Consider the following 49,669-nt stretch of genomic DNA (forward strand, 5'->3'; position numbering starts at 1 on the left):
TTCAGCTCCCAAGTCACCGGTCCAGTGCGACACAAACAACCCACGCGAAGTGGGCAATAAATCGAAACGGCGAACCTTCAAGTTCAGCTCAAAAATCACCCGCAATTCGAGGCGCAGGCTTCGGAGGTTCAACATAGCTGTAGCCCCAATTCCGATCCAAACGGTCATACACCAGGTTGGGATAGGTCATTTTTCCAAGGCTGCCGTTGTAACGCCCCAAGGCCCGGTCCAGATTGCCTTTTTCAATGTCGAGGTAATGCCGCAAAATAAGGCAACCATAACGAATATTCACTCGCGGTTCGAACAACTCACGAGAACTTCCCCTCGATAACACATCAGTCCAAAACGGCATCACCTGCATCAAGCCAATGGCCCCGGCATGGCTAACCGCATCGGCTCGAAAGTTACTCTCTACTTCAATCAGGGCGAAAATAATTTGAGGGTCAATGCCAACTCGCTGCGCTTCATAGCGAATAATCTTGATGAGTTCTGTTCGCTCGGTGAAATCGGGAACACGGCGGGCCAAGCGGCGCGACATCTCGGCCATCCAGTCAATTCGATGGCCGACGGAATCAAAAATTGGACGTGGTGCCGCTGGGGCACTCAAGGCGGTGCGAAGCGCCAGGCGAACATGGTCCGCCATGGGTTCGTACTGCTGATTGGCAAAAACTGGCGAACCAACACCAGCGACAGCCAATACAGCCATAGCCAGCGCAAGCGCCCGGCGGGCACTGCAGGCCAACCGGGCAAACGGATTACAAACTGACTTGCCTGCTGGCAAGTTCAACACGCAACTGCTCAAAAATTTCCCCAACTTCGACATCGCGTTTTTCAACCTTGCCATCGCGAGACTGAAACTCCACTTTGCCTTCTTTCAGGCCACGGTCACCCAAGGTAACCCGCAGCGGCACGCCGATCAACTCCCAATCAGCGAACATCACACCTGGCCGCTCATCGCGGTCGTCCAGCATCACATCCACGCCAGCGTCTTTCAGCATCTGATAAAGCTTGTCGGCCTGAGCCTTCACTTCTTCGCTTTTCTTGTAGCCAATCGGGCACAACACCACTTCAAAAGGCGCGATGCTCAATGGCCAAATAATGCCGCGGTCGTCAAAGTTTTGCTCAATGGCTGCACCCAAAATACGGGTAACACCAATGCCATAACAACCCATTTCGATCACTGCGGGCTTGCCGTTTTCATCCAGAAACTTGGCTTGCAGGGCTTCAGAGTATTTGGTGCCCAAATAAAACACATGGCCCACTTCAATGCCACGGCACATGGCCAGTACACCTTTGCCATCCGGCGAGGGATCGCCCTCAACCACATTTCGAATATCAGCCACCTCGGGCTCAGGCAAATCACGGCCCCAATTCACGCCAGCGTAGTGATAGTCTGCGGCGTTGGCACCGCACACAAAATCACCCATGGCGGCGACACTGCGATCAGCCACAACCCGCACCTCGCCTTTCAAGCCAACGGGACCCAAATAACCGGGTTGGGTGCCAAACGCAGCAACAATTTCAGCTTCTGTGGCCAAGCGCAGCTCTTGTACACCGGTCAGCTTGCCAAGCTTGATGTCATTCACTTCATGGTCGCCGCGCACCAGTGCCAATACAATTTGTACCTTCTTGGCCGGCTTGGTTTCATTTTTATCCAGCCACTCGTTGGCAAACACCACGCTCTTCACCGTTGCGGTCAAAGGCAAACCCAACTGCGCTGCAACGGCTTCACAGGTTGAATTACCGGGAGTGTGCACCTTGTCGATTGCCTTGCTGGCGGCTGGGCGCTGCGCGGTGCAAACCGCTTCAGCCAGCTCCACATTGGCGGCATAATCTGAACTTGGACAATACGCAATTGCATCTTCACCCGTGTCGGCAATCACGTGAAACTCATGGCTGCGGTTGCCGCCAATTGAACCGGTGTCGGCATTCACTGCACGAAAGTTCAATCCCAGGCGTGTAAAAATACGGCGGTACGCGTCGTACATGACATCGTAGGTTTTCAGGGCAGCTTCTTGAGTACGGTCGAATGAATACGCGTCTTTCATCACGAATTCGCGGCCGCGCATCACGCCAAAACGTGGGCGAATTTCATCGCGAAACTTGGTTTGAATCTGATACAGGTTCAAGGGCAACTGGCGGTAGCTTTTCACTTCCTTGCGTACCACATCGGTAATCACTTCTTCGTGTGTAGGGCCAATCACGAAATCACGGTCATGACGGTCCTTCAAACGCAGCAGCTCGGGCCCATACTTTTCCCAGCGGCCACTTTCTTGCCAAAGCTCAGCGGGTTGAACAGCGGGCATTAGCAATTCAAGAGCACCCGCGCGGTTCATTTCTTCGCGAACAATATTTTCTACCTTGCGAATGGAGCGCAGCCCCACGGGCATGTAGGTGTAAATGCCACCGGCCAAACGCTTGATCATGCCAGCCCGCATCATCAGTTGATGGCTAATCACTTCAGCGTCAGCAGGGGCTTCTTTCAGGGTATTCAAAAAAAACTGGGTGGCGCGCATTTGCAAAAAACTCGTGAGTAATGAATTGGTTAGAACAGCGATTGTACTTTTATCCGCTCGCAGCGCGGATACCCTAGGTGTACAAACGCAAGCTCGTGCTTATAATGACTCTGAATTGTAAAGAAATCTGCGGGGCGCGTATGCTTGATAAAGAAGGCTACCGTCCCAACGTCGGCATTATTTTGACCAATTCCCGAAAGCAGGTCTTTTGGGGTAAGCGAATTCGTGAACATTCCTGGCAATTTCCGCAGGGCGGGATTAAACATGGCGAATCGCCTGAACAAGCCATGTACCGGGAACTCCACGAAGAAGTTGGCCTGTTGCCAGAACATGTTGAAATTATAGGAAGAACCAGGAATTGGTTGCGGTACACCGTGCCTGATCACTGGATTCGACGGGAATGGCGGGGAAGCTACAAAGGCCAGAAACAAATCTGGTTTTTGCTGAAATTGGTTGGAAGGGATTGTGATGTCAGCCTGCGGGCCACTGAACACCCCGAATTTGATGCCTGGCGTTGGAACGAGTATTGGGTTCCACTTGAAAACGTAATTGATTTCAAACGGGAAGTGTACAAACAAGCATTGGGAGAGTTGGCCAAACTGCTGTTTTCCAGAAATGACCCAAGCGACTGCCAAGGGGAGATCACTGGGAACCCGCCGTTAAAACCGAGGAAACCCAAGAAAAACCTGAGTCGACATAAAAAACGCGAACCACTTGGTTCGCGTTTTTATTGGGTAGCAATCCACATGCTTTTGGACTCGTCGAAAACAAACCACACCGGAACATAAGAGCGATAACTCGCGTCCAATATTTCATCAATCACCCACACCCACATCCTTTTTGGCCTTTCCTTTTCCTGAACAAGCAAAACCGCATTCAGGACAAAATTTCGACCCTCTCCTTGGAAACTACAGGTATTCAATCCCTGTATCGCTTCCTCGCCAAACAATTGGGTCAGCGTGGCGCCATCCGCTTCAATACGTGGTCGAAGAGAATGCCTGAAACTGGTCAAATTTAAGCTTGAACACAAGGACAGGTCTTCATCAAGCGGCTTGCCGTCGGGCTTTGGCGGCCATGTTTCAGCCAGCTTCAATGCATCGCAGATCAAATAATGCGAGCGTGCAGCGTAGTTCGCTGCCGACTCGGCAACACCACCTTCATGTCGGAAATATTGTTCACAGTTGCTTACGGTACTGCCATTGGTCAATTCAAGCAGAGGTCTAGAAATTAATAGCTCCTCGGATGAGTTTTGTACTTTCTCCTGCACATTTGGATCAAGCCAGAAATAATCGTTTTGCGGGGATTCGGCACTTGAACAACCAATAAGCGCAGCAACGAAAGATAGCAGGTAGTTTCTCAAAGTGCCTTCTCCATTAAGTCCGCTTCTTTATTTCTTCTTGTGGGGTATTGATCCTCGAAATTGCGAAGTATTTTGACTGCCAGCTTCCAATCCTGAGCGACGACCGAAGCCCAAAACTTGGGTGCGGATCGGGCCAATTCCAGCCCATGTTGAAAAGATACCGAGGTAATTACAGTTTGAAACTCAGGCTTTAGATCTTCGAATTTCGTGGCACTGCTTGAAATTGCGTTGTTATAACGTTTGGCCAGTTGCGTTAAATAATGGGTTTTAACCACTTGATCAATTTGTAGACATTCGGTCGTAGAGATGCTTAGCGGGCTTTTCTCGAGTTTCCTGGCAGCGTCATGCTTTTTCAGCCCAAGATAAGGTGCCAACTTTTTAAACAAAGAACCCTGAATACCAAGTCGACGTAGATCATCCTCGTTACGTGCGCCCAAATCAAAGCCTGTGGCAACGGTTACTCCGCTTTTACTTTTTTCCAAATCAGGTATGTAGCCGCCGGTTCTGCACCCGCCCTCTAATTTGGAAAGAAATTCGTAATCCGCCTCGTATGACATGGCTACCCCTTAAGAAAAGGCGAAGCGTATCAACAGAGATAATGCAGAGCAAAAACCACTATTTTGGGTTAATCAAAATCGGGCTAGTGCGCAAGCAACGGCTTTAAAACAGTCAACACTTTCGCCGCGTCTTCCAAATGCGGATAGTGCCCCAAACCAGCCAGTCGAATGGTTTGTTTGCTAGGCACCAGTTCCTCGAAGCGCTGCACCATGTGTTCGCCGGAAATGGGATCTTCGACACCGTCGATCAGTGCAAATGGCATGTCGGCTTTCTGCAAGGCTTGCACCCAACGATCGCGGTTTTCTCGCCTCTCACGCATGTACTGAATCAGCAGGTGCATGCACAAGTTTCCTTTTTTGTGGGCCATCAACGTCCACGCCGCATCAATGTCGGCATCGCTCAGCCCTTCCGAGCATACGCTGCGAAGGCTGGCAGCCAACTTTTCCTTTTTCATGAAGCGTGTGAATACAAAGCCCAGAGGACTGAGCAGCAGTTTTTGGACCAGAATGGCGCGGTGTGTTTCTGGAAAAAGCCCGCCGTTGAGCATCACCACGCGCCGCAGGCGAAAACTCAGCTTTCCCTCCGCATGTCGGGCCAATAGCTCTTGCCCCACCGTGTCACCCACGTCATGCGTAATCATCGAGCATTCTTCAACCCCTTTGCTTTTCAGCAAAGCTTCTGCAATGTCGGCCTGATTAAAAATGGAATGCCGCCAGGTGCGCGGCTTGTCAGAATAGCCATAGCCCAGCATGTCGAATGCAATCAGGCGATGAGTTTCGGCCAGTTCAGGCCATAGCAAATGGAAGTCGTAACTGGCGGTGGGAAAACCATGAATGAGCAGCAGAACAGGTTTGTTGGCGGCGGCTGTGTCTTGCACAAATATGGAGTGGCCTTTCCATTCAAATAACTGCCCGCTGTTTTTCCACATCGACAGTTCCATAGGCGCACTCCAATTCGTGTTAGGCCAATACCACCATGTTGTCGCGGTGAATCAGCTCAGGTTCATCCAGATAACCAAGGATGGACTCTATCGCGCTGGTGGGTTGCTTGGCAATTTTTTTGACCTCAGCAGCCGCATAGTTCACCAGGCCACGCGCCACCTCGTCGCCCTCAGGGCTTAAACAGGCGACTACATCACCACGTTGAAAATTGCCTTGACAACCGGTGACACCAATGGGAAGCAGGCTGCCCTTTTTCTTGCGCAAAGCCTCTGCGGCACCCGCATCCAGCAGGAGTGAGCCTTTCAATTTCAAATGGTCGGCCATCCACTGCTTTCGCGCAGCCAGGCGGCCCAGCGGTGCTTTCAGGTAGGTACCCACAGCTTCGCCCTTCATGAGGCGAACGAGCACATTGGGCTCGTGCCCACTGGCAATTACTGTTGCAGCACCACTTCGTGCGGCGCGCTTGGCCGCCAGAATTTTCGTGATCATGCCACCAGTGCCTACACTGCTGCCAGCACCGCCTGCCATTTTTTCAAGCTCTGGGTTGCCCGCGGTTTCTTCGTGGATGAATTTGGCATCCGGGTTTTTGCGGGGGTCGGCGCTGTACAGGCCCACTTGATCGGTCAAAATAACCAAGGTGTCCGCTTCCACCAAGTTGGTGACCAAGGCACCCAAGGTGTCGTTGTCACCAAAGCGAATTTCGTCAGTGACCACGGTGTCGTTTTCATTGATGATGGGCACCACTTTGTGGCCCAACAAGGAATACAGGGTGGAACGTGCATTCAGGTAACGTTCGCGATCCGCCAGATCGGCATGGGTTAGCAGCACCTGCGCGCACACCAGGCCATGTTCAGCAAAGCCTATTTCATAGGCGTGAACCAAACCCATTTGCCCCACCGCAGCAGCGGCTTGAAGCTCATGAATTTCGCGCGGGCGCTTGGCCCATTTCAAGCGTTTCATGCCCTCGGCAATTGCGCCCGAGGACACCAGCACCACCTCGCAGCCCTGATTGGTTAATTCAGCGATTTGCGCTGCCCAGGCGCGTATGGACTCCATGTCCACGCCCTTTCCACCTTTGGTGACCAGGGAGCTGCCCACTTTAACTACTACACGTTGATTTGCCAGAGATTTCTCTGCCACGGAAATTACTCCTGATCGTCGCCAGTTTCTTGAGGATTGATGAGTGTACCTGTGCTTTCGCGAAAGCGAGCGTCAGGCTCGGGCGGAAACTCAACCTGCATTTGCTGCACGAGGTTTTCGTACACCGAACGCATCAAGTTCGCCGTGTTCTCACCAGTCAAACTCGAAATGGGGTGAACCTGGCCCTGCCAACCTGTTTTCTCGCGGTAGCGGGTAACAAAATCGTCGATTTCGCTTTCCTGTCCTCTTCCGCAATCATGTCGATTTTGTTCAACACCAGCCAGCGTGGCTTGGCCCAAAGGTCTTCGTCGTATTTGCGCAATTCCTCCACGATAGCCGCAGCCTCGTACACTGGGTCTACGTTTTCATCGAAAGGGGCCAAGTCGACCAGGTGCAACAGCACACGGGTTCGGCTCAAATGCTTCAAAAACTGGTGGCCCAAGCCTGCACCTTCGGCGGCACCTTCGATCAAACCTGGCACATCGGCGATCACGAAGCTTTGCGCATGCCCAATGCGCACCACACCCAGGTTAGGGTGCAGGGTGGTAAAAGGGTAGTCTGCAATTTTCGGGCGAGCATTTGACACTGCGGCAATCAAGGTCGATTTACCAGCGTTGGGCATGCCCAGCAAACCCACATCGGCCAGCACCTTCAATTCCAGCTTGTAGCGGGCGGACTCACCGTCTTTGCCCTTGGTAAACTGGCGTGGTGCCCGGTTCACACTGCTTTTGAAGTGAATGTTGCCCAAGCCGCCATCGCCGCCCTTGGCAATCAACACTTGCTGACCATGCTCAGTAAGGTCAGCTACAACCAGGCCGGTTTCAGCATTCACAATGGTGGTGCCAACCGGCATTTTCAAAACAATGTCAGGGCCGGCTGCGCCATAACAATCGGAGCCACGGCCATTTTCACCGCCTTTGGCCCGGTGTTGTTTTGAAAAGCGATAGTCAATCAAGGTATTCAGGTTGCGGTCGGCTTCGGCAAACACGCTACCGCCCTTGCCGCCATCGCCGCCATCTGGCCCACCTTTCGGAATGAATTTTTCGCGACGAAAGCTGCCAGAGCCATTACCGCCCTTGCCTGCGAACACCTCAATTGTTGCTTCGTCGATGAATTTCATGCTTGTTCCTGATAACTGCGCCTAACGACCGCGCCCGACAGCTGTGCCGATTTACTTTAAAAACGAATGCACCTGGCCCAAAACGAAAATAGCCCTGCAATGCAGGGCTATTGGACCAAGCACGGTGTGCGGTGCAAACGAAGGATTAACCCTCGCTGACCACGCTCACAGTTTTGCGACGCAAGGCGCCTTTCACTGAGAACTGCACCTGACCGTCTGTCAGTGCAAACAATGTGTGATCTTTGCCCATGCCGACGTTGTCGCCAGCATGAAAACGTGTACCGCGTTGGCGAATGATGATGCCGCCGGCATTGATTGCCTGACCGCCAAACACCTTCACACCCAGTCGCTTGGCTTCTGAGTCACGTCCGTTGCGCGTAGAGCCGCCGCCTTTCTTACTTGCCATGAGTCATTCTCCTCTATCAAGCGTTGATGGCTTGGATCTGGATTTGAGTGAAGTTCTGGCGATGGCCTTGACGCTTTTGATAGTGCTTGCGACGACGCATCTTGAAGATCTTCACTTTGTCGTGACGACCGTGTGCCAAAACAACTGCCTTGACCGAAGCCCCTTGAACCAGTGGAGTACCCACTTTTACGGTGTCACCGCTACCAACGGCAAGCACTTCGTCCAGAGAGATTTCTTGGCCAATGTCAGCAGGTATCTGTTCTACTTTAAGTTTTTCACCAGCGATAACCTTGTATTGTTTACCACCGGTTTTTATGACCGCGTACATAGTTGACCTCTAAACTTTCAATGATATAAACCCGAAAAAATTCGGATAGCCCGCAATTATGCTTGGAAAGTGCAATGTTGTCAAAGCCTTGTGATCATTCATCGTTCATTCTGCTCACGAAACGCGGCTTTTGGCAAACACCCTCAAGTACAATATGCGCAACATAAATCATCCAGACATGCAGTGAACCCATGCCCAGCCCAGCGCCCAGTGTGAAAAGTGTGTTGTCCCCCATCGCGGCCGACATGCAGCAACTTGATCAGGTTATTCGAACAAGTCTGCACTCCGAGGTCAGCCTGATCAACCAGATCAGCGATTACATCATCAACGCAGGTGGAAAACGCCTGCGCCCCGCATTGGTCATTTTGACAGCCCGGGCACTGGGCGCCAACCCGCAACAAATGCAGCAAGCCATTGAATTGGCAGCAATTGTTGAATTCATTCACACGGCCACACTGCTGCACGACGATGTGGTCGATGAATCAGACATGCGCCGAGGGCGCCTGACTGCCAATGCCGAGTACGGAAATTCTGCTGCGGTGCTGGTGGGCGACTTCCTGTACTCCCGCTCGTTTCAGATGATGGTAAAAATTGGCTTGATGGACGTCATGGACGTGCTGTCGGAAGCCACCAACACCATCGCTGAAGGCGAAGTATTGCAGTTGTTGAACTGCAAAGACCCCGATGTCACTGAAGCTCGATACATGCAAGTCATCGACTTCAAAACCGCGAAGCTATTTGAGGCATCGTGCCGTCTGGCGGGCATTGTGACCGGTCAAAGCAAGGAGGCGGTCGCCAACCTGGGTCGATTTGGCGCAGAAGTAGGCAGCGCTTTTCAGCTGATCGACGACGTGCTCGACTACGCAGGAGAAAGTGCTGCTTTGGGCAAAAACGTGGGCGACGACCTTCGTGAAGGCAAACCCACCCTGCCCCTGATTCATGCGATGCAACATGCTGCACCGCAAGTACAAACCCAAATTCGGGACGCAATTGCCAACGGTGGCACTCAGGATGTCAACGCCATCATGGCAAGCATTGAGCAGACCGGCTCGCTGGCCTACACCCGAGACAAGGCACAGGCACTTTCCGAATCGGCCAAAACCCGCCTAGGGACGCTGACCGGCAATCCTTACACCGAAGCACTGGCCATGTTGTGCGATGTTGCGGTGAATCGCAACAGTTGATCTGCATGAAAAACATCCGCCTAGGTGATTGATAAGTACATACTGAATACGCATAGTTGGGCAATACAGCTGTTGATCCAAACCGTTCACTTTCAAGGACCTTGATCTATGAGCATCAGTAGTGCAATTGTCAAAAGCTCGGGGCTTGTGCGGGCACTGACCGCCAAAGGAATTCTGGACAATGCCCAGCTGGAGCAATTGACCGCCGAGGAAGCCCAAGGCCGTTCAGTGGCCGAGTGGATTGTGAACAACGGATTGGTGAGTGCCGAGCTTTTGGCCAGCACCGTTTCGCAGCATTTTGGCTACCCTTTGCTCGACCTCAGCCAGTTTGACGATACCCGCGAAGGCCTTGAGTCAGATTTGATTCAAGCTGAGAAGGGGCTGGAGGCTTTTGTATTGAATCGCCGCCACGGCTCGCTCAGTGTAGCCATGGCCGACCCAACCGACCTGAGTACCATTCAGCAACTGAAATTTCGTACTCAACTGCAGGTGGAGCCTGTCGTGGTTGAATATGACAAGTTACTCAACCGGATAGAGAAAAACGACCCCTCTCAGGGCATGGATGAAAGCCTGCTGACCGAGGTTGAATCAGATGCAGGTAATTCGAACAACGAGGAAGCTTCGCCAGATGTCGACGATGCGCCCATTGTGCGATTCGTTCAGAGAGTGCTCAGTGATGCCCTGAAAAAAAGGTGCCTCCGACATTCACTTTGAACCCTATGAGAAAAGTTACCGGGTTCGATTCCGAATCGACGGCGTGCTTCAGGAAACCTCGCAGCCGCCGCTCGCCGCAAAATCAAAAATTGCGGCGCGAATCAAGATCATGAGCCGCTTGAATACCACCGAAACCCGGGTACCCCAAGACGGCCGCATTCGACTGACCCTGGGGGCCGATGAACGCAAAATCGACTTCCGGGTCAGTACGCTGCCCACCCTGTTTGGTGAGAAAATCGTGATGCGTTTGCTCGACTCCAGCAAATCACTGCTGAAGCTTGAGCAACTCGGTTTTGACAACACCCAGCGTGCGGCTGTTGAAAAAGCCTTGGCGAAACCACACGGCATGATTCTGGTCACTGGCCCCACGGGTAGCGGCAAAACGGTGTCGCTGTATACCTTTCTGCAAATGCTGAACAACGATTCCATCAACATCAGCACTGTCGAAGACCCTGCGGAAATCAACCTGCCGGGAATCAACCAGGTCAACATCAACGAGCGGATCGGCTTGACCTTTGCCAAAGCCCTGCGAGCCCTGCTGCGCCAGGATCCCGACGTCATTATGGTCGGTGAAATCCGCGACCTTGAAACAGCCGATATTTCAATCAAGGCGTCACAAACGGGTCACAAGGTACTGTCCACCTTGCACACCAACGATGCCGTGTCGTCCATCATTCGCTTAAAAAACATGGGCGTTGAAACCTTCAACATCGCCTCCTCTGTCAGCCTGATTATTGCGCAACGGCTGGTGCGAAAACTGTGCAATTGCAAGTCACCGCACCCGCTAGGGCTACAGGCATTAACCACTTCAGGTCTGTTGAAAGAGGTCCCCCAAGAGGATTGGACACCCTTCTGCGCGGTGGGCTGTGAGGCCTGCAATGGCACAGGATACTCAGGTCGCACCGGGATTTATGAAGTGTTACCCGTATCCGAGGCCATGCAGGAACTGATCATTTCGGGTGCATCCGCGCTCGACTTGGAGCGCCTTGCCCGCCAAGAGGGCATTGCCAGCATGAGCGAATCGGGCGTTGCCAAAGTTCGCTTGGGCATCACCAGCATTGAAGAAATTCTGAGCGCGACAAAAGCCGATTAATCTGCCTGCGAGCGCGCGCAATGAATGCAAACCTGAGAGAGAAACCCCCTTCAGGGGAACTGCTGTTTTTGTGGACGGAGAAACCCAAAGGCAAGGCACAAAAGGCACGGTCCGGCGAAATCCGGGCCAGGTCAATCGACCATGCCCGTTACCAGCTCAGCCGACAAGGTGTTAAAGCCAGCTCGCTTCGAAAAGCAAAACCTTACAGCGGCAGCAAAATTCCATTGGTCTTGGTGGCCTCTTTTGTCAGGCAGCTTGCGGTCATGATCCAGTCAGGTGTCCCGCTGGGACAAAGCCTCGGTTTGATTGCAGGCGGCATGACCAGCAAATCCAAACGGACAATTCAAACCGTGGTGAGGGCCATTCGTGCTGATGTGGAAAGTGGTTTGAAACTCAGCGATGCCATGCGCAAACACCCCCGCTGTTTCGACAACCTGTTTTGTAACACCCTGGCTGCCGGCGAAAATGCGGGCGAACTGGACGCCGCACTGGGGCGACTGGCCACCCACATTGAAAAAACGTTGCGAATTCGACAAAAAGTGCGCAAGGCCATGATTTACCCAAGCATTGTGGTGCTCGTGGCCGTTGGCGTTACCGTGGGCATGTTGCTGTTTGTATTGCCCTCGTTCAAGGCTATTTATTCGCAGTTCAAAGCCGAACTGCCTTTGCTCACCACCCTTTTGCTGAAAGCCTCCGATTTTCTTCAAGAGTATGGATTGATTCTGCTTGCTGCATTGGGCTTGGGGGTTTACAGCCTGTTGCAGATGTACCGTCGAAATCAAAAATTCAAAAACTCAATGGACATACTGCTGTTACGCGTACCTTTGATTGGCGACCTGATGAAAACAGCTGTTCATGCCCGTTGGACACGTACTTTCGCAACGTTGAGTGCATCGGGCGTACCCATCACCTCTGCACTGGAATCTGTGGCCAGTGTGTCCCAAATTCGAAGCTTTCAGGAAGCCACGCTTGAAATACGGCAAGCCGTTGCCTCGGGTGGCCGGGTTTCCGATAGCATGGAAAACAGTCGGCTATTCCCACCAGAATCCATCCAGATGATCCGCATTGGAGAGGAGTCGGGCAGGATGGACTCGATGCTTGAACGACTGGCCAACCAATATGAAACCAATCTGGATGACAAAGTGGATACACTGTCCACCGTCATGGAGCCCATGATCATGTGCGTTATTGGCATACTGGTGGGCGTACTGATCGTGGGCATGTACATGCCGATCTTCAATATGGGAGATATTGTTTGACCGCACTGAATAGTATGGATCCCGCCCAATGGCTTGTGCTGAGCGCGCTGCTGGGGCTGTGCATTGGGTCTTTGCTGAATGTGGTGGCCCATCGCTTGCCTATCATGATGCAACGCGCGTGGGATGCCGACCTGGCCGAAGCCCAAGGCCGCGAACCCGAGGAATTTCCGCGCTTTAACCTGTTTCTGCCGGCCTCCCATTGCCCGGCCTGTAAAACGCCTTTGAAAGCCTGGCACAACATTCCCGTGATCTCCTACCTCCTTTTGCGTGGCAAATGTGCGCATTGTTCAAGCCGTATCTCCATGCGCTACCCGCTGGTTGAGCTGCTGTGCGGGGGTCTTTTTCTGGCCATTGCCTTGCTTAACCCGCCCGGTGTTGTGGCTCTGGCCCTGATGGCGTTTGCAGCCAGCTTGTTGGTGCTGGCGCTCATTGACCTTGACACTTACCTGTTGCCCGACAGCATTACCCTTCCTCTGTTGTGGGCTGGTTTGCTGTTTAATCTATTTGCAGAATTTGTGCCGCTGGCCAGTGCTGTCTCCGGTGCGGCCATGGGTTACCTAGTGCTGTGGCTGATTTACCAACTTTTCAAACTGGCCACCGGCAAGGAAGGCATGGGGTACGGCGATTTCAAGCTGCTGGCTGCAATTGGTGCCTGGATGGGTATCACCTCTCTGTTTAGCGTGGTGTTGTTTGCCTCCGTGTCGGGTATTGTGTTCGGCCTGATCATTCAAACCATTCGCGGAAAGAAAAAAACCGATGCCTTTCCCTTTGGCCCGTGCCTGGTCATGGGCGCACTGGCCTGGATGGCGGGCTTCGACCTGACCAAATGGATTTAAACAAGCGATGCACATTGCCTTAAACAAACCCAAGCAACTGGTGGTGGGCCTAACCGGTGGAATTGGATCGGGGAAAACCGCGGTTTCCAACCGGCTTCAAACCTTAGGCGCCACCGTCATTGACACCGACGAAATTGCCCACAGCCTGACAAAGGCAGGGGGGCTTGCCATGCCTGAAATACAAAAGGCGTTTGGTCATGAAGCCCTGCTTCCTGACGGCAGCATGAACCGCGACTACATACGGGCTTTGGTGTTCAAAGAACCTGAACAAAGAATTGCACTGGAAAAAATCCTTCATCCAAAAATTCGTCAGCTTGTTCAGCAGCAACTGGACGCCGGAGCCCCGCTTTACTTTCTGCTGGTAGTGCCTTTGTTGTTTGAAAAGGGCGGCTGGGGTGAACTGATGGATGAAATTATTGTGGTCGATTGCCCGGTAGAACAGCAGGTTCAAAGGGTGATTGAACGCAATGGCTGGCCGGAAACGCAAGTGCGCGCGGTGATACAGAACCAGGCCACGCGAGAGACGCGATTGGAAGGTGCAACGCAGCTGATCCAAAACAATGGCGATCTAGCTGAACTGATTGAAAAAATCGACTTTATGCACCAAAAATTAATAAAAAAAGCGCAAAAATGACCTTGCTATTTGCATGAAAACCACAGGTGCGCCACAATCACACCTGATGTTCCTTTTAATTGCGATGGCTCGGTGACTCAAGTTACAGACGAACAACAGACCACCAATCCGGTCACTCAAATCACCACATACGAGTTTCCACTCAACGAGAGAATTCGTACCCTGTTGCGCCTTGAAGATTTATTCGCCAAATTCGGCTTCTTCATGTCGCAAGACCATCGACTGGACCATCACACCGCCCTGCTTACCCTGTTTGAAATCATCGAAGTCGGCTCAAGAGCTGATCTTAAAAGTGATCTGCTCCAGGAACTCGACCGGCAGCGCGCATCGCTGGTTCAATTTCGCGGTCACCCGGGCGTCGATCGCCACATGCTCGAAGAAACGCTGGCCAGCATTGATTCCACCGCCACGCAACTGAATCAATGCAACGGTCGATTGGGCTACCATCTGCGCGACAATGAATTCCTGATGATTATTCGCAGCCGCTGCACCATTCCAGGCGGCGTTTGTGAATTTGATTTGCCCGGCTACCACCGCTGGCAATCCCGTTCAGCCCAGGCACGTCGTGTCGACATTGAGGCCTGGTTTGAACCCATGCGGCCCTTGGCCAAAGCCATTGAATTGGTACTGAAAATTTTGCGCCACAGTGGCGAAATGAGCATGGTGACTGCCGAGCAAGGCAACTACACCCAGCAAATGAGCGGCAAAACATTTCAGTTGTTGCGGGTTGATTTGCCAAGCGATCTGGAAGTAGTGCCTGAATTCAGCGCCAACAAGTACATGTTGTGGATTCGATTCAACATTCCAAATGCCAACGGTGTCAGTAAAAACAACCCCTACCTGGAACCTATTGAGTTCAAGATCAGACTGTGTAACCTGTAACTTGCCATTTGCAATGTTGCTCAGCCAAGCCCGAACTGGCTAAGCATGGCAATTCCATGGGCACCATGCAAATGAGCGTCCCGAATATCTTCGGCAGCCAAGCCACCGATCGCGAACACTGGCAAACGCGCACCTTGTGCTGATTCAAGAAACTTCTCCCAACCCAAACCCGGTTGCCCAGGATGCGAGGGAGTTGGTTTCACCGCACCCAACACGGCATAAGTCAAGCTGCGATCAAAAGCAATTCTCAAGCTGTCAGTATCGTGTACAGAAGCACCAGCACACTGCAAATCCTGAAACTGACCCGACAGCAAATGCGCTTGCGTCAAATGCAGCGGACATGGCAAAGCGTCTAGATGCTCACGCAGGTTTAGCCAGGTATCCGAATTCAATAACATCGCCTGCCCGGTTTTCTGGCACAAACCATAACAGTGCTCGAAGGCCTGAATCAAGGCATTGCCGCTCAGGGCCTTTTCGCGAAACTGGATATAAATCGGCGTCTTGATGTTGCTCAATCCCCTCTCAAGTCGCTGGGCACAGGCCTCAAACCCGGCCTCGTAGTTGCTTAGTGCCATCACCGTGGGCTGGGCCAATTTGGGCAGCAAGGGTTCAGTGGCTGGCAGAATCGGAGACAGGTCTGAGCTGTCAAGGCTGGCCCATGTGAAGCGCTGGTTCTCCAGCGACTTGGGGCTGCCTTCAAAACGCCACACACGGTACAGGTGCAAACGCACGTTGGCATGCTCATAGTCGTGTTCTATGCGGAACCAAGGGCCACCTTCAAGGGCAGTGATGTCGAGTTCTTCTTTCAGTTCACGCACCAAGGCCTGCCAAACTGTTTCGTCTGGCTCTACCTTGCCACCTGGAAACTCCCAGTAACCGGCATAAGGTTTACCTTCTGGCCGACAACCCCACAGCACCTGGCCGCCGGCATTGAATACCACAGCCACTGCCACATCAATTCGGGGTTTTACAGGGTAAGTTGTCACTCGGCTTATAAACCTTTTGAGCCGGCCCAATGCTTGGCAAACTGATAGGCCAGGCGGCCACTGCGGCTACCGCGCTCAATGGTCCATCGAAGTGCGATGTGGCGAGCCTCATCAGTGTAAGGCATGTTGAAATGCTCCAGCCACACCTGCACAGCGGCCAGGTACTCATCCTGATTGAATGCATGAAAAGATACCCACACACCGAATCGGTCTGACAGCGATACCTTTTCTTCAATGCCTTCGGCGGGACGAATTTCGCCATTGTCCATGTGCTGGGTTTGAAGGTTGTCTTTCATCATTTGCGGCAGCAAATGGCGGCGGTTTGATGTGGCGTAAATCAACACGTTGTCCGATGTGCCCGCAATAGAGCCATCCAATACACTTTTCAATGCCTTGTAGCCAGCCTCGCCTTCCTCAAAAGACAGATCGTCACAAAACACAACAAAACGTTCAGGTCTGCCGTTGACCAGGTCAACCACATCTTGCAAAAACAGCAGGTCTGTTTTGTCAACCTCGATCAGGCGCAAACCCTGGGGCGCGTAGCGGCTCAACATGGCACGCACCAAGCTTGACTTGCCGGTGCCACGCGCACCTGTGAGCAACACGTTGTTGGCGGGCAAACCTTTCACGAACTGGTGGGTGTTCTGGTCCACCTTCTCAAGTTGGGGGCCAATGTTTTTCAGCACAGCCGCATCCAGCGACTCGACTGTTTTTACTGGTTCAAGGCGCAATTGGCCCGCCCTGTGATGCAGGCGAAAAGCAGTGGAGGCATTCCAGTTCGTGGGGGCTTTCATCACCCCCTGCTCCAAGGCTTGGGCGATACGGCCAAGCTGCTCGAGAATCGCTTTGGTGTCGTTGTGTTGGGTGCTCATCGCGCAGCCGTGTTAACTGCGGTAGTCCGCATTGATGGTGACGTACTCATGCGAAAAGTCTGTGGTCCACACGGTGGTGCTGGCGTTGCCACGCCCCAATTGAACGCGCACGGTAATTTCGGCGTCGTTCATCACGGCCTGGCCTTGCTCTTCCCGATAATCGGGGTGGCGGCCGCCATTTTGGGCCACATAGACATCGCCCAGATACAGTTGAATTTTGGTTTGGTCGAGGTCATCAATGCCGGCATAACCCACAGCCGCCAAAATACGGCCCAGGTTGGGGTCTGACGCGAAAAACGCAGTTTTCACCAAAGGAGAATGGCCAATGGCGTAAGCCACTTTCAGCGCCTCTTCTTCACTGCCGGCCTGCTCAACTTTCACAGTGATGAATTTGGTGGCACCCTCGCCATCGCGAACAATTGCCTGGGCCAGCTTGATCGACTCGGCCTTCAGTGCCTCGAATACGGCTGCAGCTTCTGGCTCATTGCCGGTTTCAATATTCACAGCCTTGCTTTTGCCTGTGGCGATCACCACAAAGCTGTCATTCGTCGATGTATCGCCATCAATGGTGATTCGATTGAATGAGGCATCCGCCATGGCTGTAGTCCACTTTTCCAACACAGGCTGTGCAATGGCTGCATCGGTGGCCAGGTAACCCAGCATGGTGGCCATATTGGGGCGAATCATGCCTGCACCCTTTGAAACCCCTGTGATTGCAATTTCACCTGCACCCACTTTCAGCTTGCGGCTGCTGGCTTTGGGCAAGGTGTCGGTGGTCATGATTGAGGTGGCGGCATCCAGCCAATCGGCTTTGCCCAAACCTGCAACCGCCTGATCAATGCCCAACAACAGGCGATCCATGGGCAGGTTTTCAAGAATGACGCCAGTTGAAAACACCAGCACTTGCTCAGGCTGAACACCCAGCAACTCGGCCACTTTGGCCGTGGTTGCACGTGCATCAGACAAACCACGTTCGCCCGTGCCCGCATTGGCGCAACCGGTGTTCACCACCAGGGCACGAATACCCTTGCCTGCTTTCAAATGGGCTTGGCATACCTGAACCGGGGCGGCACAAAAGCGGTTTTTCGTAAACACACCCGCCACACTGCTGCCCTCTGCCACACGCACCACCAAGACATCCTTTCGGTTGGGTTTGCGAATTTGGGCCATGGCATAACCCATGTCCAAACCGGCGACTGGAAACAAGGAATCAGCAGCAGGTACATTCAAATTCACAGGCATGGCAATCAACTCCTCGGCTTGCGCGTTTCGCGCGACTATTTCAATATTTTCAGGAAATTTTTCCGTGGCACTGCTTGTACTTCTTGCCGGAACCACAGGGGCAAGGATCGTTACGACCCACCTTTTCACTCACGCGGCGAGGAACGTTGGCTGGCGCAGCGGAACGCTCTGCTTCAGCAGACTGGTCCCCGTCACCACTGGCATCCGGGTGCTGGTACTGCATATTGTCCAAATGCGCAGCAGCTTCTTGCTCCAGCTGTTGCTCCGCTTGCTGCACTTGCTCCGCAGATTGAACTCGCACCGTCAACAAGACTTTGGCCACCTCGTCGCGCACTCGGTTCAGCAAGGCACCAAACAACTCAAAGGCTTCGCGCTTGTATTCCTGCTTGGGGTTTTTCTGGGCATAACCGCGCAAGTGAATGCCTTGGCGCAGGTAATCCAGTGCAGCCAGGTGTTCACGCCAGTGCGTGTCAATGCTTTGCAAAAGCAATGTTTTTTCAAACTTGGCGAAGGAATCCACACCGACCAATTGAACCTTGGCTTCGTAGATTTCGTCGGCCATTTGAAGAATGCGCTTCAGGAAATCTTCGTCCGAGCTTTTGGCATCCTCTTCCAGCCATTGGCGCAAAGTGGCCTCAAGCTGGTACTCATTGCGCAATACGGTTTCCAAACCTTCCAGATCCCATTGCTCTTCAACGGACTCCTCAGGAATGTACTCACGGAACACAGCCTCCAGCGCGCCATGCCGCAAGTTGCCAATGGTTTCGCGAATTTCGGCTGATTCCAGAATTTCATTGCGCTGCGCGTAAATGATTTTGCGTTGCTCGTTGGACACATCATCGTATTCCAGCAATTGCTTGCGAATGTCGAAGTTGCGACCTTCCACTTTGCGCTGGGCAGACTCAATTGAGCGGGACACAATACCTGCCTCAATGGCCTCGCCTTCAGGCAATTTCAAGCGCTCCATGATTGCGCGCACGCGGTCACCTGCAAAAATGCGCAGCAACTGGTCTTCCATCGACAGGTAAAAACGCGAGGAACCCGCATCACCCTGACGACCGGCGCGGCCACGCAGCTGGTTGTCGATACGCCGGCTTTCATGGCGCTCGCAACCAATGATGTGCAAACCGCCAGAATTCAGCACCGCTTCATTGCGCAGCTTCCATTCTGCGCGCGCTTTCTCGATCAGGGCAGGCTTGGCTGCTTCATCAATTTCAGCATTGTTTTCAATGCCGGCCAGCTCCCGCTCCAGGTTGCCACCCAACACAATGTCGGTTCCCCGGCCTGCCATATTGGTCGCAATGGTAATGGCTTTCGGGCGCCCAGCCTGGGCCACAATCTCAGCCTCTCGCTCGTGCTGCTTGGCGTTGAGCACGTTGTGAGGCAGCTTCTCTTTTTCAAGGAAACTGGCGATTAATTCGGAATTCTCAATCGAGGTGGTACCCACCAGCACAGGTTGGCCACGCTCGTAACAGTCCTTGATGTCTTCAAGAATGGCGTTGTATTTCTCACGCGCGCTTTTGTAAATTTTATCCTGTGCATCTTTACGCTGAATTGGTCGATGCGTTGGGATAATCACGGTTTCCAGACCATAAATGGACTGGAATTCAAAAGCTTCCGTGTCGGCTGTGCCGGTCATGCCCGACAGCTTCTTGTACATCCTGAAATAATTCTGGAAGGTGATGGAGGCCAGTGTCTGGTTTTCGGCCTGAATACGAACACCTTCCTTGGCTTCCACGGCCTGATGCAAACCATCCGACCAGCGGCGACCCGGCATCAAGCGGCCCGTGAATTCATCCACGATAATCACTTCACCGTTTTGAACCACGTAGTGCTGGTCTTTGTGAAACAGATTGTGGGCGCGCAAGGCGGCCATCACATGGTGCATCAGGGAAATATTGGCTGCATCATAGAGACTGGCGCCTTCCGGCAGCAATCCCATTTGGCTGAGGATCTGTTCGGCTTTTTCATGGCCGGCTTCACTCATCTGGATTTGGTGGCCCTTCTCGTCCACGTAAAAGTCGCCGGGCACCTCTTCCTCGCCGGGCTTTTGCTCGCTTTGCATTCGAACCAGCTGCTTGGGCAGGCTGTCCAGTTTGCGATACATCTCAGTGTGATCGTCAGCCTGACCGGAGATGATCAAGGGCGTGCGCGCCTCGTCGATCAAAATCGAATCCACCTCGTCGACGATCGCGTAATTCAGACCACGCTGAACACGCTCGCCCACGCTGTACACCATGTTGTCGCGCAGGTAGTCAAAACCGAATTCATTGTTGGTGCCGTAGGTGATATCAGATGCATAAGCAGCCTGCTTCTGGTCGTGTGGCATGCGGGACAGGTTACAACCCACAGTCAAACCCAGAAAGCTGTAGAGCTTGCCCATCCAGGCAGCATCGCGAGAAGCCAGGTAGTCGTTCACGGTAATCACATGAACGCCTTTTCCTTCCAGTGCATTCAGGTAGGCGGGCAAGGTGGCCACCAGTGTTTTACCTTCACCTGTGCGCATTTCTGAAATTTTGCCCTGATGCAGGGCCATACCGCCGATCAGCTGCACATCAAAGTGCCGCATGCCAAACACCCGCACGCTGGCCTCTCGAACCACGGCAAAGGCCTCGGGCAGCAAGCTGTCCAGCGAGTCACCTTTGGCTAGGCGCTCTTTGAATTCGGCAGTTTTCGCACGCAAAGCGTCATCGCTCAAGGCCTGAACGGTCGGCTCGAGGGCGTTGATTTGGTTGACGGTTTTACGGTAGGTCTTTAGCAACCGTTCATTGCGGCTGCCAAAAAGCTTTTTCAGAGTGTCTGTGATCATAATGTCGGCTGGTTCGACCCTTGAGGGGCCTGAAAGTCAATCGACCGGGTTTTGGGTCCGATCGATTCCAAAAACAGCCTAGAAGTTTAGCACGCGAAGTCTAGTCCAGCGGGACAGTAGCGCTTTCCGAGAATAAGCCGTTTAAGGCGGCCACAGTTGAAGGGCCAGGACGGGGAAGACCGTTCTTTTCCAGAAACTTGTTGGGGTTTTGTGGCACACCGTCTACGCGCACTTCAAAGTGCAGGTGCGGGCCAGTCGAGCGGCCGGTGCTGCCCACCAGGGCAATTTTTTGACCAAGCCGCACAATGTCGCCGGGTTTAACCAGCAGCTTGGATGCGTGAGCATACCGCGTGGTGGTTTTGTTGTTGTGCTCAATTTCGACCATGTTGCCGTAGCCTGGGTGCCACTTGGCATCCACCACTACACCCGCCGCGGCCGCCAAAATGGGCGTGCCTGTGGGGGCAATGAAGTCAATACCCTCGTGAACAGAACGACGGCCGGTAAATGGATCAATTCGGTTACCGAAATTGCTGACTGCGATGGTGTCTAGAAGGGGAGATTCGTTGGGAACACTGAGAAACTTGACTCGGGCGCTTTGAAGGTCGGTGTCGATGATGCTGAATACATCAGCCTGTCGTTCAATTTGACTGGCCACATCGGAAATGGCCGTTTTGACTTCCCTGTAATTCAGCGATTTTTCGTCTTTTTGTTGTAAACCACCTTGGCCCAGTTGCTCTGTCAGGGTGACTTTGGTGTCAAGCCCATTGGATTTCAACAAACGCACACTCACCGCATCCAGACGGGCCAGCTGCGCACGCATCTCGGCCAGCCGAATGGCCATGGCGTCCAAGGGGCTTCCGGTTTCAGCCACATCGTGGTGCTTGGCCAATTGTTGTGAATAAACAATATCTTGAACGACCGGAATCTTCTCACCATAACGCGCAGCCAAGTATAGGCCGGCTGCCATGAAAGACCCCGCCAACATAACCAGCAAAACAAGCAACAAAGCAACGTGGCTGGTCTTTATACTGAGTACACTGGTGCGAGAAAAAGGACCCCGCATAAGAATTAACTGCATGTATAACCTCCTCAATCCGCGTAGCGAACCGAATTCACCCGTTTTTAACGGGTTTTAGTGAGAACACCCGGTGAAACCAAAGCATTCCGCATTATCTCCCTTGGCAAGCCTGATGCAGGAACCACAAACCAGCTCATTAATCACTCAAGCGGCGCAATCACGTCGGCTTGAGAAGATTATTCACACCTGGCCATCGCTTCGAGGCGTGACCTTTAGTGTTGGACCAATCAAAAAAGACAAACTAAAAATTTTCGTGTCGACCCCGGCGGCGCTGACGCGCCTGAGGCAATCCTTACCCAGCCTGATTCAACATCTGCAGGGTTCGGGCATGAATATAAACGAAATTCAGCTACAAATACAAACCAACCCTTTGACATCGAAGCAGTTGGAGCGTCGCCCAAAAAGGGCTGTTTTCTCGGATGCCGCCCGAAAAGCGTGGCTAGACCTTGAAAACCGGCTGGGAGATTCTCCATTGAAGGAGGCTACCCAAGCCCTGAACAAACACCACAAATTCAAGTAGTTTCTAGAATGTATCCGAAAACCACAAGATTTTGTTGTGTTTAATATTATTTTACAATTGCCCCCTTAGGCAACTGCCCAATCTGCTCTAAATACAGTAGGTGTTTCCCTGACACTTTCGAAAGTCACCACCTCGAAAGCTGAAGCATCTTGAATCAAGGCCCGAATCAGCTGATTGTTCAAACCGTGACCGGAACGATAGGCTTGGTATTCACCAATAATCGGGTGGCCAATGACGTACAAATCGCCAATCGCGTCCAATACCTTGTGTTTCACAAACTCGTCGTCGTAGCGCAATCCGTCTGAGTTCAGAATTCGATACTCATCCATCACAATCGCGTTGTCGAGATTGCCACCCAGCGCCAAGCCTAAATTGCGCAAGGTTTCTACGTCTTGAGTGAAACCAAAGGTGCGCGCACGGGCAATGTCTCGGGTAAAAGATGTGCTGGAGAAGTCGATCTCGACCATTTGCCCGGTCTTGTCAATCGCCGGGTGACCGAAATCAATCTCAAACTTCAAGCGGAAGCCATCGTATGGCTTCAAACTGGCGTATTTCAGGCTGGCGCCCTCACCTTCCCGAACCTCAACCGGCTTTTTAACCCGAATGAATTTCTTCAGCGCAGATTGTTCAACCAAGCCCGCCTGCTGAATGAGAAACACGAATGAGATGGCGCTGCCATCCATGATGGGAACTTCTACTGCGGTCAAATCAATGTAAGCATTATCGACGCCCAACCCGCACAAAGCAGACATCAGGTGTTCGATCGTGGAAACCTTGGCACCATCTTTCTCGAGCGTGGACGCCATGCGCGTGTCGCCAATGGCCAAGGCATTCACGGGAAAATCGACCGGCTCTGGCAGGTCGACGCGCCTGAACACAATGCCTGTGTCAGGAGGCGCGGGTCGCAGCGTCATGGTCACCCGCTTGCCGGAATGCAAGCCGATGCCCGTGGCACTCAACACTTGTTTTAGGGTTCTTTGTTTCACACAACGTTCCTTGAATTGTCACCGAAGTGTAACCATCCGGTCAGTTCAACCCAAGATTTTTTATGGAGGTCAAACTCCAATTAGGGTTAAAAAAGGGTAAAAGTGTCGCAAAATTGCACGAATTACCCTGTTTTCTCGGTTATTTTTTAAATTTGGGACAACAGCTTTTCGGCGGTGCTGTTCTCGAAAACACCGGGTGCTTCCACATTGAACTGGGTTACCACACCGTCTTTGACCAGCATCGAATAGCGGTTGGAACGAACGCCCATACCACGAGATGTCAGGTCCAGTTCCATGCCAATTTTCTTGGTGAACTCGGCAGAACCGTCCGCCAGCATACGCACCTTGCCCTCTGCGCCCAAGGACTTGCCCCACATGCCCATCACGAATGCGTCATTCACGGAAATACACCAAATTTCATCGACACCCTTGGCCTTAAACGCATCGAAGTGTGCGATGAATCCTGGAACGTGTTTTGCGGAGCAGGTTGGTGTGTAAGCCCCTGGCAAAGCCAGGATGGCAACCGTTTTACCGGCCAGCTCTTTTTCCACTTCAAATTTGTTGGGCCCCAAAGAGCAACCCTCAGTTTCTTCATGAAAAAACTCAAACACGGTTGCGTTTGGCAACTTGTCACCGATCTTGATTGTCATTTTTATACTTCTCCTAAAACCTCAAAAATACACCACACAAGCGACCCTGGGTAGATCGCGGATTTGCAGTCTTCGGCAAAACTGCAAACTTCACCCCCGAACTACCAAGGGCAATGATAGGACACTCACTTTTCGAAAATGTTCTCGAAAAGCAGATCGCTTGTGTTGACTAACTCACTACCTTCAGTCTGCCTGACGACGCAAAAATGCGGGAATGTCAAACCGGTCCATACCACTGTCCTGCAAGGCCTGTACCCGTGAAGCGGCGTTGTCGCGTGGGTTGCGGAATACGGCCGGAATGGCGTAATCCGTTTCACCTTGCTGACCACTTACCGCATCAAACGTACCGGTGCGGGCCATGGGTTGGTACTGTTCAGCCTGTACCAAAGTGGGCTTGGCGGCTTTGCGGCCCAAACCCGTCGCAACCACAGTCACGCGCAAATCGTCGCCCATTGTTTCATCGTAGGCAGTACCGAAAATCACGGTTGCATCTTCAGCCGCATAAGCGCGGATGATATTCATCACTTCCTTGGTTTCTTTCAGCTTCAGGCTCTTGCTTGAAGTGATGTTCACCAACACACCACGGGCACCCGACAAATCCACACCTTCCAGCAATGGAGAAGCGATGGCCTGCTCAGCGGCTTCACGCGCACGGTCTGGGCCATTGGCCGTTGCAGTACCCATCATGGCTTTGCCCACTTCAGACATGATTGTTTTCACATCTTCGAAGTCGACGTTCACATTGCCTTCTACATTGATGATTTCTGCAATGCCTGCACATGCGTTGTGCAACACGTCGTCAGCTGCAATGAAGCAGTCTTCCTGAGTTGCATCGTCGCCCACCACTTCCAGCAGTTTCTCGTTCAACACGATGATCAGTGAATTCACTTTGCTGGACAATTTCTCCAGGCCTTCTTCCGCGGCCTTGCAACGTTTGGTGCCTTCAAATTCAAAAGGCTTGGTTACAACAGCCACGGTCAAAATTCCCAGTTCTTGGGCAACTTCAGCCACCACTGGCGCAGCGCCTGTACCTGTACCACCGCCCATACCTGCGGTAATGAATACCATGTGCGCACCACGCAAGGCATCGCGAATGCGGTCACGGTCTTCTTCTGCCGCCTGGCGACCGGCCTCGGGTTTTGCGCCTGCACCCAAACCAGTTTTACCCAATTGAATAAGCACGTTTGCTTTGGTTTTTGCCAGCGCCTGTGCATCGGTGTTGGCGCAAATGAATTCGACGTTTTGAACGCCTTGCGCAATCATGTGGGCCACCGCGTTACCGCCTGCGCCGCCCACACCCACAACTTTAATGACAGTCCCTTGGGTTTCTGTCTCGAGAATTTCAAATGACATGGTGTTTGCCTCCTATCTAGCAAAAATTAACATCGCCGAAAAAACTAATTAAAAAAAACCACAATTAAAAATTACCCAAAAACCACTCTTTCATTTTCTGTACGGTTTGCTTCAAGCCGCCACCTTGTGAAGCCACGCGGCGGCCACGCAAATGTTGGGCCCGTGCTTCGTGTAGCAAACCCATGGCTGTTGCAAAACGCGGGGTGCGAACCATATCAGCCAAGCCACCCGCGTAATCGGGCACACCGATGCGCACAGGTTTCATGAAAATATCTTCACCCAGTTCTGCAATACCAGGCATCAAGCTGGTGCCACCCGTTAACACAACACCTGAGGACAACAATTCTTCGTAACCCGATTCGCGCAAAACCTGTTGCACCATCAAGAACAACTCTTCAAGACGCGGTTCGATGACAGCGGCCAAGGCTTGTTTGGACAAAGTTCTCGGGTCGCGCTCGCCAATGCCAGGCACATCGATTTTTGCGTGTGGATCGGCCAGTACTTGTTTGGCCACACCGTGGCGAATCTTGATTTCTTCCGCATCGGGCGTTGGTGTGCGCAAGGCCATCGCAATGTCGTTGGTGATTTGATCGCCAGCAATTGGAATGACCGCAGTGTGGCGAATTGCGCCGCCAGTAAACACGGCAATGTCAGTGGTACCACCGCCAATGTCGATCAGCACCACACCCAATTCTTTTTCATCTTCAGTCAATACAGCCATGCTGGAAGCCAGGGGTTGAAGCATCAGGTCCTGCACTTCAAGCCCGCAACGGCGTACACACTTCACAATGTTTTGTGCTGCTGAAACAGCCCCTGTCACGATGTGTACGCGCGTTTCCAAACGCACACCGCTCATACCCAGTGGCTCACGCACATCTTCCTGACCATCCACGATAAATTCTTGCGGCAACACATGCAGAATTTGCTGGTCGGTTGGAATGTTCACCGCCTTGGCGGTTTCAATCACACGGGCCACATCGGCCTGTGTCACTTCACGCTCTTTAATGGCGACCATACCCGAGGAGTTGAAGCTGCGAATGTGACTGCCGGCAATGCCGGTGAGTACAGTTTTAATTTTGCAGTCCGCCATTAACTCCGCCTCTTCCAAGGCCTGCTGAATGGAATGCACTGTGGCTTCAATATTGACCACCACCCCTTTTTTCAACCCCCGCGATTCGTGTTGCGCCACGCCTATGACTTCGAAGCGGCCGTCAGGCAGCAACTCCGCAACCATGGCCACAACTTTCGCAGTGCCAATGTCCAGCCCAACTATCAAATCTTTCGGCTCTTTGTTCATGGTGCCCAGTTTCAATTTTTCATATTCAATTCAATTTCACGCTTGAAGCCCCAGCAGGCTTTGACGCCGCCAAACGCTCGCCCTTTACTGCAACACCCCGTGGATAGCGCAGATCAATTCTCTCTACTGCTGCCATCACCTGGCTTGTAATTTTTGGATAAACCGCCAGCAGTCGATCCATTTTCTGTTCTATGCTGAAATTCTCTTGTGTGCGGCCCAGTTCAATCGTGATGCCAGTGTCTGTTTCAATCGACCAGGCATACCGATCTGACAACTCCACGCGCGAGGGCCACATGCCCAGCGTTTTCAGTTTTTCAATACTTGACACATACATTTTGGAAACAAGCAGCTCGCTGCCTGCTGGCCCATTCAACACGGCCAACTGCTGGTCTTCTGCCACCTCGGCCAAGTTGGCAGAGAACACTTCGCCATACGTGTTGACCAATCGTGTTTCTCCCCACAGCGCCAAGGGTGTGTGCCCCTGAATCTGGATGCGCAAGCCACTGGGCCAGGTTCGCTGCACAACAGCCTTGCGCACCCAGGGTTGGGCTTCCACCTGCTCCCGTACTTTCTGCAAATTGGCCGAGAAAAAAGTACCCTCAATTTTTGGCAACACATTGGCTTTGAAACCAATCAAATTCACACGCTCTACATCGCCCACCAATTCCACGCGCTTCAGTTCAAACACCGGGCGCTGAATCAACCACTGAATACACGCATAGCCCAGCAGCACCATGGCCAGCGCTGTAAACAGCCCTGCAATAATGCTCATGAGTTTGTCGTCGTTCCAGATGGCTCCCAACATTTAGCGCGCGCCCCCCACGTTCAAACCAGATGCTTTCAGCCGCGCACTGGCGGCAATCTGCATCACCAAGTCGTCGTACTCCACGCCACTGGCTCGTGCGCTCATGGGCACCAGCGAATGGTCGGTCATGCCTGGCGAGGTATTCATTTCCAGCAACCAGGGTTTGCCACTTTCATCAACCAACACATCGGCACGCCCCCAGCCTGCACAACCCAACACCTGGTAGGCTTTCACGCAAAGCGCCTGCACTTCCGCTTCAAAATCGACGCTCAGACCGCTCGGGCAGAAGTACTTGGTTTCATTGCCGATGTATTTGTTGTGATAGTCGTAGTTGCCATCCGGGGCCTGAATGCGAATCACGGGCAGCGCATGCGCTCCTGCGCCTTCACCCATCACGGGCACAGTCAACTCTTGCCCGCTGACAAACTTCTCTGCCAGTACATTCGGGTCGTACTTGTATGCAAGCTCAAAAGCGGCTTGCAGTTGATCTGCTGTTTTTACTTTGGTCAAGCCGAGCGTTGAACCTTCCTGGGCGGGTTTTACGATCAGGGGCAGGCCCAAGCGTTGCACCACTTCATTCACATTGAAACCAGGCTCAAGACGAACGTAATCGGGCGTGGCCAGGCCTTGACTGATCCACGCAGCTTTGGTCAGAATTTTGTCCATGGCCAGGGCCGAGGCAGTCACACCGCTGCCGGTGTAGGGAATATTTAGCCACTCCAGCACACCTTGAATCGTGCCGTCTTCGCCAAAGCGGCCATGCAGGGAAATAACAGCGCGGTCGAAACCGCCTTGGGCCAATTCAACCATGCTGCGTTCGGCGGGATCAAATCCATGCGCATCCACGCCGTTGCGCTGCAAGGCGGCCAGCACCATGCTGCCTGATTTCAACGACACTTCCCGTTCAGCAGAACGACCGCCGAACAGCACCACCACTTTGCCCAGGCCTTTTGCGTCAATCCGTGTGCTCATGGCTTGCCTCCCATGGCACTGGCGACCAGGCGACCAGGCAATGCGCCAATTGAACCTGCACCCATGGTGATAACCAAATCGCCGTCACGCGCTATATTCAAAATCGTACTTTCCATCTCATTCATGTCTTCTACAAATACAGGTTCTGTGCGCCCGGCCACACGCACAGCGCGGGCCAGTGAGCGACCGTCTGCCGCAACAATTGGTGCTTCACCAGCGGCATACACTTCTGACAAAATCACCAGGTCTGGTGTGCCCAAGACCTTGACGAAGTCTTCAAAACAGTCGCGGGTGCGCGTGTAACGGTGGGGCTGAAAGGCAAGTACCAAGCGCTTGTCCGGGTAGGCACCCCGCGCGGCCGCGAGTGTAGCAGCCATTTCAACAGGGTGATGTCCATAATCATCGACCACCAGAAAGTGCCCTCCCTCTTTGGCGGCCACTTCGCCGTAATGCTGGAAGCGACGACCAACACCATTGAATTTTTCAAGGGCGGTAACAATCGCTTCATCGGACACACCAATTTCCGTGGCCACGGCAATTGCTGCAAGTGAGTTGCATACGTTGTGGTCGCCAGGCAAGTTCAAGGTAATGTCCAGCGGTGCCTCGTCTTCACGCAACACCGTGAACTTCATTTGCCCTTGGCAAGCCTGAACATTCACTGCGCGAATTTGTGCCTGTTCCGACAAACCGTAAGTCACGATCGTCTTGGACACAAACGGCATGATCTCGCGCACACAAGGATCATCGACGCACACCGCAGCCACACCATAGAAAGGCAGGCGCTGTGTGAACTCCACAAAAGCTTGCTTCAAACGTGCAAAGTCATGCCCGTAGGTTTCCATGTGGTCGGCGTCAATATTGGTGATCACTGCAATGACCGGCATCAGGTTCAAAAACGATGCATCTGATTCATCAGCCTCAACCACCATAAATTCACCAGTGCCCAGCTTGGCGTTTGCACCCGCTGAATTCAAACGTCCGCCAATTACGAAAGTGGGGTCGAGTTTGCCTTCAGCCAGAATGCTGGCCACCAAACTGGTAGTCGTGGTTTTGCCGTGCGTGCCAGCCACAGCAATGCCCTGCTTCAAACGCATCAATTCGGCCAGCATGACAGCGCGTGGCACCACAGGCACCCGTGCTGCGCGCGCTGCCAACACTTCAGGGTTGCTGCCGCCAACAGCAGTGGATGTAACCACTGCATCTGCACCCGCAATGTTTGACCGTTCGTGACCTGTAAACACGGTGGCACCCAATTTGGCCAGTCGCTGAGTCACGGCAGAATCAGACAAGTCGGAACCGCTCACCTTGTAACCAAGGTTAATCAATACTTCGGCGATTCCGCTCATGCCAGAACCACCAATCCCTACAAAGTGCACATGTTTGACTTTGTGTTTCATACCTTCGCAACCTGTTCAATGTAGTTCGCCACTTCCTGAGTGGCTTGTGGTTTGGCCAAGGCCCTCGCCCGCTCTGCTTGTTCAAGGCATGTTTCCCGGCTGATTTGTTGCAACCAGTTCGCCAGCCATGTGGCGTCCAATTCGTGTTGCTGACGCAGCCAGGCCGCATTCTCTTTCACGAGAAAACCTGCGTTGTGGGTTTGATGGTCGTCAACAGCATGTGGAAAAGGCACAAACAACGCTGCAACACCAATGGCGGCGACTTCTGCAACAGTCATTGCCCCAGCCCTGCAAATCACCAAATCGGCCGCAGCCATGGCACCTGCGACATCATCAATAAATGCCAGCTGCTGGGCGCTTACGCCAGCCTTCTCATAGTTGTCGCGCAAGGCGGGCAAATTTTTCTCTCCCGCTTGGTGCACCACCTCAGGCCTGCAATCTGTGGGCAAGTTGGCCAAGGCTTTGGGTACCACCTCATTCAAGGCTTGTGCACCCAAACTTCCACCCAACACCAATAATTTCAACGGACCACTGCGGCCAAGAAAACGCGCGCGGGGCTCTGGCTGGCTGTAAATCATTTCACGCACGGGGTTGCCCACCCAATTGGAATTGGGCAGGGCATACGGAAAAGCAACCAGGTTGCGATCTGCCAATTTAGCCAACACCTTGTTGGTCAAGCCTGCAACCGAGTTTTGCTCATGCACCACCAAAGGAATATTCAGCAAGCTGGCCATCATGCCCAGCGGGAATGCCACATACCCGCCCATGCCCAACACTACCGCGGGCTTGGTGCGGCGAAGAATTTGAACTGACGTCCAGAATGCACGCAACAATTTCAAGGGCATGAAGACCTGCTGCACAATGCCCTTACCGCGAAAGCCTGAGAACACCAAGGTATTCATTTCAACGCCATGTGCCGGCACCAATCGGCCTTCCATGGCCTGTGGGTTACCCGCCCATTGAACCTGCCAACCACGGGCTTTCAATTCAGAGGCAACACTCAATCCCGGGAAAATATGACCGCCGGTACCACCTGCAACAATCAATGCCAATCGCTGTGCTTTGCTCATGCCGCACCTCCCCGCATCATGGTTCGGTTCTCATGATCAATGCGTAGCACCAGTGCCAAAGCCGCACAGGTCACGAGTATTGCGGAGCCGCCATAACTCATCAAAGGCAAGGTCAAACCCTTGGTGGGCAGAACACCCAAATTCACGCCCATGTTGATAAAGCACTGAACTGCAATCCAGATGCCTACGCCCTTGGCCACCAAACCGGAGAATGTTCGCTCCAGCGCGATGGCCTGGGCACCCACGGCAAAGCATCGTTTGACGATGTAGAGGAACAGCAAAATGACAACCGTCACACCCACAAAACCAAGCTCTTCTCCAATGACCGCGAGCAGAAAGTCGGTGTGGGCCTCGGGCAGGTAATGCAATTTTTCAACACTGCCACCCAAACCTACGCCCAATACTTCACCTCGCCCAAAAGCGATCAAGGAATGTGACAACTGATAGGCCTTGTTCAAAGCGTTGTCGCCTTCCCATGGATCGAGGTAAGCCAACAAGCGGGCACGGCGGTAATCACTGAAGGCGATCAACAAGGCAAATGCCGCACTTAGAGCGAACAACACACCAAAGAAAACCCGTGCATTGATGCCACCCAAAAACAGGATTCCGAACACCACCGTGACAATCACGATGAATGCCCCCATGTCAGGCTCCAGCAAAAGCAGCATGCCCACCAGGAACATGGCCATGAACATGGGAAACAATACCTTCCCAAAACGCTGCATATAGGCTTGCTTGCGCACGGTGTAATCGGCTGCATAAATGATCGCGCAGACCTTCATCAATTCAGATGGCTGAATATTCAACACATACAGAGAGAGCCAGCGACGAGCACCATTCACCTCTTTGCCAATTCCGGGAATCAGCACCAAGACCAACAACGCGATACAACACAAAAATACCAAAGGCGCCAGCTCTTGCCAGGTTTTCATTGGAATCTGGAAAACACAAAATGCAGCTACAAATGCAACTGCAATCGATACGGCGTGCCGAACCAAAAAGTGGGTGGTCTGATAGTTGGCGTACTTGTTGGAATCAGGCAAAGCCACTGTGGCCGAATACACCATGACAAGCCCGAGAAACAGCAACGCCAGTACGGCCCAAATCAGGCCCTGATCAATCGCTTGAGAAGATACGGCAGACCCGCGATTGACACGATACATGGAGGATGACAAACCGCCACCTGCCGCAGTAGCGGGAATCAGGCTTTTGAACTGCATGCTGTTTTGATCTTTCCTGGCCCACTTGCCTAGCATGGCTGCCCCCTGTCCGCTGCGATGGCTCGAACGGCATCCACAAACACCTCTGCACGGTGTACGTAATTCTTGAACATATCCAGACTTGCACACGCAGGGCTTAGCAAAACACAATCACCCTCTCGGGCTTTGCTCGCAGCCATCTGGACAGCCAGTTCCAAGGTAGCGGCTTTTTCACAAGGAATCTGCGTGCTTGCGAGAGCGCTCATGATGTTGTCAGCGTCTTTGCCAATCAAAATCACATGTTTGCAATAACTTGATACGGGCTGTACCAGTGGCGCGAAGTCCTGTCCTTTGCCATCCCCACCAGCAATCAATACGGTCGGCTTGGCCAAACCGTTCAATGCCGCCACAGTGGCTCCAACATTGGTGCCCTTGCTGTCATCGAAATAATCGACACCATCTATTTGCACAACATGTTGTACCCGGTGAGGCTCACCTTGGTAGCTGCGCAAACCATGCAACAACTTGGCCATTGGCATACCCAGACCTTGGCACAAGGCCAAGGCAGCCAACGCATTGCTTGCATTGTGCAAGCCCACCACTTGCAGAGCCTCGGTCGGCATCAACAGCTTTTGGCTGGGCTCTGATTCCTCCTGCTTTTTGCGGCGAGCGGATGTCTGCACCTCTTGGTCTCCAACCAATTGCGCCAGCCACAACATGCCGCCTTCACGAATCAGGCCAAAATCATTGATATCAACAGGTGCACTCGTACCAAAAGTAATGGGCTGTGCCCCGGTCGGTAAATTGACATTGGCTACCAATGAATCATCCCGATTCAGGACGCATACGCCATTCTCCGAAAAGATTCGGAATTTGTCTTCGGCGTACTCCTGCATGTCAGGATGCCAGTCCAGATGATCTTGAGTAATGTTGAGTACGGTCGATGCATCGAACTTCAAACGCTTGGTCCAATGCAACTGGAAACTTGACAGTTCAAGTACCCACACTTCGGGCAAGTCATCTGCTTCCAATTGTTCACGCAAAGCGTCCAGAGCAGCCGGACTGATATTGCCCGCAGCAAGTGCCTTTTTTCCAGCGAACTGAGCGAGGCATTCCACCATTCGAGTTGTGGTGGTTTTCCCGTTGGTTCCGGTAATACCTACCACTTGCGGTTTGTAGTTTCTACTTTGCTGCAAAGCCTGGAGTGCATCGGCAAACAGGTCAAGTTCAGAATCAACGGAAGTGGAATGTTCCGCAGCGTGTGCAAGCACCGCGACCATCAGAGGATGAGAGGGTGGCAACCCGGGTGATACCACCACACGATTGAAGTCCCAATTCAGATCGCCTACCGAATTGAACACGCGCACGTCGGGCTGAATGGATTGCAACTCCTGCAATCCTGGAGGCGTTTCGCGCGTGTCAATAACAGTCAACCGGGCGCCTTGCGCAAGCACCCAGCGCGCGCAAGCCAAGCCAGACTCGCCGAGTCCGACTTGCAAAACCGATTGATCAAGAAGCAAATTCATTCGTTTCAACTCAATTTGAAAGTCATTTCAACGCAACTTCAGCGTAGACAAACCAATCAACACCAGAATCATGGTGATGATCCAGAACCGAACCACTACCTGGGTTTCTTTCCAGCCACTTAACTCATAGTGATGGTGTAGCGGCGCCATTCGGAAAACCCGTTTCCCACCGCTGTACTTGAAATAGAGCACTTGAATCATGACCGAGAGGGTCTCCGCCACAAACACACCGCCCATGATGAACAGCACCACCTCCTGGCGAACAATCACTGCAACCGTGCCCAGCGCACCACCCAAAGCGAGTGCACCCACATCACCCATGAACACCTGTGCCGGGTAAGCGTTGAACCACAGGAAAGCCAAGCCAGCACCAGCGATGGCTGCAAGGAAAACAGCCAGCTCACCTGCGCCCGGAATGTATGGCAGCAGCAAATATTTCGAGTACACCGCATTGCCGGCTACGTAGGCAAAAATCGCCAAGGCGGACGCCACCATCACTGTGGGCATAATCGCCAAGCCATCCAGGCCATCGGTCAAGTTCACCGCATTACTGGTACCCACGATCACAAAGTAAGTCAGAGCGATAAAACCCCAAACACCCAAGGGGTAGCTGATCGACTTGAAAAAGGGCACGATCAAATCGGCATTGTTGGGTAGGTGCATTGAAAAACCGCTTTCAACCCAGGCCACAAAAATATCCAGAACTTCCTGCCCGCTTTGCGCAGAGACAGCAAAAGCCAGATAGAACGCACAAATCAACCCCACCACGCTTTGCCAAAAATACTTCCATTTCGCCGGCAAACCCTTGGGGTTGCGATACACCACTTTGCGGTAATCATCGACCCAGCCGATCCAGCCAAAACCGAAGGTGACGAGCATCACCACCCACACAAAACGATTGGAGAGATCGGCCCACAGCAAGGTGGAAATGCCAATACCAATCAAGACCAGCGCACCACCCATGGTGGGTGTACCAGCTTTGGCCAGGTGAGTTTGAGGACCATCATCGCGGACGGACTGGCCAATTTTGTATTGGGTCAATTTGCGAATTACCATCGGCCCCGCCACCAGCCCGACCAGCAGTGCCGTGGCACATGCCAACACGGCACGCAAAGTCAAATAATTAAAAACACCAAAAGCGCGAATGTCTTGCGCAAGCCATTGGGTAAGCTCAAGAAGCATGGTTAGCCTCCCCTGAATGATGTTGAACCAGCGCTTGCACAACTCGCTCCATTTTCATAAAACGGGAGCCCTTGACCAGCACAGACCATCGGCCTTGCTTCGTAGTATTCATGGTGTTTTCTATTAAGGTTTCTATGTTTTTGAAATGTATTGCACCCTCGCCGAAGGCCAATACGGTGTGCGTGGTCGCGTCGCCAAGGGCATACAGGTGTTTGACGCCGACCTGTTTTGCATAGCAACCGACTTCAGCATGGTATTCATCTGACTGATTGCCCACCTCACCCATATCGCCCAGTACCAGCAAAGTACTGCCTGCCTGCTGACCAAGCACTTTGCTTGCAGCATTCACAGAATCAGGGTTTGCGTTATAGCTGTCATTGATCAACAACATCAGTGGCGTGTTCAAGGCAATTTGCAGGCGTCCACTCACTGGTTGAAATGCATTCAAACCTTTTTGAATTGCTTCATGCGTACAACCCGCTGCATGGGCCGCACCTGCCGCTCCAGCTGCGTTGGCGTAGTTGTGTTCACCAATAAAATTCGGGTGCAATTCAATGTGCTTACCCAGAGCGCTTAGCATCACAGTGGATTGTTCAGAATCACGCCGTGCTGGCAAAATATCGAAATCCGCACCGCATCCAAAACGCAAGGTGCTTTTGCCGGTTGACAGCGCTTGCCAACAAGCATCGAACTCTTCACTCACCGGAAATACCGCACAACCATTGCGCGGCAAATGAGTGAATGCACTGCCGTTTTCTTTGGCGACAGCCAACACGGTTTTCATGAACTCCTGGTGCTCTCGCTGTGCATTGGTCAGTAGCACAACATCAGGTTTTACCAACCCGGCGAGGTAATCAATCTCCCCGGGGTGATTCATGCCCATCTCAATCACGGCCATCTGGTGCTGAGGTCGCAGTTTCAACAATGTTTGTGGCACGCCGATGTCGTTGTTCAGGTTACCCGCAGTCACCAGCACTTGATCGTTGCCACATTGCGCCTTGCAGATGCTGCCCAACATTTCTTTGCTGGTTGTTTTGCCATTGCTGCCCACTACAGCCAACACCTTCAAATCAAACTGTTGCCGCCAGGCACTGGCCAAGGCACCCAAGGCAAGACGAGTGTCATTCACCACAAACTGGGCAATCGGCAAATCGAGTGCGCGACTAGTCACCAAAGCAGCAGCACCCGACTGCATCACCTGCTCTGCAAAATCATGGGCATCAAATCGTTCACCAATCAAACACACGAACAGATCACCCTTTTCAACCAAACGACTGTCTGTTTGAATCAGGCGCACAGCACCTGGCACCTCTGGCGCATCCTGTTTCAGCTGCTTACTCAAAGCAGTCGCAACGTGTTCAAAGGCCCAGTTCAACTCAAGCATGCGCACCTCGCTTGCCCAGCGCGCTCATCGCGCACTGCACATCTGAATGCGCAATTACTTGTGCACCAATCGTTTGAGTACTTTCGTGCCCCTTGCCAGCCAATAACACGACATCTTTGGCGCTCGCTTTGGCAACGGCAAATTCAATGGCCCGCACGCGATCAACCTCGACATGAAGTTTGTCCTGCCGGGCCTTGTCGATTCCATCCACTATCTCTTGCAGAATGTTTTCTGGTTTTTCACTGCGTGGGTTGTCTGAGGTAACCACCACGAAATCGGCTTTGTCAGCTGCCGCAGCTCCCATCAAAGGGCGTTTGCTGCGATCCCGATCGCCACCACAACCAAACACCACCCACAGCTTGCCTTGGCGTTTGTTGGCAAATGGCCGAAGCGCCAGTAGTGTTTTTTCCAGTGCATCTGGGGTGTGCGCGTAATCAACAACCACCGCCGGTTCGCCTTCAATGTGCTGCATGCGTCCAGGTGCTGGAGTAACCCCTGCCAAAGCGCTCTTCACCTGGCTTGCGTCGTACCCAAGTCTTATCAAAGTCGCAAACACCAATGCCATATTGTCAGCATTGAATTCGCCAATGATGGACGTGTCGATCTGGGTGCTTGCACCGTTGATTTTCAATTCAATGCGTTGGCCGTTTTCTTGATGGGCAACACTCAGAATTTGGCACTCAGCACTGTCAGCGCGTCCTACAGCGGAGCAATCAATATTTCTGCGCTGCACATTGGCCAAAAACTCCATGCCGAAAGAATCATCCGCATTGACCACCGCCAACCGCAAAGTCGGCCAGCTGGCCAGAATCATTTTGGAACGGCCATACGCGGCCATGTCCCCGTGATAGTCCAGGTGATCCTGAGATAGATTGGTAAAGAGCGCGACATCGATGCTGACACAGGCCAGCCGACGCTGCTCAAGCCCGATCGACGAAGCTTCAATGCAAACCGTGTCGAACTGGTGTTGACGCAATTCATGCAGCAGGTGATGAACACCCACCACATCTGGAGTGGTCAAACCGGTGTGAGCCTTCAATTGATCCGGCTCGCCATAACCCAAAGTGCCGATCACAGCGGCTTTCTTGCCAAGATGATTGAGTGCCTGCGCCAACCAGCGGGTGACAGTGGTTTTCCCATTGGTGCCCGTCACCGCAATAATGGTCATCGCATCGCTGGGGGTTTCGTAATAACCAAAAGCCAGGTCGGCTAACATGGTTTTCAAATGCAGTACGGGCAACACACTGGCGCTTTGGTAGGCGCGCTGGTCGTCGTAATCGACCAGTACTAGACCACACCGCTGCTCGATCAACAGATCATCGGCCAAATTTCGCGGATCAAACTTTTCACCAGGCACGGCAAGAAACACATCCCGAGGACCTGTCAAGCGACGGTGATCTGTCACCAAGCCCGAGCAATCGGCGTAGAAGCCGCGCTCATGAAGCTCAGCCAACACCTCGGACACAGAATGTAAGTAAGCGCTGATCATAGGCGACTCCCTGCTGCGCTCGGTGCGGCAACAAACTTGCGCAACTGCTCTGTGGACTCGATTGCATCAGGCTGCACATTCAAACGAGTCAACACGCTTTTGGTAATGGTCGAGAACACTGGCGCAGCAACCAAACCACCGTAGTACACCCCCCCCTTGGGCTCATCCACCATAATGGCGACGATGACACGAGGATCAGAAACAGGTGCCAGGCCAACATAAGAGGAAACGTACTTGTTCACGTAACGTCCACCTTCCTGCTTGTGTGCTGTACCGGTTTTGCCAGCAACCCGGTAGCCCTGCACCTGCGCCTTGATCGCTGTACCTTCCGGCCCGGAGGCCAGCTCAAGCATGTGCAACATGCTATCTGCAACCTTCTCGCCAATCACCCGGTGGGACACAACAGGGTCCTGCGGCCCACGCTTGATCAAGGAGGCCGGAACGAAGTGTCCCTTGTTTGCAAAGATGGTATACGACTGCGCCAACTGAATCAGGGACACAGAAATACCATGCCCATACGACATGGTCGCTTGTTCAATCGGACGCCATTTATTCCAGGGGCGCACACGACCAGCCACTGAGCCGGGGAATGCAATCGAGGGAGTTTGTCCAAAACCCAGCAAATTGAAAAAATCCCACAAATCCTTTCGCTCAAGCTCCAGCACAATTTTTGAGGTACCGACGTTGCTGGACTTCTGAATGATTTCCTCAACAGTCATGACACCATGCGGCTTTGTGTCACTGATGGTGGCCGGCCCGATCGACATACGCCCATTGCCAGTGTCAATTTTTGTACTGGCTTTTACCTTGCCTTGATCCATCGCCAAGGCCACACCAAATGGCTTCAAAGTTGAACCGGGCTCGAACATGTCAGTGAACACTCGGTTGCGTAACTTTTCGCCATGCAACTGCCCCCTGTTGTTGGGGTCGTAGGTGGGAATATTGGCCATCGCCAGCAGTTCACCGGTTTTTGCATCCAGCACCACAGCAGCGGCAGCCTTGGCCTTGTGCTGCTCAACCGCTTTTTTCAGCTCCGACAAAACGATGTACTGCACATCTGCATCCACGGACAACACCAAATCCTGTCCATTCACGGGCGGGCGCAGCTCCCGAATGTCTTCAATCACATTGCCCAGGCGATCGCGCAATACATTTCGTTCGCCATCTTCACCTGTAAGCCGGTCATTGAAAGCAAGCTCGACGCCTTCCTGGCCTTTGTCTTCAATGCTGGTAAAACCCACCAAATGCGCCATGGTCTCGCCTTGGGGGTAATAGCGCTTGCTCTCGGTCACAAACCCCAAGCCAGGAATTTTCAAGGCCTTGGCTTTTGCTGCAACATCGGAATCGACCTGACGGTCCAGATAAACAAATGCGCGCTTGGAATCTTTACGCATCTGGGCAATCATTCGGTCGGGCTTCAAACCAAGTACGGCCGCAAGCTTGCGTAGATCTTCATCCTTGGCATCTACAATTCGACGGCCGTCATACCACACAGCCTGGGCCGGAACACTTTGCGCCAACACCACCATGTTGCGATCCAGCAAACTGCCTCGACTCGCCTGCAGTGGAAGCGTACGCTCCAGGCGTTTGGCGCCCTGTTCCTGCAAGAAGTCATTGGAAATAACCTGCAAGTAGGCAGCGCGCGCGATCAAGCCACCAAATGCCAGAAAGATGCACACCAAAACAAAACGCGATCGCCAGGCTGGCAATCGCATTTCCAACAATTCTGATCCGCCGAAACGAACAGCTTTACTCACGTTGAAAGCCCCCCTCCAGCTGCATGAAAACCACCGAGCCCGGGGCCGGAGGATTCATATCCAGTCGGGTGCGCGCAACTTCATCTACACGCTCACCTTTGGCCAAGGCCACTTGCTGCAATTGCAAACGGGTAAACGCCACTTCAATCTGGTGCTCAGCCTGTTGCTCCTGGCCCAATGCAACAAACAAGGTTCTCGCAGCGTGTTGCTGCTCAACCACCAACATGGCGCAAAAAATCACCAAAGCAAGCAACAGAATATTCAAGCGCCCCATGCGTTCCCCCCTACCGAAGGACCAGCCGGCCACTCGGCCAGCTTCTCAGCCACGCGCAACACGGATGAACGTGAACGGGGGTTCAACTCACACTCTTCTTTGCTCGGCTTGATGCGATCCAGCTTTCTCATCAACGGCGTGGGCTCGGGCAGCGGTAGTTTGCGCAAACGGGCATCCTGTTGCGATTTTGGATTCGCCAGCTTCTCAATAAATTGCTTGGTAATTCGATCTTCAAGTGAATGAAAGCTGATCACCGCCAGCCTTCCACCCACCTTCAATCTTTTGAAGGCCGCAGTTAAACCTTGTTCGAGCTGCGCAAGCTCCTGGTTGACGTGAATCCGTAAAGCCTGAAAGGTGCGCGTTGCAGGGTCCTGGCCCGGCTCCCGCGTGCGAACTGCCCCTGCCACGATCTGGGCAAGGTCGAGTGTTGTAGTGATCGGCCGCTCCGCGCGGCGAGCAACAATCGCTGTTGCAATCTGAACAGCAAACCGTTCTTCCCCATAATTCTTTATCACCTCTTTGATTTCCCGGGCCTCTGCCCGAGCAAGAAAATCGGCCGCTGACTCTCCAGCCTGCGGATCCATGCGCATGTCCAGTGGACCATCCCGGCGGAAACTGAATCCCCGCTCAGCCTGATCGATTTGGGGTGAAGAGACGCCGATATCCATCAACACGCCATCCACTTGATCGATACCCAGCAAATCAAGCGCCGACTCAAGATCGGCGAACGCACTGCGAACACCCCGAAAACGGGAGTCTTTGATTTCACCCATGGCCTGAACTGCTTGAGGGTCACGATCAAGGGCCACGAGCTGCCCCTTTGCCGAAAGCTTTTCGAGCAAAGCGCGGCTGTGTCCGCCCCTGCCAAAGGTGCAGTCCAGATAAAGTCCGTCGGGCGTGTGCAACAGGGCGTCAACCGTGGGTTGAAGAAGCACGGGGATGTGTTCATCGGCACTCACCTTCAGAAACTGAATTCGTTCAGTGATTCAGGCATGCCCGCAGCAATTGCCTTTTCCTCTTCCACCTTCAACAGCGTGGAATCCCAGATCTCAAAATGACTACCCATGCCCAACAACATCACTTCCTTGCTCAACGAAGCTGCTTCCCGCAATTCTGGGGACACCAGAATACGACCTGCGGAATCGATTTCAACATCTGTTGCAAAGCCAAGGAAAATACGCTGCCAAGGGCGGGCAGACATGGGCCAAGCGGCAATTTTTTCTCGATGCTGCTCCCAAACAGGGCGCGGAAACATCAACAAACAGCCGTTGGGGTGTTTTGTAAGCGTCAAGGCTCCCTCGCACTGCATTTGCAGCGCGTCACGATGCTTCTGTGGCACATTCATGCGCCCTTTTGCATCCATTGATAAGGAAGAACTGCCTTGATACACGCGAATTAAATTCCCACAAAATCACACAAATCCCCACGAATCACCACTTTACGCATTATGAAATGGGTGGTCAAGCAGTTCTCTCGAGAAAACGCTTTACAACCAAGGACTTAGAAGTACTTTGAAGAAATTAATCAAGAAAAAATGACTGAAAAAATAAGGGCATAAAGACAACACTGAAAGTAATGTCTTAAGAAATAGCTGGGGAATTAAAACCTGATGAGGGGAAGTAGAAAGCGCGCCTGTAAGCCGGATTCTGTTCAATGGCCTTGCAGCCAAAGTGACAATCATTCCTCTAGGCTGAAAATTACTCTTCAGCTCAAGCCACCTACCCGCGCGCTCGGGGAGCGCCGTTGGCGCTTAAAGCGCCTGCGCGCCTATTTGGTGTTGCTCCAAGTGGGGTTTACCTAGCCAGCCTTGTTGCCAAGCCTGCGGGGGTCTCTTACACCTCCGGTTCGCCCTTGCCTGTGAAAGTTGCCTTTCCATCGGCGGTGTGTTTTCTGTTGCACTTTCCGTCGCCTTGGGTTTTGTTGCCAAAACCGTATAGCGCCTGGTCGTTAACCAGCACCGTGCTCACTGGAGTCCGGACTTTCCTCCCCCTGAAAATCAGGCAGCGATTGTCCGACGCACTTTCCGAAAGCAAGTGTAGACCCATCCCAAACAAAAGCCAATCTTTCATCAGATGAAGAAACCCGACGTGTTGGCTTCGCGCGATAAACAGCAGAGTCTTCATAAAAGCCGGGGGTCTCGGAATCGCGAAACCAGCCGGGAACCCCCATCACCGGCAGGGGGCTTAAGTTACCGGGGGCGCGAAGTTGTTCAACCACCAACAACATCAATCGCTGCAACTCAGGCAATTCCATGTCAAGCGAAGGTACCTGTACGGGCACCACCTTTGCACACAAACCTTTGTGAGCTTTGCTCATGCTATCGAGCAAACCGTGCCCCAACAATAAAACCCTGGCACGGGTACTCCAGCTTTCTCGCTGATCAAGCAGCAAGGTTTTCCAGTCGTGCTGTAACAAGGCCGTGCAGAGCGACCACTCCGTGGTCAAAAGAAGCGCGCCGCTTTCATCGAACAAAGTCAAGGCATCGCGCAAGCGACTTCGACCATTGCCAGACAAACTTCCACTTTGGTCCGCAGAGCAACAGGCGTCCTGTACATGAAGTGCATTGATCAGCTGCTTTACTTTGGGAAAGGCCAACCAAACTTGGCCATTGTACCAATCGTGAGAAAGATCTCGAGTCGGGATCTGGCCAGTTTGCACAAGGCGCTCATATTCGAGCGCCCCCAAATTTTCGGTTGAATGCAAAAAAACGGGGGTGGCCTCAACCAGCTCACCACGCAGATCATTCAACCGACGGGAAACAGCGCCCTCATGATCAAATCGAGAATCAAAACGGGCACGGTTTTCACCATAGGGCCATAGCCAGGGGCTACCTGCTGAGTCTGCCACCACCGCTCACCGAAGACGGGTAACAGTCCAATCCAGCACCTCTCCTGCCCTCAAAGGCACAATCCCACTTTCTGTAACAAAGGGCAGCCGTTGCGGTACTTCAAAAGACTTGCGCTGTAGCTCAAACACACCTTCGTTTACAGGCACACCATAAAATGCAGGGCCATTCAAACTACAAAACTTTTCAAACAGCTCAACGCTTTCCAATGCCCCCATCTGCTCAAAAGCTTCAGCGTACATGGCCATGGCGTAGGGTGCAGAATAACAACCGGCACAACCACATGACATTTCTTTCAAATGCCTGGCGTGCGGAGCACTGTCTGTACCCAGGAAAAACTGCGGTAAACCACTGGTTGCCGCTTTCAACAGTGCCTTGCGATGCACCTCGCGCTTCAACACTGGCAGGCAATACCAATGTGGCTGTAAACCACCCTTGAACAAAGCGTTGCGGTTATAAAGCAAATGCTGAGGTGTAATGGTTGCAGCCAGCAGCAACCTGCCCTGCGCGTCACGCCCCGAATTCTCCGTGACAAACGTGGCCGCTTGCTCAGTGGTGATGTGTTCAAAAACTACCCGCAAATTCGGAAACTGCCGACGCAAAGGCTTCATCACCGTCTCTACAAATGCGGCTTCGCGATCAAACACATCCACATCCGCATCCGTCACTTCACCATGTACCAGCAAAGGCAAACCATGAAGCTCCATGGCCTGCAACACGGCGCCGCATTGGCCCAGCAAATCGGAAACACCAGCTTCAGAATTTGTGGTCGCGCCAGCTGGGTACAACTTCACTGCTCGCACTACACCACTGTTGGCCGCTTTCTCAATTTCCTGCGGGCTGGTCGCACCGGTCAGGTACAGCACCATCAAGGGCTCAAACAAACGCATTACGGCCTGTTCCTCCGCGGAATAATCGCCCGTGCGACAAGCTTTCTCTACGGCATCCAGAATACGCTGACGATAAACCACGGCTTGATCCACCGTGGTCACAGGCGGCTTCAAATTGGGCATCACAATCGCACGCCGGAAATTCAACGCCGTGGCCGCAACTACATGCTCCAGGGCCTCGCCGTCGCGAAGGTGCAAATGCCAATCATCGGGCGGAGCAATTTGAATGGTCTGAATCATGAGGGCCAGATAAAGTTTGGAACGATCTGTATTTTACCTCACGCAGATTGCCCGAACTTTCTCAGGGCTTGCCGATCAGAATAATCCTCAGGTCATTCACATTGGTCATCGTGGGCCCCGTCATCAACAATCGATCCAGGCGTTTAAAGTAGTCGTAACTGGTGTGTTGATCCAAGTGCAACTGAGGCGCAAGCTTGGCAGCCTTGCAGCGCTGCCTGTCGCCGGGCAACATCAACGCACCGGCATGCCCGCCAATACCGTCAATCCCGTCCGTGTCTGCCGCAATAGCTGCAACCTCAACAGGTGCGCTCATATCCCGAAGGTAAAAAGCCAAAGCCAACAAAAACTCGGAATTGCGCCCACCCCGCGCTTGCCTCAACTGCGTGTCATTCAGGGTTACAGTACATTCGCCGCCACTGATAATCGCCAGCGGAGCAACAGGCCAGCCCCCTTGTCCCATGGCTGCTTGCCTGGCAATAGCTGCATGCACCTGCGCCACATCTCGCGCCTCACCCTCCAAAGTATCGCCAAGGTTCAAAACCTTGTATCCCTTGACCTCAAGATGCTGGGTTACAGCATTCAACGACTTCAAATTGCTGGCCAGCAAATGGGTTTTCACTTTGCGAAAAACCAGCGAACTTCGCTTGGGTGTATCAGGCACCGCACCCTTTATCCCTTTCTCGAGATACCTGGCAATTGAGTGTGGCACTTGCACCGCCCAACGCTTGATCACCTCCATGGCGTCGTGAAAAGTACTCTCATCCGGACTAAATGGGCCTGAAGCAATTGAGGAGGGATCATCGCCCGGCACATCCGATATCAACAACTGAAACACCGGGGCACGACAAACTTGCGCCAACTGCCCCCCCAACGTTTGCGTCACATGTTTGCGCACAATATTCATTTCGTCGATCGGCGCACCGCAGGCCAACAAGGCACGGTTCAACTGCTGCAAATCAACGAAGGGAATATCGCGCACAGGCACGCTGAGCAAACTTGAACCGCCACCCGACACCAGCGCGATTACAGCGTCATTGGAAGGCACTTCCGAAACGGCTTTGTGTAGTCTGCGCGCAGCACGCTGTCCGTCTTCATCCGGCACTGGGTGCGCAGCCTGAACCACCTCGATCGTAGAAGTCTTCACCTCATGTCCGCGCCGGGTTACAACAAACCCTTGCAGTTTTTCTGACGAACCGGCCACACCCTCCAGGGCTTTGGCCATGGATGCGGCCGCCTTGCCTGCGCCAAAAACCCACACGCGCTCGCGCTCTGGGGCCAACTGGCTCAACCAAGGCATGATTTGCTCATGCCAAGCCTCCTTCAAGGCTTGCTCGGGCTGGGCCGCCAAAACACCCACATCAAAAACCTCAGTTAAAAGGTCTTTGTAAAAATCATCCTTCTCAGACATGAAAAGTCTCTTAAAATAAAAATCAATTAATCAACAATTTACCAATTAAACCATGTGTCAATTGCTCGGCATGAACTGCAACACGCCAACCGACATTCAATTTTCATTTGAGGGCTTTGCCAAAAGAGGCGGCTTGACCGATGAACATGCAGACGGCTGGGGCATCGCATTTTTCGAAGGCTCCGCGGCAAGATGTTTTATCGATCACCGCCCCGCCGCTGATTCCCCAGTGGCAGAATTAATCCGGAATTACCCCATCCGCTCCTACAACGTGATATCCCATATCCGCAAAGCCACAGTTGGGCAGGTCAAACTTCAAAATTGCCATCCATTCATTCGAGAACTTTGGGGACAGGCTTGGGTGTTTGCGCACAACGGTGATTTAAAAGATTTCAACCCAAGTCTTCAAGGCGACTTTTTGCCCATTGGAGAAACTGACAGCGAACTCGCGTTCTGCCTATTGCTGCAAACCCTGAAAAACGAATTTGGTTACCGCACAGCCGGCAACCGCCCCAGTGTGGCCGAAGTCGATGAGGTGCTTCGCCCTGTGTGTTCGAAAATCGCTGAACACGGCACCTTCAACATGCTGCTCTCCAACGGGCAGGCGATGTACACGCATTGTTCTACCAAGCTCGAGTACATCGTTCGCGCTCATCCTTTCAAAGCCGCGCATCTGGTTGATTGCGACATTCAAGTCGACTTTGGTGCCGTAACCACACAGAACGATCGGGTTGCTGTCATTGCAACCTCGGCGCTCACGAACGACGAGGTATGGACCCCCTTCGAGCCGCAATCCTTTCTGGTGTTCGAAGACGGCCAGCCCGTTCTGAAGAACGGTCAGAGCCTGTTTTTATAAACATTTGAAGCCAAAAGACAAAGGCTCACCGCGCTGCAACTCGGCCAGCAGTATTTCACGCTCTTCTCGGGAGAATTCACCCAACATTTCGGTGGCTGCATAAAAACGTTGAAAGCTTTGATCACAGAGGTTGTGCAAAGCCTTGAAGGCAGGCACATATTGGGTGTACAAACCAGACACACCCAACTTCGCGTTGTTCAAATCTTCGGCCATAAACCGGTCATAACCAGCCCATCCGCCCCAAGACTCCTTTAATGCATCGTAATCATCCAGCAACTGCTTGAAACGCTGCTCTTTCAATCTCAACACCTGCGGCGTGTCCAGCCTATTGCTGTTCTCATAAATCTGTTCCAGATCATCGCGAGCACGCGCCAACATAAGCCTGAAGGCATTTCTGCGTGAATCGAATAGATCATACTGCGCCTTCAGCACCTCCCGCCCAGGTTGGGCAAGCCAGGCAATCACCCCCAATTCCTCAACCGCCGTCGCAAAGCTCTCGTTGAACATTGTGTCGTCGGCAATGTAAACCACCTGGTGCGCTAGCTCATGAAAAACCAGCCTGGCCAATTCACCTGCCGGATAATTCACAAAAGTATTCAAAACCGGGTCAGGCGTAAAACCCAAGGTTGAGTACGCAGGCACACCCAGCACCGCCACATCCAAGCCCTGTTTACGAAGGTCGTCCGCAAGGGCCGCTGCGCGAGACTCCGAATAAAAACCCTTGTAAGAAATACAACCTATTAAAGGGAAACACCAGGTTTCCAAAGTCAAACTGTCTGGCTGGGAAGCGACCACATTCCACACCGCATAGGCGCGATTCAAGTCAGCGTAAGTGCGGTAACTCCGATTGTCAGGAAGCCCCAGCTGCACCACAGAAAACTCCCGTATTTCCTGGACATATTGCAATTGTGTGCGCAACTTCCCCGAAAGATCGGGACGCAACAACACCTCATCAATGTTCTCTGCAGCCCCAAGAACACGCAGGTGACCCGTGGTGGCCTGCCAAAAATAAGAACCCGTGCTGCAAGCATTCAATAGAACAGCGCTCACCAACAACAAGCCTGACAACATACTGCGCCGAATCATTCCTGCCCTACCTTGGATGAAGAACTTTCATAGTAAAGCACGGCGATTGCCACAGTGAGCAAAACCTGCGATTCTTAATGCTTGTACCAACCAGCGAAGTTTGTTGTGAATCCGAGCAAAATTGAATCCTGGGTCAATACCCGTCGAGACATCCACGCCCACCCTGAATTGCGTTACGAAGAAAACCGTACCGCTGATATCGTCGCCAAGCGGCTTGCTGAACTTGGATACACAGTGGAAACCGGGATTGGACGTACTGGCGTGGTTGGCCTTATTCGCGGAACCCAAGGGCCAGGCAAAATGATCGGCCTGCGAGCCGACATGGACGCGCTCCCCATCCAGGAACGCAATCAATTTCCGCACGCCTCCCGCCACCCCGGGAAAATGCATGCCTGTGGTCACGATGGCCATGTGGCCATGCTGCTGGGAGCCGCGCAGGAAATCGCAGAAAACCGTAACTTCAAAGGCAGTGTTGCCCTTATTTTCCAGCCTGCAGAAGAAGGCGGAGCCGGTGCCCAACGCATGATTGACGACGGCCTGTTTCAGCGCTACCCAGTTGATGCGGTGTTTGCCATGCACAACTGGCCCGGCTTGCAGGAAGGCGAGTTTGCTGCACACACGGGTGCGGTCATGGCATCGAGCAATGAATTTTCAGTAAAAATTCAAGCCAAAGGCGCTCACGCTGCCATGCCAGACCTCGGCATTGATCCGGTGGTCATTGCTGCACAACTCATTCTCGCGTTTCAAACCATTGTCAGCAGAAACTGCAAACCTGTGGAACCTGCAGTATTGTCAGTTACCCAGATTCAGGCTGGCGAAGCAATCAATGTGATACCCGACCATGCGATATTGCAGGGTACTGTTCGTACCTTCAGCATTGAAACGCTGGACTTGATTGAACAGCACATGAGCAAGCTCAGCACCGAGCTTTGCGCGGCCTTTGGTGCAACTGCTGAAATGGAGTTTGAACGCAAGTACCCGCCCACCATCAATTCGGCGGAAATCGCCGAACTGGCAAAGAATGCCTTGAAGCGAGTGCCTGAAGTAACTGCAGTTCACACCAACCTTCCTCCGACCATGGGCGCGGAAGACTTTGCATTCATGCTTCAACACAAACCTGGGGCATATCTTTGGATAGGCAATGGCGATGGGGGCCATCGCACTCACGGACATGGCATTGGGCCCTGCACGCTGCACAACCCAAGCTATGACTTCAATGACAAAATACTTCCGCTTGGTGTTAAGGCATGGCTGGCAATAACGCACGCCTTTCTCGAGGGCACTTGAATCACTTGACTCGATAACCCAACAAAGCCTCAAACTCATGTTGTTTTGGACGTCGCCCCATGACCAGCAACTCTCCCTGACTCGGAACAAGAATCAGGGAATGAACCTTGCCACTTTTCTTCAGTGGTCTCCATGACTTTCCCTGAACAATCATCAATTCTTCAAAAACTGCAGACTCCAGAACAAAGCGGTGTTCCCTGCGTTCAAGCACACCACTTACGGGCGCCGACATCACTCGCAAAGCATCTGGAGGTAAATCAAAGGTCGACACCAGATTAAAACGGGGCTCCCTTCGCGCAGCATCGACTATTAATTTTGGATCCAGCCCCACCGCAGCTGCATACAAGGCATCGTCGGGCAATTTGGCAAACAACGACTGGTTAACAGCAAATGCCCGTTGATACCCCAATTCATCAGCGCCGTCATAATGACTTAACATCGCTTTTTCTGGCGGAAGAAGAAAAAACAGATCGCTGTGCAACGATTGAAACCCTTGTCGACCCACAAAACCAGCCCCCCAGGTGGAATCCACTACCTTCCAAACACCATCGACTTTGACTGCATTCCACACATGATTAACTGGCTTGCCATTGCGGTGCGATGTTGCAGGACCACCTTTCACCAAACCATAAATTGTCTTTACCTCAAGGCCTGCCATTTGCATCAAACGATGAGTCACATCGGCATAAACCGCACAACTACCGCCCGCAAGCCTGTGCAGTTTCTCAAGTGAATGTTGTGACGGATCTCCAATCCTTTTGGCCAAACCCGCGTCATGTTTGAAATGATAAGTGACCCACCGGTAGACCAACCAGGCCCTCTCTTCATCCGTTTCAGCAACCGAAAGTAAGGAATGAAATTTTGATTCTAGCCGTGTTTCATGCGTAGCCAGTGTTTGGTGAAAGTGGGTATTTAGTTGCTGGTATCGAGAAACGCCTTTATCAGCGCAAACGGCAAACGGGATAAGAAAAACCAATAGGCCAAAAATATACCGTGACCGATGATCAAGAAGATACTTCAACTTCAATTCCAAGATAAACAAACAGAAAGCAACGAAGATATAGGAATAAATGCAAAATCACATGAAACGAACACCAATTGGGACCAAGCAGCTTCGTTCTGAAAAAGCTTCGTTCTGAAAATTGTGCAGACGCCGTTAGACACGGTTGAATCGCAGTGGAGCACCGTATTGATCTGAAATAAAAAACCCCGCCTCAGGAATGAGAGCGGGGTTTTTT

The 49,669-nt window shown here is 52.7% G+C and carries 43 protein-coding genes, 1 other RNA gene and 3 pseudogenes; 10 read left to right on the forward strand and 37 right to left on the reverse strand.

Going from position 1 to position 49,669, the window contains the following annotated elements; genetic code table 11:
- Positions 1–88: 88 nt before the first annotated feature.
- Together BSZ31_RS01635 and BSZ31_RS01640 are read right to left on the reverse strand one after the other, a co-directional pair.
- Positions 89–787, reverse strand: a complete 699-nt coding sequence (locus BSZ31_RS01635) for a transglycosylase SLT domain-containing protein (protein ID WP_240605621.1) — start codon at positions 785–787, stop codon at positions 89–91.
- The gene (locus BSZ31_RS01640; RefSeq protein WP_105027258.1) at positions 756–2,516 is read right to left on the reverse strand and encodes a proline--tRNA ligase; all 1,761 of its coding nucleotides are present in this window, start codon (positions 2,514–2,516) and stop codon (positions 756–758) included. The genes BSZ31_RS01635 and BSZ31_RS01640 overlap by 32 nt, the downstream gene beginning before the upstream one ends.
- A 140-nt stretch (positions 2,517–2,656) precedes the next feature.
- Between BSZ31_RS01640 and BSZ31_RS01645 the strand changes: the two genes are divergently transcribed.
- Positions 2,657–3,304 (forward strand): RNA pyrophosphohydrolase, encoded by a 648-nt coding sequence (locus tag BSZ31_RS01645; protein WP_105027259.1) that lies wholly within the window; start codon positions 2,657–2,659, stop codon positions 3,302–3,304.
- On the opposite strand, the gene BSZ31_RS16660 is transcribed toward BSZ31_RS01645, so the two are convergent.
- From BSZ31_RS16660 to rplU, 7 genes and pseudogenes are all read right to left on the reverse strand, one after another.
- Positions 3,244–3,876: a hypothetical protein gene (locus BSZ31_RS16660; protein WP_146106553.1), complete on the reverse strand. Its 633-nt coding sequence runs from the start codon at positions 3,874–3,876 to the stop codon at positions 3,244–3,246. The two genes, BSZ31_RS01645 and BSZ31_RS16660, sit on opposite strands and share 61 nt — an antisense overlap.
- Positions 3,873–4,433: a pesticin C-terminus-like muramidase gene (locus BSZ31_RS01650; RefSeq protein WP_105027260.1), complete on the reverse strand. Its 561-nt coding sequence runs from the start codon at positions 4,431–4,433 to the stop codon at positions 3,873–3,875. Before BSZ31_RS01650 ends, BSZ31_RS16660 begins: the two co-directional genes overlap by 4 nt.
- Positions 4,434–4,516: 83 nt before the next feature.
- Positions 4,517–5,374, reverse strand: a complete 858-nt coding sequence (locus BSZ31_RS01655; protein WP_105027261.1) for an alpha/beta fold hydrolase — start codon at positions 5,372–5,374, stop codon at positions 4,517–4,519.
- Between the two features lie 19 nt (positions 5,375–5,393).
- The gene (proB, locus tag BSZ31_RS01660; protein WP_105027262.1) at positions 5,394–6,515 is read right to left on the reverse strand and encodes a glutamate 5-kinase; all 1,122 of its coding nucleotides are present in this window, start codon (positions 6,513–6,515) and stop codon (positions 5,394–5,396) included.
- A gap of 5 nt (positions 6,516–6,520) precedes the next feature.
- Positions 6,521–7,635: pseudogene (obgE, locus tag BSZ31_RS01665) on the reverse strand (GTPase ObgE).
- 145 nt (positions 7,636–7,780) lie between these two features.
- Positions 7,781–8,041: a 50S ribosomal protein L27 gene (rpmA, locus tag BSZ31_RS01670; protein ID WP_105027263.1), complete on the reverse strand. Its 261-nt coding sequence runs from the start codon at positions 8,039–8,041 to the stop codon at positions 7,781–7,783.
- A 16-nt stretch (positions 8,042–8,057) separates the two neighbouring features.
- A complete protein-coding gene (gene rplU / locus BSZ31_RS01675; protein WP_105027264.1) occupies positions 8,058–8,369 on the reverse strand; it encodes a 50S ribosomal protein L21 in 312 nt (103 codons plus the stop codon).
- 191 nt (positions 8,370–8,560) lie between these two features.
- On the opposite strand from rplU, the gene BSZ31_RS01680 reads away from it, so the two are divergent.
- From BSZ31_RS01680 to zapD, 6 genes and pseudogenes are all read left to right on the forward strand, one after another.
- Complete coding sequence (locus BSZ31_RS01680; RefSeq protein ID WP_105027265.1) at positions 8,561–9,553, forward strand: polyprenyl synthetase family protein; 993 nt, start codon at positions 8,561–8,563, stop codon at positions 9,551–9,553.
- A gap of 108 nt (positions 9,554–9,661) precedes the next feature.
- Positions 9,662–11,360: pseudogene (pilB, locus tag BSZ31_RS17715) on the forward strand (type IV-A pilus assembly ATPase PilB).
- Positions 11,361–11,380: 20 nt separating this feature from the next.
- Positions 11,381–12,619, forward strand: coding sequence for a type II secretion system F family protein (locus tag BSZ31_RS01690; protein ID WP_105027266.1), 1,239 nt, complete (start codon positions 11,381–11,383; stop codon positions 12,617–12,619).
- The gene (locus BSZ31_RS01695) at positions 12,616–13,455 is read left to right on the forward strand and encodes an A24 family peptidase (RefSeq protein ID WP_206018523.1); all 840 of its coding nucleotides are present in this window, start codon (positions 12,616–12,618) and stop codon (positions 13,453–13,455) included. Before BSZ31_RS01690 ends, BSZ31_RS01695 begins: the two co-directional genes overlap by 4 nt.
- A 7-nt stretch (positions 13,456–13,462) precedes the next feature.
- On the forward strand, positions 13,463–14,089 hold the full coding sequence (gene coaE, locus BSZ31_RS01700; RefSeq protein ID WP_105027268.1) for a dephospho-CoA kinase: 627 nt from the start codon (positions 13,463–13,465) through the stop codon (positions 14,087–14,089).
- A gap of 120 nt (positions 14,090–14,209) precedes the next feature.
- The gene (gene zapD, locus BSZ31_RS01705; protein ID WP_369907277.1) at positions 14,210–14,971 is read left to right on the forward strand and encodes a cell division protein ZapD; all 762 of its coding nucleotides are present in this window, start codon (positions 14,210–14,212) and stop codon (positions 14,969–14,971) included.
- 20 nt (positions 14,972–14,991) lie between these two features.
- Here zapD and BSZ31_RS01710 read toward each other — a convergent pair whose 3' ends face one another.
- The 5 genes from BSZ31_RS01710 to BSZ31_RS01730 form a co-directional block, all read right to left on the reverse strand.
- Positions 14,992–15,957 carry a Nudix family hydrolase gene (locus BSZ31_RS01710; protein ID WP_168426804.1) on the reverse strand — a complete coding sequence of 322 codons (966 nt, stop codon included), beginning with the start codon at positions 15,955–15,957 and terminating at the stop codon, positions 14,992–14,994.
- Positions 15,958–15,962: 5 nt separating this feature from the next.
- The gene (locus BSZ31_RS01715; protein WP_105027271.1) at positions 15,963–16,829 is read right to left on the reverse strand and encodes an ATP-binding protein; all 867 of its coding nucleotides are present in this window, start codon (positions 16,827–16,829) and stop codon (positions 15,963–15,965) included.
- Positions 16,830–16,841: 12 nt separating this feature from the next.
- Positions 16,842–18,071 (reverse strand): bifunctional glutamate N-acetyltransferase/amino-acid acetyltransferase ArgJ, encoded by a 1,230-nt coding sequence (gene argJ, locus BSZ31_RS01720; protein WP_105029700.1) that lies wholly within the window; start codon positions 18,069–18,071, stop codon positions 16,842–16,844.
- 49 nt (positions 18,072–18,120) lie between these two features.
- Positions 18,121–20,880, reverse strand: coding sequence for a preprotein translocase subunit SecA (gene secA, locus BSZ31_RS01725; RefSeq protein WP_105027272.1), 2,760 nt, complete (start codon positions 20,878–20,880; stop codon positions 18,121–18,123).
- A 100-nt stretch (positions 20,881–20,980) separates the two neighbouring features.
- The gene (locus BSZ31_RS01730; protein ID WP_168426805.1) at positions 20,981–21,847 is read right to left on the reverse strand and encodes a M23 family metallopeptidase; all 867 of its coding nucleotides are present in this window, start codon (positions 21,845–21,847) and stop codon (positions 20,981–20,983) included.
- Between the two features lie 439 nt (positions 21,848–22,286).
- Between BSZ31_RS01730 and BSZ31_RS16665 the strand changes: the two genes are divergently transcribed.
- Positions 22,287–22,478: a hypothetical protein gene (locus BSZ31_RS16665; RefSeq protein WP_146106554.1), complete on the forward strand. Its 192-nt coding sequence runs from the start codon at positions 22,287–22,289 to the stop codon at positions 22,476–22,478.
- Between the two features lie 65 nt (positions 22,479–22,543).
- Here BSZ31_RS16665 and lpxC read toward each other — a convergent pair whose 3' ends face one another.
- The 21 genes and pseudogenes from lpxC to BSZ31_RS01840 form a co-directional block, all read right to left on the reverse strand.
- On the reverse strand, positions 22,544–23,464 hold the full coding sequence (gene lpxC, locus BSZ31_RS01740) for a UDP-3-O-acyl-N-acetylglucosamine deacetylase (RefSeq protein ID WP_105027275.1): 921 nt from the start codon (positions 23,462–23,464) through the stop codon (positions 22,544–22,546).
- 146 nt (positions 23,465–23,610) lie between these two features.
- A complete protein-coding gene (locus BSZ31_RS01745) occupies positions 23,611–24,114 on the reverse strand; it encodes a peroxiredoxin (RefSeq protein WP_105027276.1) in 504 nt (167 codons plus the stop codon).
- Positions 24,115–24,297: 183 nt separating this feature from the next.
- A complete protein-coding gene (gene ftsZ, locus BSZ31_RS01750; RefSeq protein WP_008250414.1) occupies positions 24,298–25,467 on the reverse strand; it encodes a cell division protein FtsZ in 1,170 nt (389 codons plus the stop codon).
- Positions 25,468–25,531: 64 nt separating this feature from the next.
- A complete protein-coding gene (gene ftsA / locus BSZ31_RS01755) occupies positions 25,532–26,764 on the reverse strand; it encodes a cell division protein FtsA (protein WP_105029701.1) in 1,233 nt (410 codons plus the stop codon).
- Positions 26,765–26,789: 25 nt separating this feature from the next.
- Positions 26,790–27,569 carry a cell division protein FtsQ/DivIB gene (locus BSZ31_RS01760; protein ID WP_105027277.1) on the reverse strand — a complete coding sequence of 260 codons (780 nt, stop codon included), beginning with the start codon at positions 27,567–27,569 and terminating at the stop codon, positions 26,790–26,792.
- Positions 27,570–28,541 (reverse strand): D-alanine--D-alanine ligase, encoded by a 972-nt coding sequence (locus BSZ31_RS01765; protein ID WP_105027278.1) that lies wholly within the window; start codon positions 28,539–28,541, stop codon positions 27,570–27,572.
- Positions 28,538–29,938, reverse strand: a complete 1,401-nt coding sequence (murC, locus tag BSZ31_RS01770; protein WP_105027279.1) for a UDP-N-acetylmuramate--L-alanine ligase — start codon at positions 29,936–29,938, stop codon at positions 28,538–28,540. The genes BSZ31_RS01765 and murC overlap by 4 nt, the downstream gene beginning before the upstream one ends.
- The gene (gene murG, locus BSZ31_RS01775) at positions 29,935–31,008 is read right to left on the reverse strand and encodes an undecaprenyldiphospho-muramoylpentapeptide beta-N-acetylglucosaminyltransferase (protein ID WP_105027280.1); all 1,074 of its coding nucleotides are present in this window, start codon (positions 31,006–31,008) and stop codon (positions 29,935–29,937) included. Before murG ends, murC begins: the two co-directional genes overlap by 4 nt.
- Positions 31,005–32,264 carry a putative lipid II flippase FtsW gene (ftsW, locus tag BSZ31_RS01780; RefSeq protein WP_105027281.1) on the reverse strand — a complete coding sequence of 420 codons (1,260 nt, stop codon included), beginning with the start codon at positions 32,262–32,264 and terminating at the stop codon, positions 31,005–31,007. The genes murG and ftsW overlap by 4 nt, the downstream gene beginning before the upstream one ends.
- Complete coding sequence (murD, locus tag BSZ31_RS01785) at positions 32,258–33,733, reverse strand: UDP-N-acetylmuramoyl-L-alanine--D-glutamate ligase (protein WP_105027282.1); 1,476 nt, start codon at positions 33,731–33,733, stop codon at positions 32,258–32,260. Before murD ends, ftsW begins: the two co-directional genes overlap by 7 nt.
- A gap of 27 nt (positions 33,734–33,760) precedes the next feature.
- Positions 33,761–34,915 carry a phospho-N-acetylmuramoyl-pentapeptide-transferase gene (gene mraY, locus BSZ31_RS01790; RefSeq protein WP_008250398.1) on the reverse strand — a complete coding sequence of 385 codons (1,155 nt, stop codon included), beginning with the start codon at positions 34,913–34,915 and terminating at the stop codon, positions 33,761–33,763.
- The gene (murF, locus tag BSZ31_RS01795) at positions 34,905–36,299 is read right to left on the reverse strand and encodes a UDP-N-acetylmuramoyl-tripeptide--D-alanyl-D-alanine ligase (RefSeq protein WP_105027283.1); all 1,395 of its coding nucleotides are present in this window, start codon (positions 36,297–36,299) and stop codon (positions 34,905–34,907) included. The genes mraY and murF overlap by 11 nt, the downstream gene beginning before the upstream one ends.
- Positions 36,292–37,788 carry a UDP-N-acetylmuramoyl-L-alanyl-D-glutamate--2,6-diaminopimelate ligase gene (locus BSZ31_RS01800; protein ID WP_105027284.1) on the reverse strand — a complete coding sequence of 499 codons (1,497 nt, stop codon included), beginning with the start codon at positions 37,786–37,788 and terminating at the stop codon, positions 36,292–36,294. Before BSZ31_RS01800 ends, murF begins: the two co-directional genes overlap by 8 nt.
- Positions 37,785–39,503, reverse strand: a complete 1,719-nt coding sequence (locus BSZ31_RS01805; RefSeq protein ID WP_240605750.1) for a penicillin-binding protein 2 — start codon at positions 39,501–39,503, stop codon at positions 37,785–37,787. The genes BSZ31_RS01800 and BSZ31_RS01805 overlap by 4 nt, the downstream gene beginning before the upstream one ends.
- A gap of 34 nt (positions 39,504–39,537) precedes the next feature.
- Positions 39,538–39,819 carry a cell division protein FtsL gene (gene ftsL / locus BSZ31_RS01810; RefSeq protein ID WP_105027286.1) on the reverse strand — a complete coding sequence of 94 codons (282 nt, stop codon included), beginning with the start codon at positions 39,817–39,819 and terminating at the stop codon, positions 39,538–39,540.
- Positions 39,807–40,778 (reverse strand): 16S rRNA (cytosine(1402)-N(4))-methyltransferase RsmH, encoded by a 972-nt coding sequence (gene rsmH, locus BSZ31_RS01815; RefSeq protein WP_105027287.1) that lies wholly within the window; start codon positions 40,776–40,778, stop codon positions 39,807–39,809. Before rsmH ends, ftsL begins: the two co-directional genes overlap by 13 nt.
- A gap of 2 nt (positions 40,779–40,780) precedes the next feature.
- On the reverse strand, positions 40,781–41,209 hold the full coding sequence (mraZ, locus tag BSZ31_RS01820) for a division/cell wall cluster transcriptional repressor MraZ (RefSeq protein WP_105027288.1): 429 nt from the start codon (positions 41,207–41,209) through the stop codon (positions 40,781–40,783).
- Positions 41,210–41,438: 229 nt separating this feature from the next.
- Positions 41,439–41,842, reverse strand: an RNA gene (gene rnpB / locus BSZ31_RS01825) — RNase P RNA component class A.
- An 83-nt stretch (positions 41,843–41,925) separates the two neighbouring features.
- A pseudogene (locus BSZ31_RS17720) lies at positions 41,926–42,669 on the reverse strand (DUF3025 domain-containing protein); the annotation flags it as partial.
- Between the two features lie 3 nt (positions 42,670–42,672).
- The gene (gene pyrC / locus BSZ31_RS01835) at positions 42,673–43,794 is read right to left on the reverse strand and encodes a dihydroorotase (RefSeq protein WP_105027289.1); all 1,122 of its coding nucleotides are present in this window, start codon (positions 43,792–43,794) and stop codon (positions 42,673–42,675) included.
- Between the two features lie 61 nt (positions 43,795–43,855).
- A complete protein-coding gene (locus BSZ31_RS01840) occupies positions 43,856–45,202 on the reverse strand; it encodes a glycerate kinase (protein WP_105027290.1) in 1,347 nt (448 codons plus the stop codon).
- Between the two features lie 52 nt (positions 45,203–45,254).
- Here BSZ31_RS01840 and BSZ31_RS01845 point away from each other — a divergent pair, with 52 nt between their 5' ends.
- Positions 45,255–46,058, forward strand: a complete 804-nt coding sequence (locus BSZ31_RS01845) for a class II glutamine amidotransferase (protein WP_105027291.1) — start codon at positions 45,255–45,257, stop codon at positions 46,056–46,058.
- Here the strand turns inward: BSZ31_RS01845 and BSZ31_RS01850 are convergent.
- The gene (locus BSZ31_RS01850) at positions 46,053–47,144 is read right to left on the reverse strand and encodes an aminopeptidase (RefSeq protein WP_105027292.1); all 1,092 of its coding nucleotides are present in this window, start codon (positions 47,142–47,144) and stop codon (positions 46,053–46,055) included. The two genes, BSZ31_RS01845 and BSZ31_RS01850, sit on opposite strands and share 6 nt — an antisense overlap.
- A 105-nt stretch (positions 47,145–47,249) precedes the next feature.
- On the opposite strand from BSZ31_RS01850, the gene BSZ31_RS01855 reads away from it, so the two are divergent.
- Positions 47,250–48,431 carry a M20 aminoacylase family protein gene (locus BSZ31_RS01855; RefSeq protein WP_105029702.1) on the forward strand — a complete coding sequence of 394 codons (1,182 nt, stop codon included), beginning with the start codon at positions 47,250–47,252 and terminating at the stop codon, positions 48,429–48,431.
- A gap of 1 nt (position 48,432) precedes the next feature.
- Here the strand turns inward: BSZ31_RS01855 and BSZ31_RS01860 are convergent, their stop codons facing one another.
- Positions 48,433–49,464 (reverse strand): transglutaminase domain-containing protein, encoded by a 1,032-nt coding sequence (locus BSZ31_RS01860; RefSeq protein ID WP_206018524.1) that lies wholly within the window; start codon positions 49,462–49,464, stop codon positions 48,433–48,435.
- Positions 49,465–49,669: the final 205 nt, after the last annotated feature.

The sequence above is a fragment of the Limnobacter sp. SAORIC-690 genome, from assembly GCF_002954425.1.
In the GTDB taxonomy this organism is placed as follows: domain Bacteria; phylum Pseudomonadota; class Gammaproteobacteria; order Burkholderiales; family Burkholderiaceae_B; genus Limnobacter; species Limnobacter profundi.

What these genes read in the sequence shown, in the direction of transcription:
- rplU (WP_105027264.1), bottom strand. Translation starts at nt 8,369, where the DNA reads ATGTACGCGGTCATAAAAACCGGTGGTAAACAATACAAGGTTATCGCT.
- ftsA (WP_105029701.1), bottom strand. Translation starts at nt 26,764, where the DNA reads ATGAACAAAGAGCCGAAAGATTTGATAGTTGGGCTGGACATTGGCACT.
- BSZ31_RS01655 (WP_105027261.1), bottom strand. Translation starts at nt 5,374, where the DNA reads ATGGAACTGTCGATGTGGAAAAACAGCGGGCAGTTATTTGAATGGAAA.
- BSZ31_RS01680 (WP_105027265.1), top strand. Translation starts at nt 8,561, where the DNA reads ATGCCCAGCCCAGCGCCCAGTGTGAAAAGTGTGTTGTCCCCCATCGCG.
- secA (WP_105027272.1), bottom strand. Translation starts at nt 20,880, where the DNA reads ATGATCACAGACACTCTGAAAAAGCTTTTTGGCAGCCGCAATGAACGG.
- BSZ31_RS01650 (WP_105027260.1), bottom strand. Translation starts at nt 4,433, where the DNA reads ATGTCATACGAGGCGGATTACGAATTTCTTTCCAAATTAGAGGGCGGG.
- ftsZ (WP_008250414.1), bottom strand. Translation starts at nt 25,467, where the DNA reads ATGTCATTTGAAATTCTCGAGACAGAAACCCAAGGGACTGTCATTAAA.
- BSZ31_RS01850 (WP_105027292.1), bottom strand. Translation starts at nt 47,144, where the DNA reads ATGATTCGGCGCAGTATGTTGTCAGGCTTGTTGTTGGTGAGCGCTGTT.
- BSZ31_RS01845 (WP_105027291.1), top strand. Translation starts at nt 45,255, where the DNA reads ATGTGTCAATTGCTCGGCATGAACTGCAACACGCCAACCGACATTCAA.
- BSZ31_RS01690 (WP_105027266.1), top strand. Translation starts at nt 11,381, where the DNA reads ATGAATGCAAACCTGAGAGAGAAACCCCCTTCAGGGGAACTGCTGTTT.
- BSZ31_RS01760 (WP_105027277.1), bottom strand. Translation starts at nt 27,569, where the DNA reads ATGTTGGGAGCCATCTGGAACGACGACAAACTCATGAGCATTATTGCA.
- murG (WP_105027280.1), bottom strand. Translation starts at nt 31,008, where the DNA reads ATGAGCAAAGCACAGCGATTGGCATTGATTGTTGCAGGTGGTACCGGC.
- ftsW (WP_105027281.1), bottom strand. Translation starts at nt 32,264, where the DNA reads ATGCTAGGCAAGTGGGCCAGGAAAGATCAAAACAGCATGCAGTTCAAA.
- BSZ31_RS01800 (WP_105027284.1), bottom strand. Translation starts at nt 37,788, where the DNA reads ATGATCAGCGCTTACTTACATTCTGTGTCCGAGGTGTTGGCTGAGCTT.
- BSZ31_RS01745 (WP_105027276.1), bottom strand. Translation starts at nt 24,114, where the DNA reads ATGACAATCAAGATCGGTGACAAGTTGCCAAACGCAACCGTGTTTGAG.
- argJ (WP_105029700.1), bottom strand. Translation starts at nt 18,071, where the DNA reads ATGCCTGTGAATTTGAATGTACCTGCTGCTGATTCCTTGTTTCCAGTC.
- murF (WP_105027283.1), bottom strand. Translation starts at nt 36,299, where the DNA reads ATGCTTGAGTTGAACTGGGCCTTTGAACACGTTGCGACTGCTTTGAGT.
- BSZ31_RS01645 (WP_105027259.1), top strand. Translation starts at nt 2,657, where the DNA reads ATGCTTGATAAAGAAGGCTACCGTCCCAACGTCGGCATTATTTTGACC.
- BSZ31_RS01840 (WP_105027290.1), bottom strand. Translation starts at nt 45,202, where the DNA reads ATGTCTGAGAAGGATGATTTTTACAAAGACCTTTTAACTGAGGTTTTT.
- murD (WP_105027282.1), bottom strand. Translation starts at nt 33,733, where the DNA reads ATGAATTTGCTTCTTGATCAATCGGTTTTGCAAGTCGGACTCGGCGAG.
- pyrC (WP_105027289.1), bottom strand. Translation starts at nt 43,794, where the DNA reads ATGATTCAGACCATTCAAATTGCTCCGCCCGATGATTGGCATTTGCAC.
- mraY (WP_008250398.1), bottom strand. Translation starts at nt 34,915, where the DNA reads ATGCTTCTTGAGCTTACCCAATGGCTTGCGCAAGACATTCGCGCTTTT.
- BSZ31_RS01765 (WP_105027278.1), bottom strand. Translation starts at nt 28,541, where the DNA reads ATGAGCACACGGATTGACGCAAAAGGCCTGGGCAAAGTGGTGGTGCTG.
- BSZ31_RS16665 (WP_146106554.1), top strand. Translation starts at nt 22,287, where the DNA reads ATGAATATAAACGAAATTCAGCTACAAATACAAACCAACCCTTTGACA.
- BSZ31_RS01805 (WP_240605750.1), bottom strand. Translation starts at nt 39,503, where the DNA reads ATGCGATTGCCAGCCTGGCGATCGCGTTTTGTTTTGGTGTGCATCTTT.
- murC (WP_105027279.1), bottom strand. Translation starts at nt 29,938, where the DNA reads ATGAAACACAAAGTCAAACATGTGCACTTTGTAGGGATTGGTGGTTCT.
- coaE (WP_105027268.1), top strand. Translation starts at nt 13,463, where the DNA reads ATGCACATTGCCTTAAACAAACCCAAGCAACTGGTGGTGGGCCTAACC.
- BSZ31_RS01730 (WP_168426805.1), bottom strand. Translation starts at nt 21,847, where the DNA reads ATGGCAGCCGGCCTATACTTGGCTGCGCGTTATGGTGAGAAGATTCCG.
- ftsL (WP_105027286.1), bottom strand. Translation starts at nt 39,819, where the DNA reads ATGGGGCGCTTGAATATTCTGTTGCTTGCTTTGGTGATTTTTTGCGCC.
- rpmA (WP_105027263.1), bottom strand. Translation starts at nt 8,041, where the DNA reads ATGGCAAGTAAGAAAGGCGGCGGCTCTACGCGCAACGGACGTGACTCA.
- BSZ31_RS01715 (WP_105027271.1), bottom strand. Translation starts at nt 16,829, where the DNA reads ATGAGCACCCAACACAACGACACCAAAGCGATTCTCGAGCAGCTTGGC.
- BSZ31_RS01640 (WP_105027258.1), bottom strand. Translation starts at nt 2,516, where the DNA reads ATGCGCGCCACCCAGTTTTTTTTGAATACCCTGAAAGAAGCCCCTGCT.